The 57,671-nt window shown below is 69.1% G+C and carries 47 protein-coding genes and 1 other RNA gene (1 of these 48 cut by a window edge); 27 read left to right on the top strand and 21 right to left on the bottom strand.

Translation table 11 applies throughout. From position 1 onward, the window contains the following. The first annotated feature begins 107 nt into the window (after positions 1-107). Positions 108-680, top strand: coding sequence for a TetR/AcrR family transcriptional regulator (locus tag FEK34_RS04360; protein WP_138446560.1), 573 nt, complete (start codon positions 108-110; stop codon positions 678-680). A gap of 111 nt (positions 681-791) precedes the next feature. Here FEK34_RS04360 and FEK34_RS04355 read toward each other — a convergent pair whose 3' ends face one another. Next, the gene (locus tag FEK34_RS04355; RefSeq protein WP_138446559.1) at positions 792-1,121 is read right to left on the bottom strand and encodes a hypothetical protein; all 330 of its coding nucleotides are present in this window, start codon (positions 1,119-1,121) and stop codon (positions 792-794) included. A 374-nt stretch (positions 1,122-1,495) separates the two neighbouring features. Here FEK34_RS04355 and FEK34_RS04350 point away from each other — a divergent pair, with 374 nt between their 5' ends. After that, positions 1,496-1,759: a hypothetical protein gene (locus FEK34_RS04350; protein WP_138446558.1), complete on the top strand. Its 264-nt coding sequence runs from the start codon at positions 1,496-1,498 to the stop codon at positions 1,757-1,759. Positions 1,760-1,766: 7 nt separating this feature from the next. Here FEK34_RS04350 and FEK34_RS04345 read toward each other — a convergent pair whose 3' ends face one another. Then, positions 1,767-2,234 (bottom strand): nitroreductase family deazaflavin-dependent oxidoreductase, encoded by a 468-nt coding sequence (locus FEK34_RS04345; protein WP_138446557.1) that lies wholly within the window; start codon positions 2,232-2,234, stop codon positions 1,767-1,769. A gap of 193 nt (positions 2,235-2,427) precedes the next feature. Continuing rightward, positions 2,428-3,864 (bottom strand): type I glutamate--ammonia ligase, encoded by a 1,437-nt coding sequence (gene glnA / locus FEK34_RS04340; protein WP_014349989.1) that lies wholly within the window; start codon positions 3,862-3,864, stop codon positions 2,428-2,430. Between the two features lie 252 nt (positions 3,865-4,116). On the opposite strand from glnA, the gene FEK34_RS04335 reads away from it, so the two are divergent. Both FEK34_RS04335 and FEK34_RS04330 read left to right on the top strand, forming a co-directional pair. Next, positions 4,117-4,647, top strand: coding sequence for an RDD family protein (locus FEK34_RS04335; RefSeq protein ID WP_036535140.1), 531 nt, complete (start codon positions 4,117-4,119; stop codon positions 4,645-4,647). Positions 4,648-4,693: 46 nt separating this feature from the next. Beyond that, positions 4,694-5,062, top strand: a complete 369-nt coding sequence (locus FEK34_RS04330) for a YrdB family protein (protein WP_249358787.1) — start codon at positions 4,694-4,696, stop codon at positions 5,060-5,062. 107 nt (positions 5,063-5,169) lie between these two features. On the opposite strand, the gene FEK34_RS04325 is transcribed toward FEK34_RS04330, so the two are convergent. Further along, positions 5,170-5,904, bottom strand: a complete 735-nt coding sequence (locus FEK34_RS04325) for a DUF4191 domain-containing protein (protein ID WP_138446556.1) — start codon at positions 5,902-5,904, stop codon at positions 5,170-5,172. A gap of 187 nt (positions 5,905-6,091) precedes the next feature. Between FEK34_RS04325 and FEK34_RS04320 the strand changes: the two genes are divergently transcribed. The 3 genes from FEK34_RS04320 to FEK34_RS30355 are packed head-to-tail and all read left to right on the top strand — an operon-like array spanning position 6,092 to position 11,432. Further along, positions 6,092-7,759: a CocE/NonD family hydrolase gene (locus FEK34_RS04320; protein WP_249358786.1), complete on the top strand. Its 1,668-nt coding sequence runs from the start codon at positions 6,092-6,094 to the stop codon at positions 7,757-7,759. Continuing rightward, on the top strand, positions 7,756-9,441 hold the full coding sequence (locus FEK34_RS04315; protein WP_249358785.1) for a M20 family peptidase: 1,686 nt from the start codon (positions 7,756-7,758) through the stop codon (positions 9,439-9,441). Before FEK34_RS04320 ends, FEK34_RS04315 begins: the two co-directional genes overlap by 4 nt. Beyond that, the gene (locus tag FEK34_RS30355) at positions 9,438-11,432 is read left to right on the top strand and encodes an alpha/beta hydrolase (RefSeq protein WP_212748694.1); all 1,995 of its coding nucleotides are present in this window, start codon (positions 9,438-9,440) and stop codon (positions 11,430-11,432) included. Before FEK34_RS04315 ends, FEK34_RS30355 begins: the two co-directional genes overlap by 4 nt. A gap of 272 nt (positions 11,433-11,704) precedes the next feature. Here FEK34_RS30355 and FEK34_RS04305 read toward each other — a convergent pair whose 3' ends face one another. Together FEK34_RS04305 and FEK34_RS04300 are read right to left on the bottom strand one after the other, a co-directional pair. Continuing rightward, positions 11,705-13,144, bottom strand: a complete 1,440-nt coding sequence (locus tag FEK34_RS04305; protein ID WP_138446555.1) for a metallopeptidase — start codon at positions 13,142-13,144, stop codon at positions 11,705-11,707. A gap of 154 nt (positions 13,145-13,298) precedes the next feature. Beyond that, entirely contained in the window at positions 13,299-14,243 is a 945-nt protein-coding gene (locus tag FEK34_RS04300) for an endonuclease/exonuclease/phosphatase family protein (RefSeq protein WP_249358784.1), read from the bottom strand. A 103-nt stretch (positions 14,244-14,346) separates the two neighbouring features. Between FEK34_RS04300 and FEK34_RS04295 the strand changes: the two genes are divergently transcribed. Further along, the gene (locus FEK34_RS04295) at positions 14,347-14,634 is read left to right on the top strand and encodes a hypothetical protein (protein ID WP_138446554.1); all 288 of its coding nucleotides are present in this window, start codon (positions 14,347-14,349) and stop codon (positions 14,632-14,634) included. A gap of 46 nt (positions 14,635-14,680) precedes the next feature. Here FEK34_RS04295 and FEK34_RS04290 read toward each other — a convergent pair whose 3' ends face one another. The 3 genes from FEK34_RS04290 to FEK34_RS04280 all read right to left on the bottom strand — a co-directional run bounded on the left by FEK34_RS04290 (position 14,681) and on the right by FEK34_RS04280 (position 20,704). Further along, the gene (locus tag FEK34_RS04290; RefSeq protein ID WP_138446553.1) at positions 14,681-17,692 is read right to left on the bottom strand and encodes a bifunctional [glutamine synthetase] adenylyltransferase/[glutamine synthetase]-adenylyl-L-tyrosine phosphorylase; all 3,012 of its coding nucleotides are present in this window, start codon (positions 17,690-17,692) and stop codon (positions 14,681-14,683) included. A 56-nt stretch (positions 17,693-17,748) separates the two neighbouring features. Then, a complete protein-coding gene (locus FEK34_RS04285; protein ID WP_138446552.1) occupies positions 17,749-19,086 on the bottom strand; it encodes a glutamine synthetase family protein in 1,338 nt (445 codons plus the stop codon). Positions 19,087-19,171: 85 nt separating this feature from the next. Continuing rightward, positions 19,172-20,704 carry an alpha/beta hydrolase gene (locus tag FEK34_RS04280; protein ID WP_432760925.1) on the bottom strand — a complete coding sequence of 511 codons (1,533 nt, stop codon included), beginning with the start codon at positions 20,702-20,704 and terminating at the stop codon, positions 19,172-19,174. 287 nt (positions 20,705-20,991) lie between these two features. On the opposite strand from FEK34_RS04280, the gene panB reads away from it, so the two are divergent. The 4 genes from panB to FEK34_RS04260 all read left to right on the top strand — a co-directional run bounded on the left by panB (position 20,992) and on the right by FEK34_RS04260 (position 24,326). After that, on the top strand, positions 20,992-21,846 hold the full coding sequence (panB, locus tag FEK34_RS04275) for a 3-methyl-2-oxobutanoate hydroxymethyltransferase (protein WP_138446551.1): 855 nt from the start codon (positions 20,992-20,994) through the stop codon (positions 21,844-21,846). Positions 21,847-22,152: 306 nt separating this feature from the next. Then, positions 22,153-22,482 (top strand): hypothetical protein, encoded by a 330-nt coding sequence (locus FEK34_RS04270; RefSeq protein WP_138446550.1) that lies wholly within the window; start codon positions 22,153-22,155, stop codon positions 22,480-22,482. Further along, positions 22,482-23,444, top strand: a complete 963-nt coding sequence (pip, locus tag FEK34_RS04265) for a prolyl aminopeptidase (protein ID WP_138446549.1) — start codon at positions 22,482-22,484, stop codon at positions 23,442-23,444. Before FEK34_RS04270 ends, pip (FEK34_RS04265) begins: the two co-directional genes overlap by 1 nt. A 3-nt stretch (positions 23,445-23,447) precedes the next feature. Further along, the gene (locus tag FEK34_RS04260) at positions 23,448-24,326 is read left to right on the top strand and encodes a CHAD domain-containing protein (RefSeq protein ID WP_138446548.1); all 879 of its coding nucleotides are present in this window, start codon (positions 23,448-23,450) and stop codon (positions 24,324-24,326) included. 115 nt (positions 24,327-24,441) lie between these two features. Here FEK34_RS04260 and FEK34_RS04255 read toward each other — a convergent pair whose 3' ends face one another. Both FEK34_RS04255 and FEK34_RS04250 read right to left on the bottom strand, forming a co-directional pair. Further along, positions 24,442-25,884, bottom strand: a complete 1,443-nt coding sequence (locus tag FEK34_RS04255) for an RNB domain-containing ribonuclease (RefSeq protein ID WP_138446547.1) — start codon at positions 25,882-25,884, stop codon at positions 24,442-24,444. An 18-nt stretch (positions 25,885-25,902) separates the two neighbouring features. Beyond that, the gene (locus tag FEK34_RS04250) at positions 25,903-26,235 is read right to left on the bottom strand and encodes a hypothetical protein (RefSeq protein WP_138446546.1); all 333 of its coding nucleotides are present in this window, start codon (positions 26,233-26,235) and stop codon (positions 25,903-25,905) included. Positions 26,236-26,633: 398 nt separating this feature from the next. On the opposite strand from FEK34_RS04250, the gene FEK34_RS04245 reads away from it, so the two are divergent. Continuing rightward, on the top strand, positions 26,634-27,080 hold the full coding sequence (locus FEK34_RS04245) for a hypothetical protein (RefSeq protein WP_138446545.1): 447 nt from the start codon (positions 26,634-26,636) through the stop codon (positions 27,078-27,080). 99 nt (positions 27,081-27,179) lie between these two features. Here FEK34_RS04245 and rnpB read toward each other — a convergent pair. Continuing rightward, positions 27,180-27,595, bottom strand: an RNA gene (gene rnpB / locus FEK34_RS04240) — RNase P RNA component class A. A 36-nt stretch (positions 27,596-27,631) separates the two neighbouring features. Between rnpB and FEK34_RS04235 the strand changes: the two genes are divergently transcribed. The 5 genes from FEK34_RS04235 to FEK34_RS04215 all read left to right on the top strand — a co-directional run bounded on the left by FEK34_RS04235 (position 27,632) and on the right by FEK34_RS04215 (position 31,733). Continuing rightward, complete coding sequence (locus FEK34_RS04235) at positions 27,632-28,519, top strand: alpha/beta hydrolase (protein ID WP_036535083.1); 888 nt, start codon at positions 27,632-27,634, stop codon at positions 28,517-28,519. A 172-nt stretch (positions 28,520-28,691) separates the two neighbouring features. Further along, positions 28,692-29,210 (top strand): TrmH family RNA methyltransferase, encoded by a 519-nt coding sequence (locus FEK34_RS04230; RefSeq protein WP_138446930.1) that lies wholly within the window; start codon positions 28,692-28,694, stop codon positions 29,208-29,210. Between the two features lie 36 nt (positions 29,211-29,246). Beyond that, the gene (locus tag FEK34_RS30580) at positions 29,247-30,557 is read left to right on the top strand and encodes a helix-turn-helix domain-containing protein (protein ID WP_249358783.1); all 1,311 of its coding nucleotides are present in this window, start codon (positions 29,247-29,249) and stop codon (positions 30,555-30,557) included. Between the two features lie 80 nt (positions 30,558-30,637). Then, positions 30,638-31,159 carry a DUF6879 family protein gene (locus FEK34_RS04220; RefSeq protein ID WP_249358782.1) on the top strand — a complete coding sequence of 174 codons (522 nt, stop codon included), beginning with the start codon at positions 30,638-30,640 and terminating at the stop codon, positions 31,157-31,159. 175 nt (positions 31,160-31,334) lie between these two features. Further along, a complete protein-coding gene (locus FEK34_RS04215) occupies positions 31,335-31,733 on the top strand; it encodes a nuclear transport factor 2 family protein (RefSeq protein ID WP_138446544.1) in 399 nt (132 codons plus the stop codon). A 17-nt stretch (positions 31,734-31,750) separates the two neighbouring features. Here FEK34_RS04215 and FEK34_RS04210 read toward each other — a convergent pair whose 3' ends face one another. Both FEK34_RS04210 and FEK34_RS04205 read right to left on the bottom strand, forming a co-directional pair. After that, a complete protein-coding gene (locus tag FEK34_RS04210) occupies positions 31,751-32,584 on the bottom strand; it encodes a class I SAM-dependent methyltransferase (protein WP_138446543.1) in 834 nt (277 codons plus the stop codon). 202 nt (positions 32,585-32,786) lie between these two features. Continuing rightward, positions 32,787-33,662, bottom strand: a complete 876-nt coding sequence (locus FEK34_RS04205) for an NAD(P)-dependent oxidoreductase (RefSeq protein ID WP_138446542.1) — start codon at positions 33,660-33,662, stop codon at positions 32,787-32,789. Between the two features lie 49 nt (positions 33,663-33,711). On the opposite strand from FEK34_RS04205, the gene FEK34_RS04200 reads away from it, so the two are divergent. Both FEK34_RS04200 and FEK34_RS04195 read left to right on the top strand, forming a co-directional pair. After that, on the top strand, positions 33,712-34,122 hold the full coding sequence (locus tag FEK34_RS04200) for a MerR family transcriptional regulator (RefSeq protein WP_138446541.1): 411 nt from the start codon (positions 33,712-33,714) through the stop codon (positions 34,120-34,122). 89 nt (positions 34,123-34,211) lie between these two features. Next, on the top strand, positions 34,212-36,092 hold the full coding sequence (locus FEK34_RS04195) for an alkyl/aryl-sulfatase (RefSeq protein ID WP_212748710.1): 1,881 nt from the start codon (positions 34,212-34,214) through the stop codon (positions 36,090-36,092). 129 nt (positions 36,093-36,221) lie between these two features. Here the strand turns inward: FEK34_RS04195 and FEK34_RS04190 are convergent, their stop codons facing one another. Both FEK34_RS04190 and FEK34_RS04185 read right to left on the bottom strand, forming a co-directional pair. Next, positions 36,222-36,845, bottom strand: coding sequence for a class I SAM-dependent methyltransferase (locus tag FEK34_RS04190; RefSeq protein ID WP_138446539.1), 624 nt, complete (start codon positions 36,843-36,845; stop codon positions 36,222-36,224). 139 nt (positions 36,846-36,984) lie between these two features. Beyond that, entirely contained in the window at positions 36,985-37,995 is a 1,011-nt protein-coding gene (locus tag FEK34_RS04185; RefSeq protein WP_138446538.1) for an NAD(P)/FAD-dependent oxidoreductase, read from the bottom strand. A gap of 228 nt (positions 37,996-38,223) precedes the next feature. Here FEK34_RS04185 and fabG point away from each other — a divergent pair, with 228 nt between their 5' ends. Then, complete coding sequence (gene fabG / locus FEK34_RS04180; RefSeq protein ID WP_138446537.1) at positions 38,224-38,976, top strand: 3-oxoacyl-ACP reductase FabG; 753 nt, start codon at positions 38,224-38,226, stop codon at positions 38,974-38,976. Between the two features lie 63 nt (positions 38,977-39,039). After that, positions 39,040-39,498, top strand: a complete 459-nt coding sequence (locus FEK34_RS04175) for a GNAT family N-acetyltransferase (protein WP_138446536.1) — start codon at positions 39,040-39,042, stop codon at positions 39,496-39,498. Between the two features lie 192 nt (positions 39,499-39,690). On the opposite strand, the gene pip (FEK34_RS04170) is transcribed toward FEK34_RS04175, so the two are convergent. Continuing rightward, a complete protein-coding gene (gene pip, locus FEK34_RS04170) occupies positions 39,691-40,665 on the bottom strand; it encodes a prolyl aminopeptidase (protein WP_138446535.1) in 975 nt (324 codons plus the stop codon). 119 nt (positions 40,666-40,784) lie between these two features. On the opposite strand from pip (FEK34_RS04170), the gene FEK34_RS04165 reads away from it, so the two are divergent. From FEK34_RS04165 to FEK34_RS04145, 5 genes are all read left to right on the top strand, one after another. Continuing rightward, a complete protein-coding gene (locus FEK34_RS04165; protein ID WP_014349959.1) occupies positions 40,785-41,183 on the top strand; it encodes a TOBE domain-containing protein in 399 nt (132 codons plus the stop codon). 4 nt (positions 41,184-41,187) lie between these two features. Then, positions 41,188-41,964, top strand: coding sequence for a molybdate ABC transporter substrate-binding protein (modA, locus tag FEK34_RS04160; RefSeq protein WP_138446534.1), 777 nt, complete (start codon positions 41,188-41,190; stop codon positions 41,962-41,964). Next, positions 41,961-42,773 (top strand): molybdate ABC transporter permease subunit, encoded by an 813-nt coding sequence (modB, locus tag FEK34_RS04155; protein WP_138446533.1) that lies wholly within the window; start codon positions 41,961-41,963, stop codon positions 42,771-42,773. The genes modA and modB overlap by 4 nt, the downstream gene beginning before the upstream one ends. Next, positions 42,770-43,819, top strand: coding sequence for an ABC transporter ATP-binding protein (locus FEK34_RS04150; protein WP_138446532.1), 1,050 nt, complete (start codon positions 42,770-42,772; stop codon positions 43,817-43,819). Before modB ends, FEK34_RS04150 begins: the two co-directional genes overlap by 4 nt. A 287-nt stretch (positions 43,820-44,106) precedes the next feature. Beyond that, positions 44,107-45,339, top strand: coding sequence for a molybdopterin-binding protein (locus FEK34_RS04145; protein WP_249358780.1), 1,233 nt, complete (start codon positions 44,107-44,109; stop codon positions 45,337-45,339). A 201-nt stretch (positions 45,340-45,540) separates the two neighbouring features. Here FEK34_RS04145 and FEK34_RS04140 read toward each other — a convergent pair whose 3' ends face one another. From FEK34_RS04140 to FEK34_RS04125, 4 genes are all read right to left on the bottom strand, one after another. Then, positions 45,541-52,752 (bottom strand): amino acid adenylation domain-containing protein, encoded by a 7,212-nt coding sequence (locus tag FEK34_RS04140; RefSeq protein ID WP_138446530.1) that lies wholly within the window; start codon positions 52,750-52,752, stop codon positions 45,541-45,543. Between the two features lie 171 nt (positions 52,753-52,923). Beyond that, positions 52,924-55,398 (bottom strand): FAD-dependent monooxygenase, encoded by a 2,475-nt coding sequence (locus tag FEK34_RS04135; protein WP_138446529.1) that lies wholly within the window; start codon positions 55,396-55,398, stop codon positions 52,924-52,926. 351 nt (positions 55,399-55,749) lie between these two features. After that, a complete protein-coding gene (locus FEK34_RS04130) occupies positions 55,750-57,108 on the bottom strand; it encodes a bifunctional RNase H/acid phosphatase (RefSeq protein ID WP_138446528.1) in 1,359 nt (452 codons plus the stop codon). Positions 57,109-57,146: 38 nt separating this feature from the next. Next, positions 57,147-57,671, bottom strand: partial view of a zinc ribbon domain-containing protein gene (locus FEK34_RS04125; protein WP_138446527.1) — the 3' portion only. It continues 213 nt past the right edge of the window; 525 of the gene's 738 nt are visible here — the last part of the coding sequence; its start codon lies off the right edge, out of view; it ends in the stop codon at positions 57,147-57,149.

The following is a 57,671-nucleotide window of genomic DNA, read 5'->3' as shown; positions in this document are numbered from 1 at the left end:
GTCTCAATCGTCGGAATTCCACCCGTTTCCGGCCAGAATCAAAGACCGCGGATCCGTTCGTTTCCGCACAGATCCACCGAAACTGTCCGCCCGAGAAGAGAGCCGGCATGGCCGAATCCCCCGATCGCCGCGTTCGCCGCACCCGCGACCTGCTGCATCGTGCGCTGATCGAGCTGATGATCGAACGCGGGTACGAGCGGGTGACGGTCACCGACGTCATCGACCGGGCCGATGTCGGACGGTCCACCTTCTATGCGCACTACCGCGATAAGGACGATCTGCTGGTGGTGAGCTGCACCGAGTTCCTGCGCCGGGAGATCGAGCGGGTGCGCGGGACGACCGGATCACCGCTGGCACCGCTGCGGGTGATGTTCCAGCTGGCCGCCGACTATCCGGACGTCTATCAGCCGCTCATCGGGCCGAAGAGCAGCGCGACGGTGCTGCGCGCCTACCAGCAGTCGATCAGCAGCATCCTGTCCGAGCAGCTCGCGGTGGCGCTCGACATGGACGACCGCGAGTTCGCCGACACCATCGCGTTCCTGTCCTGGGGTTTGATCGGGCTGCTCGGGTCGGTCATCGATCCGAAGACCCCGACGCCGCCCGCGACGGCGTGGCGGCGGTTCGAGACTTTGTGCACGTCGGGTCTGGGCGGCCGCTTGGGGCGAGCAGGTCAGCGGTGACCTTTCCCGTGCGACGGCACCGTGGACCGGCGCGGGCGACCGGACGCTGCGGTCAAGTGAAAAGCCTTGCCACAACGGTAGGTTCACCTGGGAAGCGGGGCGGCGGGACGTTCATTCCGGCGAGCGTGACCGGCGCCGGGTCCGATGACGGGACAGGTCGGGCCAGGGTGGGCGGCGGAAGACGGCGAGGGTGACGATCACGACGGAGAGCAGGCCGAGACATTCGCCGAGCAATGCGATCCGGTTGACGTCGACGGCCGGCTCCCAGACGGCCTCCCCGTTACGGATGGTGAAGACTCCTACCGGCCGCACTCCGGGGGCGAAACGCCCGTAGCGCTGCGCGACGGTGATGATCGTGGCGCCGTCGGCGGTCTCGAAGGGTTGACCGTAGACGAGTGTGGTGTCGAGGTTCGCCGGTCCTGGTCGTTCGCGGATCGCCATCGCTCCGATTCCCTTCCGCTGCTCGCCGAGACCACCTCCCGGCTACTCCCTATCGGGCCTCTGTTCCCGAGTAGTGTGCGCCACCCGCCCCCGACGTGCACGGCATTCAGCCGCGCGACTCGGCCGATTCCAGCACGCGCCATACACCGGCCTCAGGCATCGCGCGGACGCCGGACCGCAGACGACGAGGCCGCCCAGGGAACGGCGTCGATGTGCGCGCAGCTCGGCAGTCACGCGCGGCGTTCGGCTACCGGGCGGCTGAGCGCGGACGGCGTGATTGCGGACGTCCCGCGTAGGCAGCCCGAACCCGGGTATGCGACCGGCGAGGCGGCCGACCGCCGCCGGTTGGAAACGGAGCTGTTCAGGAGGTTGCCATGGGTGGTGCACATCGAGTGATCGCGTCCGTCGGAATCGCGGCGGCCATGACGTTTACCGGGGCCGGGGTGGCGGCAGCCCAGCCGGAGGCGCCGGAACCGGAATCGCCGTTGACGCGGTTCGTTGAGATGCTGCCGCCGGCGCCGCCGGAGTGCGCGGCGATGTGGGAGCCGATCGAGGATCGGATCGAAGACATGGTGCCGCCGCAGGTCGAGCCCGCGTTCGACGCGTTCGACGACTGGTGCGAGGGCCCCACCGACTGAACCGGGTTCAGCGTGGGGTGAGCCGGACGACCGGGTAGATCCGCTTGGACTTCTTCTGATACTTCCCGATGCGCGGCTCCTCGGCGACGATGCGCTTCCAGGCGTCCTCGCGGTCGGTGCCGTCGAGGGTCTGCGGAGTGACATCGAAGCTGCCCTCGCCGGGGAGTTCGATCGAAACCTGCTCGGGGTGGGCCGTCAGGTTGGCGTACCAGTCGGGGTTCACGCTCCCGCCACCGGAGGCCACGATCAGCTTGGCGTCGCCGTCGTCGAACCAGGCGAGCGGTGTTTCGCGGCGCTGCCCGCTGCGGCGGCCGATCGTGTGCAGGATCAGCACGTTCATGCCCATCACCTTGCCGCTGCCCTTGCGGCGCATCTTGGCGGCGGTGCGGGCGTTCATCTTCTTCTGGAACCACCGCGACAGCGGCCCCGGCGTACCGGGCTTACGCTGCCCACCCACCTGCTGATCCCCTGCCATCGCCTGACCTCCAGTCCTCGGCCCCGGACGCCGCGCGGATCCATGCGCGACGCGAACTTCGTATCACGCTAGCCAGCGCAGGCCACACGCCGCTTCTCGATTCCTGATCTACTCCGAAACGAAGCGCAGGAACGGGACGAGCCCTCCCGCACCGGAGTGCGGGAGGGCTCGAAAGATCGTGCGTGACTTCGATTTACACGTCGAAGTACAGCTCGAACTCGTAGGGGTGCGGACGCAGGTTCACCGGGGCGATTTCCTGCTCGCGCTTGATGTTGATCCAGGTCTCGATCAGGTCCTCGGTGAAGACGTTGCCTTCGGTGAGGTAGTCATGATCGGCCTCGAGGCGGTCGATGACCGTGGCCAGGCTGGTGGGGGCCTGCGGGATGTTCTTGGCCTCCTCCGGCGGGAGCTCGTAGAGGTCCTTGTCGACCGGGGCCAGCGGCTCGATCTTGCGCTTGATGCCGTCCAGGCCGGCCATCATCATGGCGGCGAAGGCCAGGTACGGGTTACCCGAGGAGTCCGGCGCGCGGAACTCGATGCGCTTGGCCTTCGGGTTGTTGCCGGTGACCGGGATGCGGACCGCGGCGGAACGGTTGCGCTGCGAGTACACCAGGTTGATCGGGGCCTCGTAGCCCGGGACCAGGCGGTGGTAGGAGTTCACGGTCGGGTTGGTGAACGCCAGCAGCGACGGCGCGTGGTGCAGGATGCCGCCGATGTAGTGGCGGGCCAGATCCGACAGGCCACCGTAACCGGACTCGTCGTGGAACAGCGGCTTGCCGTCCTTCCACAGCGACTGATGCACGTGCATGCCCGAGCCGTTGTCACCGAAGAGCGGCTTCGGCATGAAGGTGACGGTCTTGCCTTCCTGCCACGCGGTGTTCTTGACGATGTACTTGAACAGCTGCAGGTCGTCGGCCGCCGAGAGCAGGGTGTTGAACTTGTAGTTGATCTCGGCCTGGCCGGCGGTGCCGACCTCGTGGTGGCCGCGCTCGAGCTCGAAACCGGCCTGCTGCAGGTTGGTGGCGATCTTGTCGCGCAGGTCGACGTAGTGGTCGTACGGCGCGACGGGGAAGTAACCGCCCTTGTTGCGGACCTTGTAGCCGCGGTTGAGGGTGCCGTCCGGGTTGAACTCGGCACCGGTGTTCCAGGAACCGGAGACCGACTCGATCTCGTAGAACGCGCCGTTCATGGCCGAGTCGTAACGGATGGAGTCGAAGATGTAGAACTCCGCCTCGGCACCGAAGTACGCGGTGTCGGCGATACCGGTCGAACGCAGGTACTCCTCCGCCTTACGCGCGATGTTGCGCGGGTCGCGGGAGTAGGCCTCGCGGGTGAACGGGTCGTGCACGAAGAAGTTCAGGTTCAGCGTCTTGGCGGCGCGGAACGGATCCAGCTGCGCGGTGCTGTAGTCGGGCAGCAGCAGCATGTCCGACTCGTCGATCGACTGGAAACCACGCACGGAGGAACCGTCGAACGCCAGCCCTTCCTCGGCCAGGTCGGCGGTGAAAGCCTTCGCCGGGATGGAGAAGTGCTGCTGAACACCGGGAAGATCGCTGAAGCGGATGTCGACGTATTCGACGTCCTCATCGGCGATGTATTTGATGACCTCGTCGGCCGTGCTGAACGTCACTTAGTTCTCCTTACGGATAGTTTCCCAGGCCAGTGTCGATTGCATGGGCGTCGCGACCAGACGGTATGGACGCGGTGTTTCCCGGCAGTCAAGGTTGTGTTTCGCCAGTGTTACACGTGCTACCGAACGGGTGGCATGTGCCACCCATGCTCTGACGGTGACGTCATTCTGCCATTGGTGACCTGGGCCGACGGCGTGAGCACCGGTTATGCGGTCGTCGGCGGGCTCACCTGCCCACCTATTCTGGAAGCCATGGCACGCATCACCGGATCCTGGCTCTCCGGACCGACAGCGGATCCGGGCGATCCGGCAACCCCCGAGTTCCGCGGCGAACACATCGGGTTGCCGCGCGAGGGCGCGGGCTCGCTGGTCGGCATGGGCCGCCGTATCGCCGCGCTGATGGTGGACTGGGTGATCGCGATGGGCATCGCGGCCCTGATCGTGCGGCCCGACCCGCAGCGGATCATCGCCGAGGCGGACGTCCCGGCGGGTCAACAGCCGCCGACCAACTTCGAGGCCGTGGTGAGCGCATTGAGCACGCCGACCTGGATGGTGTGGGTGGTCGTCGGCATCCTCGCGGTGACGTTGTTCGGGTTCACCCCGGGGCAGTACTTCCTGCGGTTGCGGGTGATCCGCGTCGATGCCCCGGTGCGGGTCGGATTCGTCCGCGCACTCGGCCGTCAGCTGTTGCTCATCTTCGTGGTGCCCGCATTGTTCACCGACGCCGATGGGCGCGGTATGCACGATCGGGCGACCGGAACCGCGGTGGTTCGCGCGCGCTGACCTCTCGCTCCGGGGCATACCTATCAGCTGGCAATAGGCTGCCGCGGTGTCATCGAATCCGGCCATGCTCGCCGTTCGGCTCGTCCTCGAGCTCACCGCCCTCACTGCCTTCGGCCTGCTCGGCTGGCGGGCCTTCGATTCGCCATGGAAATACGCGCTGGTGGTCATCTTGCCGGTTGCGGCGGCCGCGCTGTGGGGCACATTCGCGGTGCCGGACGACCCGAGCCGCAGTGGTAAAGCGCCTATCGCGGTCTCCGGCCGGGTGCGGCTGATAGTGGAGGCGGTGGTGCTGTTCGGTGGGGCCGCCGCGCTCTGGGCGGCCGGTCTGCCGTGGTGGGCGTTGGCATTCGGCGCGATCCTGGCGATCTATCACGTCATCGCACACGACCGGCTTCGCTGGCTGATCACTTCCTGAACACGTGACGTTCGGACATGCGCCGTTCGTCCGCACACGCTCATACGCGAAGGGCCGACGCTCCATGGTTCGGGAACGCCGGCCCTTGCCGGGGAATCAGGCAGCCGTCAGCGCCTGCGAATGGTGCGCTGCACGCCGCGCATCTTGGCGCCAGCGGGCATCGGGCCCTTCGGCAGGGCCGGGCCGCTGCGGGCGCTGAGGGCGGCGAGGCGGCCTTCGATGAGGTCGATGCGCTTGGCGTCGATATTGCGGGGCAGCTTGGTGAGGTAGCGCTGGAGGTCCTTGAGCGGGACCTGGCCCTCTTCGTTGCCGACGATGACGTCGTAGATCGGGGTGTCGCCGACGAGGCGGGCGGTGCGCTTCTTCTCCTGCGCCAGCAGCGACTTCAACCGCTGCGGCGAACCCTCGGCGACGAAAATCACGCCGGGCAGGCCGACCACGCGGTGCACGGCATCGAGCTGGGTGGTGGCGGCGACGCCGTTGCTGACCCGCCATTTGCCTTGCAGGTTGTCCAGCACCCAGGCCGCGGCACCCGCCTGGCCCTCGGCCTTGGTGTACACCGACTTCTGCACCCTGCGGCCGAAGATGATGAACGCGACCAGCACGCCGAGCAGGATGCCCAGCGGCAGCAGGAACCATTGCAGGCCGAAGATCAGCCCGATCAGGAAGAACACGACGGTGATGCCGACCAGCGCGCCGATCATCAGCGGCAACAGCAGCTTGTCTTCCTTGCGCTGCATCTGGAACGCCTGCCACAGCTGCTGGCGACGCTCCTTCGACTGCTGTTTGCGGGCCGCTTTCGCCGCGGCCTTCGCTTCCTTGGTGGGCTTACCTGCTGGCATGTCTCTCAGGATAGTGCCCGTAGGTGAGCGCTCCCGCCACGGGACGACCGGCGACAACGTCGACCGCGGCACCCCCGTTTCCGGGGCTGGACGTTCGTCCGGCAACCCGATACTTCTTAGGTGCGCTGCCGACGTAGTCCGTCGCCGGCCCGCGCGTGGGCTGAAACGGATGCGGAGGTAATCAGCGGTGCGTGGTCGACCTGTTCTGGTGCGTGCACTGCTGCTCGTCGTCGGCGTGCTGGTGGTGGTGACCGCGGGCGTACCGATCACCGCGAGCGCGCGGCCGGAGGTGCCGCATCAGTGGCGTGAGGCGTATATCGACGCACCCGACGGCACCCGCCTGCACGCCGACATCCTGCGCCCGGCCGGTCTGGCCGACGACGTGCGCACGCCGGTGATCCTCACCGTCAGCCCGTACCGCGCGCATTCGGCGTATCTGAGCGAACCGCGGCTCGAGGGCGGGCCGTCGGTGGAGAATCTGACGCCCGAGCTGTTCCTGAACGCCGGCTACACCTACGTCATCGTGGACCTGCGTGGGTTCGGCGGTTCGTCGGGCTGCCCGGATTTCGGCGGCCCGGGTGAACGGTCCGATGTGGCCGCGGCGGTCGAGTGGGCGGCGAGCCAACCATGGTCGAGCGGGAAGGTCGGCATGTGGGGCGCCTCCTATGAGGCGTGGACCGGGTTGATGGGGCTGGCGACCAAGCCGGAGGGGCTGGCGGCGGTCGCGGCGTTCGAGCCGGTGGTCGACCCGTACAGCTACCTGTACATGCAGGGCGTGTCCTGGAAGTTCTCCGGTAAGCCCGTCACCGAGGACGGGGTGCGCCCCGCCGACCTCGCCGGTTTCGAGCACGTACTCATCGCCTCCACCCCGCCCCACCCGGGCGACTCCCCCGAATATCAGGCCAACGCGCTGCAACTGCCCATGCAGTGCTACGCCCGCTACCTGGAGAACATCACCGACCACAACAGCGACACCGCGTTCTGGCGCGACCGCGACCTGGTCGCCAAGCTGGGCGGCAACACCACGCCGCTGTTCCTCGGGCAGGGGTTCCTGGACTACAACACCCGCGCCTACCGCGTCCTCGACCTCTGGAACAACCTCGGACCCGGCGACCACAAGGCCTGGTTCGGGCAGTGGGGGCACCAGACCTGCCACGAAAAATGCGCGACCCCGCATTTCGACACCGAACTGCTGGCGTTCTTCGACAAGCATGTCGCCGGACGCGAGGTGCAGATTCCGGGGCCGCGGATCACCGTCGGCCAGTTCGACGGACGGTGGCGCGGTGAGACGCAGTGGCCCGCCGCCGACACGGTGCGAGTGCCGGTCGAGCTGCGCACCGGGCGCTACACCGATCGCGGGCTGCTGCCCGGACCGGACCGGGAGATCTGGTCGGTGACCGCGCCGTTCGACCGCGAAGTGCATCTGTCGGGCATCCCGTCGGCGACGTTGTCGCTGGCCGGGCCGCCGAACGCGACGGTGGCGGTGGAGCTGTTCGATATCGCGCCGGACAATCAGGCCGTCGTCATCACCCGCGGGATCGCGCCGGTCAGTGAGACCGCGCAGGTGCGGTTGCTCGCGCAGGACTGGCCGATCGCGGCCGGGCACCGGCTCGGCGTGCGCATCACCGACGTGGTGGACGACGTGTGGTCGCACACCCCCGCCTTCGCCGACGTCACCGTCACCTCGGCGAAACTCGAGGTTCCGGTGCTGACCAAGCCGCGCACCGCCGACCTGCCCGGCGGTATCGGCGAGGCGATCCCGAAGTGGCATCGCAAGAAGACTCGCGCCCTCGACGCCGGGGTGGTGAACAATGCAGTGGTGCCTATGAACCTGCCCACTGCGCCCACCCGATGAGCGGGGCCGCCCGTAACGAGCCCGCCGCCGACACCCCGATCGACGCATCAAGCGGGGAGCGTGCTGCTGAACCACGCGAGTCCGATGCGGTGCCGGCCGCCGCGAGCGCGGGACAACCGGAGCAGCCCGAGCAGCCGAGTGATCCGACCAGGGCAGAGGCGGCCGACAGCCGCCAGCCGGGTGTTGCGGGCACTCCAGTGCCGGCCGCTGCCGGTGGGGGTCTACCGGTCGACAGCTCGCCTGGTTCACCGGTCGCGGCCGACGGTGGCACCGACAGCCGGGCGAATCCACTTCACGGCGTCGACGACGCGACGGCGGAGCGACTGGCGGCGGCGCTGCGGTGTGCGACGGTATCGCGGGAGGACCCGGCCGACACCGATGACGCGGCATTCACGCTGTTGGCCGAACACCTGGAGCGGTCCTTTCCGCGGGTCCATGCCGAGCTCGAGCTGGAAACCTTCGGGCACAGCAGGCTCTACACCTGGCGCGGGACCGACCCCGCGCGGACGGCGGCGATCCTGCTCGCGCACCAGGATGTGGTCCCGGCCGATGATCAGCCGCATTGGACCCATCCGCCGTTCGCGGGCGTGGTGGACGACCAGTTCATCTGGGGACGCGGAGCGATCGACGACAAGAGCCGGGTGATGGCGATCCTCGAAGCCGTCGAATCGGCCCTGGCTGCGGGAGTGCGGCCCGCGCAGACCGTGTATTTCGCATTCGGGCACGACGAAGAGGTCTTCGGCGACGACGGCGCGGTGCGGATGGCGCAGGTGCTGCGTGAACGAGGTGTGCGCGCGGAACTGTTGCTCGACGAGGGCGGGGTGATCACCGAAGGCGTCGCCGATGGCGTCGACCGGCCGGTGGCCTCGATCATGGTGGGCGAGAAGGGATATGCCACCGTCCGGTTGACGGTGAGCGATGTCGGCGGGCATTCGTCCATGCCGGGCAAGCAGACGGCCGTCGGGCGGATCGCGCGCGCGGTGGGGCGGCTGCAGGATCGGCCGATGCCGCTGCGGTTGACGCCGGTGATCAGCGACATGCTGAGCCGGCTGCGTGCGGCGATGCCCCCGGCCCGGCGCAAGCTGCTCGGCATGGCCGGGGTGGCCGGGCCGGTGATCACGCGGGTGCTGGCGGCCCGGCCGCAGACCGAGGCGATGGTGCGGACCACGACGGCGCCGACCGTCATCCGCGGCGGGGTGAAGGCCAATGTGCTGCCGCAGCACGCCGAGGCGCTGATCAACTTCCGGATCCTGCCCGGCGACTCGGTGGCCGGGGTGCTGGAGCATTGCCGACGCGTCGTCCGCGATGACGGTGTGCGCATCGAGCTGGTCGGGATGTCGTCGGAGCCATCGCGGGTCGCCGCGCCCGGCCCGGCCTTCGACCGGATCGCCCGCCTGGCCACCGAGGTGGTCCCCGGCATCGTCGTCACCACCGGCATCGTCCCCGGCGCCACCGACTCGCGTCACTACGACGATCTGGCCGTCACCCGCTGCAACTTCGCCCCCGTCGTCTTCGACCGGACCGATCTCGAACGCATCCATGGAACCGATGAACGGATCTCCCGCGTCAACTACGCTCGCCTCATCGCATTCAACCGGCGGCTGATCGACCAGCTCGCCGACCCGGCGCCAAGCCCCACCAGGGGACCAGCACCAAGCCCCACCCGAGGAACCGACACATGAGCCAAGCCGCCGAGCCGGACAAGCACTCCGCCTCCAGCACAACCGAATCCGCCACCGCCGACACCGGCAACGGTGCCGCGAAGACCCCGGCGAAGGCCGCGGCCGAGAAGGCCGGCACACGAGCGGCCCGCGCCGCCAAGAGCACAGCCTCCGGGACCGCGTCGGGTACGGCGGCCAAGAAGGCCGCCACGACGGCGAAGAAGGCCGGTACCACTGCGAAGAAGGCCGGCACGGCGGCTGAGAAGACCGCCGCGAAGTCGACCACGCGCAGCGCCGCAGCCAGGGGCGCGAACGGGAAGGCAACCGCGACCGGCGAAGCGAAGAGCACGACAGCCACACCCGCCGAGACCAAGGCCGCCGCCGCGGCGAAGAGCGCCACACCCGCGTCCGCTGAGGCCACGACCAAGGCGGCCGCCGGGGCGAAAAACGGGAGCACCCCCGCCGCCGATTCCGCTGCCCCGGCGAAGAAACGGGCAGCGAAGAAGGCCGCACCGAAACCGGCAGCCAAGTCCTCCGCCGAACCGGCCGGTGCCGAGCCGACGCCCGCCGCCGACGCCGACGCGACGGGCGAGCAGCCGGCGAAGAAGGCAGCCAAGACCACGCCACGCGCCCGCAAGTCCACCGCGACAGGCACGGCGTCACGCCCGGCCGCGAAGAAGACGGCGACCAAGGCGGCGGCCGCGAAAGCGAAGGCCATAACCCCCGCATCGGAGTCTGCCGTCACCGACGCCGAACCCACGATCACGCAGGAGGTCGTTGGTTCCGAACCGACGCCTGCCGAACACGAGGCGGCCGAGTCCGAACCGACGACCGCCGCAGCAGGCGCAGGATCAGGTATCGCTACCGCCGAGACCGACTCTGCCGGCGCCACTTCTGTTGAGGCGGATGTAGTTTCGGGCGAGACCACCGCCGAAGCCACGCCGACCTCCCCCAGTGAGCCGTCCGCCGCCGACGATTCCGGCACCACCGGCGAGTCCGGTACGGCCTCGAGCGCACCTGTCTCGACGGACGCACCCGGCGCTGCCGCATCGGTCACAGCAGCGTCAGCCGCGAGCGATTCGACCGGCAAGGAGGGCTCGTCCGATAGCACGGCCGCTGCCGACGAGGACGCCGCTGCCTCCACTCGCGACGATGCGGCGTCGACCTCTGCCGAACAGGCTCACGCCGACTCCGGGTCCTTCATCGGGCACGGTGCTCGGATCGAGTGGCGGGCTTGGCTTCCCGAGGGCGGTGCGCGCGGGGTGATCGTGCTGGTGCACGGTGTCGCCGAGCATGCCGGGCGGTATGAGCATGTGGGGCGGCGGTTGGCCGGGGCCGGGTTCGCGGTGTACGCGCTGGATCATCCGGGGCACGGGAATTCCGGTGGGGCGCGGGCGAATATCGGGTCGATGGATGCGGCGGCCGACAATGTGGCGACGCTGCTGGCGATGGCGCGGCGGGAGTTCCCTGATCTGCCCGCGTTCCTGCTCGGGCATTCGATGGGCAGCTTGATCGTGCTGTTCCTGGCGACGCGGGCGCCGATCGAGGTGGACGGCATTGTGGTGTCGGCGCCGCCGCTCGACATTCCGGTGGGCAATCCGATTCAGCGGCTGCTGGCGCCGGTGCTCACCAAGCTGACGCCGAATCTCGGTGTGCTGAAACTGGATTCCGCCGATATCAGCCGCGATCCGAAGGTCGTCGCCGCCTACGACAGCGACCCGCTGGTGTTCCGGGGCAAGCTGCCCGCACGCACCGCCACCGAGATCCTCGGCGCCGCGATGGCGGTCAAGGGGCGTCTGCACAAGTTGACGGTCCCGACGCTGGCCATGCACGGCACCGCCGACAGCATTGCCGCACCGTCGAGCACCGATCTCATCGAAAAAGGCGCGGGCACCCAGGATCTCACTGTGCGCCGCTACGACGGGCTCTACCACGAGATCTTCAACGAGCCCGAGCAGGACCAGGTGCTCACCGATGTCGTGGAGTGGTTGGAGGCGCATCTCAGCAAGTAATTCGGTGCGGCCCGAACCGTCGGGCCGCACCGGCACACGTGCATCGGCGCTTACCGGCAACGGCATCAGCGGGAAACGGCGGCCCGATAAGCATCAGCCGGGCACCCCAGCCTTACCGTGTCGTGCTGCGCCGCGCGAGCACACCGGCCAGCGAATGCAGTACCCGGCTGGATCGGCACCACCGCATGGCCACAGCCAGGGCAACCGTGTCACACAGCAGAAGGCGCCGAGGTCGACCACACGACCTCGGCGCCTTCACTGTTCAGAGTGTGTCAGTTGTACTTGTTGGCGCAGGCCGCCTCGCCCTCGAGCACGCCGAGGCGGAACGCCTCGAGCCGCAGGTAACCGCTGTCCACGGTCTGACCGTTGACATCGCTGGCCGCCAGACCGTCCGAGAGCAGACCGGAGATGGCCTCGTCCAGGTCACCGGCCGACAGCTGGACTTCGCTACCTGGCTTGCTCAGTTCGGTGGTGATCGCACCGGACAGGCAGGAGGTGCGCAGACCCGCGGTGTCGGCGCCCTCCAGCGACAGGCCCCGCGCCTGCTGCACGGCGAGGGTGTAGCGGGAGATGAACACGACGTAGGCGTTGTAGTCGCCGCTGACGATCGCCGACAGCGGTTTGTCCTCGTCCTCCAGTGGTCCCGCGCGTTCGGCCAGCGCCGGGATGTCGGTGCCGATGGTGTTGGCGTCCGGGCAGTAGGACACGGGCTCGGTGACGGTCACCCCGGAGCAGCTCGACGCCACACCCGAGTAGTCGTACTGCGGAGCCGAATCCGACGGAAGCGCCTTCGCGGCGGCATTGGCGACGCTGACCAGCGATTCCTGGTCGACCGGCAGCTGGCGTTCGCCGTTGTCGTCTTCGAAGGTGATCGGCAGGCCGGCGCGGCGCTGTTCGATCTCGTCCTCGTTGATGGCCTTGCAGGCCTCGGCGCCACTGGTGTAACCCATCTGCACCGCGGTCACCCGCTCGAACGCCGAACCGTGCACATTGTCCGGGTCGTCCGGATCACGGTCGCGCACCGCGACGGTCGCGCCGAGCACGCCGTTGAGGCCGTCGGTGGTGTTCATGGTGAAGTACTTGGAGTCGCCTTCGGCGACGTAGCGCAGGTACACACCGGCGAGGCAGTCGGCCTGCTGTTCGCGCACCAGGCCGGGGGTGCGCCGGTCGGAGATCTTGGCCTGGAATTGCAGGGCGTGGCCGTACTCGTGGGCCAGCACCATCACCACGGACATGTCGCCGAACTCTTTGACCAGTTCGGGCAGCAGCACGCCGCGGTCCCAGCCGATCGAGTGGTCGGTGCTGCAGTAGGCGGCGTTGACCATCTGGTAGGTGTCGACGGTGCAGAATTCGACCGCCTCGGACTTCGGTGCCAGCGCGTCCCAGGAGATCAGCTGCTCGACCGGCTTGAAGGTGCCGGGAAAGGTCTTGCTGTACTCGGTCTTCCAGAATTCCTGCACGTCGTAGACGGCGTTGAGGGCGAGCTGGTCCATCTGCCCGCCGTCACCGTTCTCGGCCTGGATCGGCGCGTCCGGGGCGTCGGGGCGTGGCCCGCTCGGGCCGGTGCTCGACGTCGCACCCGCGATCTGCCACGGGTTTTCCTGCCCCGGACCCGACTGCGCCGCTTCGGCCGATTCCGAACAGCCGGTGAGCACCAGCGCGGCGCACGCCGCGATGGCGGCGGCAAAGCGCAGCCGCTTGTTCCTTGTCACTTGAATGCCTCCCCAAGGTCGACCGGGCCGGTACACAGCCCGGGCCCGGACCGACGCCGCATGCGCCTGCCGTCCGAGCGCTCCACATGGTAATCGTTCGGCGTCCCCGATACGCATCGCCGCGGCCGAAATTCGCGGCGATGCGGCTTCTCGGTCAGTGCAGGCGAGTGCGGGCGAGGACGGCGCGGTGGTCGGTGCCCGGCACGACCAGGGTCCAGACCTCGTCGGCGGTGGCATCGGCGAGCAGGACGTGGTCGATGCCGATGACCGGGCCCCATCGCCGGTCCTGCGGATAGCTGCGCAGCGGGCCGGCCCCGGCCTGGTCGGCAGCGGACTCGAATCGGCCGCGCAGCAGATCGCGGAAGGCGCTGTGATCGCGGGTGGCGTTGAAGTCGGCGCCGACGATCGCCGGGCGCTGCTCCACCTCGAGAATGTCGCGGATGGCACTCAATTCGCGCTGCCACCTGCCGAAATCCAGCGGCGGCGGAACCGGGTGGAAGGCGTAGACCGCGATGGGGCCACGGTCGGGATGGTCCATGATCGCGGAGATGTTGTTGAGCAGGAATCCGTCGTAGTTCTTGGTGTCGCGCAACGGGTACCGGCTGTAGATGCCGGTACCGACACCGCCCGCCTCGGAATCCTCCAGATACTGGTACGGCAGCAGTTCGCCGATACCGGCCGCGGCGAGCCCCGCGACCGCGGCGGCGGTGAGCTCGTTGACGGTGAGCACGTCCACGCTCTGTGCACGAACGGCGTCGACCACCGCGCCCGTATCCGCCCCGCCGAACAGCAGATTCGACTGCATCACGGTCAGTTCCGGCCCGGTGGCGGCGTGACCGTCCGGCACATAGATCGGTACTTGAGTCCATAGCGCCGCGGCCACCGCGATTCCGGCGGCGATCATGCTGCGCCGCCCGCGGGCGATGGCGAACAACACCAGCGCCAGGATCGTGCCGAGCATCAGCAGCGACGCACCGGACGCCAGTAGGACCATCGTGCGCCGCTGCGATCCGCTGAAGTACAGCGCGATCCCCGCGACACCTGCCAGTAGCGCAACCCACCCCGTGCCGAGCAACGCCCGGTTCACCCATATCCGCATGTCTGGGACCCTAGAACGAGCCGGTGACAGATTCGTGGATCAATTGTGTGGATCCTGTGAGAATCGATGCGAGCTCGACCGGCACCCGGACAGGAGGAGCACCGTGTACTTCGAAGAGTTCGATTCCCCCGGCGCGCTCTCGCTCGATACCGCTGAAGCCCTGCACGACGTGGCGGGCCGCTACACCTCGACCATCGTCATCACGGCGAACGCTCACTCCGTGCATGCGCCGCTGCTGCCGCTGTGCTGGGAAGACCTGGGTATCGACGCGGGCACCACGGTCACCGTCACTGCGGACAACGGGCATTACCCGCCCGATGTCGAAGACCGCCGCGCGCTCGGCGAATTCGTCAGCAGGTTCCGGCAACTGACCGCGCCGGGCGCCCGGTAGCGAGACCACTCCCCCGGCGCACTCGAAGCCGGATCCAAGCTCTCGCTCAGCTCCCGAAGACCCGCTCCACCACGGCTTTCGCCCGCCGGGTGATCCGCATGTAGTTGTCCAGGAATTCCCCGCCGTCACCGTTGCGCCAGCCCGCCGCGTACGCGACGGCCGACAGTTGCGGCCCCGGCGCCGGGAGCTGATCGCTCGGCTTGCCGCGCACCTGAACCAGCGCGTTGCGCGCCTTGGTCGCGATGAGCCAGGCCTGGCGCAGCAGGTCGACGTCCTCGGCGTCGAGCAGGCCCTTCTGCTCGATGACGTCCAGCGCTTCCAGGGTCGAGGTGTTGTGCAGCTCCGGCACCTCATGGGCGTGGCGCAGCTGCATGAGCTGCACGGTCCATTCGATATCGGCGAGCCCGCCGCGACCGAGTTTGGTGTGGGTGGCGGGGTCGGCGCCGCGGGGCAGACGCTCGGCATCGACGCGGGCCTTGATCCGGCGGATCTCACGCACCGATTCGGCCGACACACCACCGGCCGGATACCGCACCTTGTCGATGAGGTGCAGGAACCGCACGCCGAGTTCCTGATCGCCCGCCACCTGGTGGGCGCGCAGCAGCGCCTGCACTTCCCACGGCTGCACCCACTGCTCGTAGTAGGCGGCGTAGGAGGCGAGGGTGCGTACCAGGGCGCCCTGGCGCCCCTCGGGACGCAGCGCGGCGTCGACCTGCAGCGGTGGGTCGGTACTGGGTGCGCCGAGCATCCGCTGCACCCGCTCGGCGATGCCGGTGGCCCAGCGCACGGCCTTGGTCTCGTCCTCGCCGGGACGCGGATCGCAGACGAACAGCACGTCAGCATCGGAACCGTAGCCCAGTTCCATCCCGCCGAGCCTGCCCATGCCGATCACCGCGAAGTCGGCGGGCGCGGGTGCGCCGCGTTCGGCCTCGCTGGCGCGGATCACCGCCCGCAGCGACGCTTCGAGCACCGCCACCCACACCGACGACAGCGCCCGGCACACCTGCGGCACATCGAGCAGGCCGAGCAGATCGGCGGAGGCGACACGGGCGAGTTCGTGCCTGCGCAGCGAACGCGCCGCGGCGACCGCGCGGTTCGGGTCGTCGTAACGCGCGGCGGCGGTGAGGATGCCGCGGGCGACGTCCTCGGGCTGCGGCCCCAGCAGCAGCGGCCCGCTGGGTCCGTCGGCGTACATGCGGATGGTTTCGGGGGCGTTGATCAGCAGATCGGGCAGGTAGGCCGAGGAGCCGAGCACGATCATCAACCGCTGCGCCACCGCGCCCTCGTCGCGCAGTTCGCGCAGGAACCAGGTCTGCTCGGCCAGGCCCTCCGAAACCCGCCGATACGCCAGCAGGCCGGCGTCCGGATTCGGGGTCTCGCCCAGCCATTCCAGCAGCGTCGGCAGCAGCAGCGCCTGGATGCGGCCCTTACGCGACACCCCGCCGGTGAGCGCGCGCAGATGGCCGAGCGCGTGTTCGGGGGCGGCGTAGCCGAGGGCGGCGAGCTGGCGCACGGCCGCGTCCGGGCTCAACCGCAGCGCGTCCGAGTCCAGCCGGGCAACCGATTCCAGCAGCGGCCGGTAGAACAGCTTGGCGTGCAGGCGCCGCACCCGGACGGTGTTGCGGCGGATCTCGGTGCGCAGCACACCCACCGCGTCCTGGCGGCCGTCGGGACGCATGTGGGCGGCCCGGGCCAGCCAGCGCATGCCCTCCTCGTCGTCATCGGCGGGCAGGGTGTGGGTGCGTTTGAGCCGCTGCAGTTGCAGCCGGTGTTCGAGCAGGCGCAGGAACTCGTAGGAGGCGGTGAGGTTGGCGGCATCGTCGCGGCCGACGTAACCGCCGGCCGCCAAAGCCGTCAACGCCTCGACGGTGCCCTGTACATGCAGGGTGTCGTCGACCCGGCCGTGCACCAATTGCAGCAGCTGCACGGCGAATTCGACGTCGCGCAGACTACCGTGCCCCAGTTTCAGTTCGCGTTCACGCAGATCGGCGGGCACCAGATCCTCGACGCGGCGGCGCATGGCCTGCACGTCGGGGACGAAGTCGGGGCGTTCGGAGGCCGACCACACCATCGGCATGAGCGCGTCGCGGTACTGCTCGCCGAGGGCCAGGTCGCCGGTCATCGGACGGGCCTTGAGCAGGGCCTGGAACTCCCAGGTGCGGGCCCAGCGCTGGTAGTAGGCGATATGCGAGTCGAGGGTGCGCACCAGCGCGCCTGCCTTGCCCTCCGGGCGCAGCGCGGCGTCGACCTCGAAGAACGCGGCGCTGCCGATGCTCATCATCTCCGCGGCCAGCCGGGCGGCGGTGGCGTCGGCCGGTTCGGCGGCGAACACGATATCGACATCGGAGACGTAGTTGAGTTCGCGCGCACCGCATTTGCCCATCGCGATCACCGCGAGGCGTACCGGGCACGGCTCGTCGCGGCACACCCGGGCGACGGCGACCGACAGTGCCGCGGTCAACGCCGCGTCGGCGAGATCGGTGAGATGACGGCCGACCACCTGATACGGCAGCACCGGTTCGTTCTCGACGGTGGCCGCCAGATCCTGGGCGGCCAGCAGCATCAGCTGATCGCGGTAGCGTTTGCGCAGCAGCGCAACGACTTCCGGGCCGGATTGCCCGGCCCGGAACAGCATCGGCCCGGCATTGGGGCCGGTCTCCGGAACGGCGTCGACGGCGTCGAGCAAATCCGCGACCAGCTCGTCACGGTCCGGGAGATCGGTGCGGCGCAGCGACTTCCACGCCTGCGGATCGGCCACCAGATGATCGCCGAACGCCGTCGACGAGCCGACCAGGGCGAACAACCTGCCGCGCAAGGCCGTATCGGTGCGCAGCGCCGAATCCAGTTCCGCCCAGTCGTATCCGAGCGCCTCACGTAACCGGATGATCGTGTTCAGCGCCAGATCGGCGTCGGGCGCGCGCGAGAGCGCCCACAGCAGCGGGATGCCATCGATGTTGTCCCAAGCCAGTTCGGCCAGGGAGGCGGCGGCCGTCGGTTCGAGCAATCCGAGACGGCCGACGCCGGGGACAGCGGAGCGGGCAGTCGGGGGCCGGACCATGCTTTCAAATTACATGCTCGCGCGCAGGTCGTGGTGGGCGCGACCCCACCGCGATCTCACAGCCCGAGGTACTCCCTGAGTTCGAACGGCGTCACCTGGCTGCGGTAATCGGCCCACTCCCGGCGCTTGTTGCGCAGGAAGAAGTCGAACACGTGCTCACCGAGGGTTTCGGCGACCAACTCCGAGCGCTCCATCGCCTGCAACGCCTCGTCGAGCGTGCCGGGCAGCTCCCGGAAGCCCATCGCGCGGCGTTCGGCGGCGGTCAGCGACCAGACGTCGTCCTCGGCCTCCGGCGGCAGCGTGTAGCCCTTCTCGATGCCGCGCAGGCCCGCGGCCAGCAGCACCGCGAAGGTCAGGTACGGGTTGCAGGCCGAATCAGGGCTGCGGATCTCGACGCGGCGCGAGGAGGACTTGTTCGGCGTGTACATCGGCACCCGGACCAGCGCCGACCGGTTCGACCGGCCCCACGAGGCCGCGGTGGGCGCCTCGCCGCCGTGGATGAGGCGCTTGTAGGAGTTGACCCACTGGTTGGAGATGGCGCTGATCTCCGGGGCGTGCTCGAGGATGCCCGCGATGAACGCGCGCGCGGTGGCCGAGAGGTTGATCGGATCGTCGGGATCGTGGAAGGCGTTCGCCTCACCCTCGAACAGGCTCATGTGGGTGTGCATGGCCGAACCCGGGTACTGGGCGAACGGCTTGGGCATGAAGGTCGCGCGCACGCCCTCGTCGATGGCCACTTCCTTGATCAGGTAGCGGAAGGTCATCACGTTGTCGGCCATGGACAGCGCGTCGGCGTAGCGCAGGTCGATCTCCTGCTGGCCGGGCGCGCCCTCGTGGTGGCTGAACTCCACCGAGATGCCCATCGACTCGAGCGCGTCGATGGCGTGACGGCGGAAGTTCGGGGCGGAATCGTGCACGGCCTGGTCGAAGAAGCCGCCGCTGTCGGCGGGCACCGGGTCCACGCCGTCGGGGGTGTTCTTCAGCAGGAAGAACTCGATCTCGGGATGCACGTAGCAGCTGAAGCCGACGTCACCGGCCTTGTTCAGCTGACGGCGCAGCACGTGCCGCGGATCGGCCCACGACGGCGAGCCGTCGGGCATGGTGATGTCGCAGAACATGCGCGCGGAATGCTGATGGCCCTTGCTGGTCGACCACGGCAGCACCTGGAAGGTCGACGGGTCGGGGCGGGCGACCATATCGGCCTCGGAGATCCGGGCGAATCCCTCGATGGCCGAACCGTCGAAACCGATGCCTTCCTCGAAGGCGCCTTCGAGTTCGGCGGGGGCGATCGCCACGGACTTCAGATAGCCCAAGACGTCGGTGAACCAGAGCCGCACGAAGCGGATGTCCCGCTCTTCGAGCGTCCGCAGCACGAATTCCTTCTGGCGATCCATGACCGCGACTGTAGGCACCCGGCGTTAAATCTGTGTTACATGACGACACGGGGTTTGTATCCCGCGATGTGAGCTCACCTGCGCGTCAGCACCTGAGCCCGGGTTGCGGCGCGATCAACTCGGTCAGATAGGCGATGACCGCGTTATCCACACAGGGCGAACCCTCGTTCAGCACGACCGTATGACTGTCGCCTTCGTAGGTGATCAACGCGGCACCGAGCTGCTCGGCGAGGTCGACGCCGGCCTGATACGGGGTGGCCGGATCGCCGGTGGTGGACACCACCACCGTCGTGGGCAGGCCTTCGACCGAAATCTCGTGCGGCTGACTGGTATTGGGCACCGGCCAGCTCGCGCACAACTCCAGCGGCGCGGCGCCGGTACCGCGGCCGTCATCCATGAACGGGGCCGCCTTGCGGTACTCGGTGTCCTGCTTGGCCGCCACCGCCGGATCGGTGATGCGCGGATCGTCGACGCAGCGGATGGCGTTGAAAGCGTCGTTCAAATTGTTATACGTGCCGTCCTCGTTGCGGCCGTTGTACAGATCGGCCAACTGGAGCAGGGTGTCGCCGCGGCCCTGGCTCAATTCGGTCAGGCCCAGCGACAGCACGCGCCAGAAACTTTCGCTGTAGAGCGTCTGACGGACGCCGGTGAGCGCGTCGCCGTAGCTGAGACCGCGCGCGTCGGTGGTGGCTGCGGGTTTGTCCCACAGCGGGTCGACCAGTTCCCGGAACCGCTTCACCGCGGTGGACGCGTCGTCGCCCAGCGGGCAGTCCGGCCGGGTGACACAGTCGGCGGCGTAGGCGTCGAAGGCCTGCTGGAAGCCCTCGGCCTGGCGCAGCGATTCCTCGACAGGGTCCTGGGTGGGGTCGATGGCGCCGTCGAGCACCAGGGCGCGCACGTTGGCGGGAAACTTCTCGGCGTAGGCGGTGCCGAGGCGGGTGCCGTAGGAATAGCCGAGGTAGCTGAGCTTCGGATCGCCCAGCACCGCCCGGATGACATCCATGTCCTGCACCACCTCACGGGTGCCGACATGGGCCAGGAACTCCTTGCCGGTGCGTTCGACGCAGGCGTCGGCGTATTCGCGGTTGTCGGCCTCCTCGGCGGCGATGCCCTCCGGGGTGTTGGCCACCGGCGGCTCGGCGCGTTCGGCGTCGGCTTCCTGCGGGGTCAGGCAGGCCACCGAGGGCGTGGAGGCGCCGACGCCGCGCGGATCGAAACCGACCCGATCGAAACGTTCGGCGATCGCGGTGCCGCCGCCCACCGTCACCGTGGACAAGCCGGACATACCCGGTCCGCCCGGGTTGAGCAGCAGCGAACCGATGCGGTTGTTGCCCTCGGCCTTGATCCGCGACAACGCGATCTGCGCGGTCGCGCCGCCGGGCTCGGCGTAGTCGACCGGCACGGTGATGCGGGTGCATTCGGTGGCCGGCGGTAGTGCCTCGTCCGGGCCGGTGAAATCGGCGCAGCTACCCCACTGCGGGGTCTGGGTGTAGAACTCGGCGAGACCGTCCGGCGGCGGGGGTGGCGCGGCCGCGGGTTCCCGCGTCGACTCCGCACAACCGGCCGCCAACGCCGTCACCGCCAGCACCGTCACCAGCACACCACGCCCACTCCGCACGGCGCCATGCTAGCCGTGATGGCGGGTACCGCCGCGGCGCCACCTGGGGCGGGCCGGTGTGCGCGGCTCGGCGACCGCTGCGGTCCGGCGCGGAACCGGCGCGCGGGCAGCAGATCGGCGAGCAACACCCCGGCGACGGCCACACACCGATGACAGCCCCCGCGCATGTGACCAACCGCACTGGTCGCGGGCCTTAAGCGGGCAGTGCGGCCGGTGGCACACTGGAGGACGTCACCCAGACCCGGGGACCCGCACGACGGGCCTCGAGGACGACGAAAGGGACGATGATGTCCGTATCCGATTCGGAAACCCCCGCCTACGGCGCCGCCTCCGCCGAGACGAAGCCCCGGCGTAAGACCCGCGTCCATCATCTGCAGCAGATGAAGGCGACGGGCGAGCGCTGGTCCATGCTCACCGCCTACGACTACTCGACGGCCCGGCTGTTCGAGGAGGCAGGCATCCCGGTGCTGCTGGTCGGCGATTCGGCTGCCAATGTGGTCTACGGCTACGACACGACCGTGCCGGTCACCGTCGACGAGCTCATCCCGCTGGTGCGCGGTGTGGTGCGCGGCGCCCCGCACGCGCTGGTGGTCGCCGACCTGCCGTTCGGCACCTACGAGTCCTCGCCGCAGCAGGCGCTGGCCACCGCGACCCGGTTCCTGAAGGAGGGCCAGGCGCATGCGGTGAAGCTGGAGGGCGGCGAGCGGGTGGCCGAGCAGATCGCGCTCATCACCGCGGCGGGCATCCCGGTGATGGGCCACATCGGCTTCACCCCGCAGAGCGTCAACACCCTGGGCGGTTTCCGGGTGCAGGGGCGCGGCGACGGCGCCGAGCAGCTCATCGCCGACGCCATCGCGGTCCAGGAAGCGGGCGCGTTCTCGGTGGTGATGGAGATGGTTCCCGCCGAACTCGCCGGCCAGGTCACCCGCAAGCTCACCATCCCCACCGTCGGCATCGGCGCCGGCGCCGAATGCGATGCGCAGGTGCTGGTCTGGCAGGACATGGCCGGCTACACCAGCGGCAAGACCGCCAAGTTCGTCAAGCGCTTCGCCAACACCGGCGACGATCTGCGCGCCGCCGCGGCCACCTACGCCGACGAGGTCCGCAAGGGCACCTTCCCGGGGCCCGAGCACAGTTTCTGAGCCGTCGACATCGGCCGGGCCGCGCGGATAGCCGTCGCGCTGCCCGGCCGATTCCATTCCGGCGACCGCATTCGGTCCAGCCCACCGCCGCGCCTCGAGCTCGGGAACGCCGCACGGCCGGCGTACCGGAAAAATGGCAGACTCGTATCGACAATCTCGAGTCGAGCAGAGGTACTGATGCCGGAACGCCGTTGGATTTCCCGGAGCACGCTGGTGGTCGCGGGAGCGTGTGCTGCTGTCCTATTGACCGCGTGCGGAGGTGAATCCGGGACCGGCTCCAGCGGTGCGACCGGGACGACGACCGCCGTGCCGACGAGCCTTCCGGCGACCACACCCGGCGCCACCAGCCCGGCCCCCGGCACTCCGCTCGAGGTCTCCGATTCCGCCGCGACCGCGCTGTGCGAGATGATCCGCCCCGAGCTGTCGAACTGGCGGGTGCAGGGCCCGACCCTCGGTCGTATCGGCCTGAACGCGATGGTGCACGACTGGGCGCTGCGCAACGGCGCGATCAACGCGCAGGTACTCGCCGACAAGCAGTCGATCGACCGGATCACCACCAAGGCCTGCCCCGAGGTGCGGCAGGAGGCGATCGACGCGCTGCAACTGCCGGATCTGGCGTCCGGCCTGGCGTTCTGATGCGCACCCTCTACCCACCGATCGAGCCACACCAGCAGGGCATGCTCGACGTGGGGGCGGGACAGTCGGTGTACTGGGAGGTCAGCGGAAACCCCGACGGCAAACCCGCGGTGTTCCTGCACGGCGGGCCGGGCGGCGGCACCGCACCGTTCCATCGCCAGTTCTTCGATCCGGAGCAGTACCGGATCGTGCTGTTCGATCAGCGCGGCTGCGGGCGCTCCACCCCGCATATCGCCGACGGCGCGGACCTGTCGCTGAACACCACCGACCATCTGATCGCCGATATCGAGCAGCTGCGCGAAGCGCTCGGCATCGAGCAGTGGCTGGTGTTCGGCGGATCCTGGGGTTCCACCCTCGCACTGGCCTACGCGCAACGGTATCCGCAGCGGGTCACCGAGCTGGTGCTGCGCGGGATCTTCCTGTTGCGGCGCAAGGAAATCGACTGGTACTACAACGGCGCCGCCGGCTACGTCTACCCGGACGAGTGGGAGAAGTTCCTCGCCCCGGTGCCCGAGGCCGAACGCGACGGCGACCTGGTGGAGGCCTACCACCGGCTGCTGCACTCCCCCGACGAGGAGATCGCCACCGCGGCCGCCATCGCCTGGTCCACCTGGGAGGGCGCGACGAGTTCGCTGCTGCCGCAACCGGATCGGGTCGCCGAAACCGGTGAGCCACGCTTCGCGCTCGCCTTCGCACGCATCGAGAATCACTATTTCCGGCACGGCGGTTTCCTCGACGAGGGACAGTTGCTACGCGATATCGACAAGATCGCGGACATCCCCGCGGTGATCGTGCAGGGCCGCCACGACATCGTCTGCCCGGCCGTCAGCGCATGGGAATTGCACCGGGCCTGGCCGGGTTCAGTGCTGCACATCGTCGACGACGCCGGGCACGCCGCCAACGAACCCGGGATCACTCACCATCTCGTCGAAGCCACCGACGGGTTCGCGAAAGGACGCTAGGTCATGACGGCCACCGCCGCAGACGCGCTCACCGCGGCGCTGGGCGAGGACATCGACCGGCTGCTCGCCGCCGAGCCCGAGGTGCGCGCCGACGCCTGGGATTCGGTGCATCAGATGCGGGTGGCCACGCGCCGGCTGCGCAGCGTGCTGCGGTCGTATCGACGGTTGTTCGAGCGCGACCCTGCCGCCGCGATGGCTTCGGAACTGGCCTGGCTCGCGGGTCTGCTCGGGGTCGCCCGGGATGCGGAGGTGCGGGCCGAACGGTTCGCGGCGCTCTTGGATTCCGAACTGACCGACGGTGCCGATGCGGGCGCGCTCGAGGCCGTCACGAATCGGCTCGTGGTGGCCGAACGCGAGCGGTATTCGGCCGCGCACTCCGAGGTCTTGCGCGCGCTGGACAGCGAGCGCTATCTCGGGTTGCGAGATCAGCTCGCGAACTGGCGGTCGGCTCCCCCGCTACGTCAAGGCCGCAGCGGCGGACCGGCCGAGGACGTTTTCCGCACGGTCCTGCAACGCGATCGCGAGCGCCTGGACCGGATGGTCGGCGCGGAAACCGCGGTCACCCCCGCGGACCGTATCGAGCTACTGCACGATATCCGCAAGGGCGCCAAACGTTTACGCTATTCCTGCGAAGCCGCGGCCGCCACCCTCGGCGGGGAGGCGGTCGAACTCGGCAGCCAGGCCAAGCGCCTGCAAACCGTCCTCGGCGATCACCGCGACGCGGTCGAATCCCACGAGGCGATCCTCGCCCGCGCCGCCGAAGCCCGGGCCGCGGGTGAGGACACCACGTTGTACGCGGCGCTGGCGGATGCCGAAGATCGGGCTGCCGGTGAGCATTTGGCGAAATACCCCGCCACCGCGGCTTCACTGCTGCCGCGCTGAGGCGGACCCGAGATCGCCGGAGCCCCGACGCGCGAAGGCCTTGGCAAGTCGGCGGGCGTCAGCCCACTACCTCGGCGGCTCGGCGCGCCTCGGCTCAGCGGTAGGCCCGTGCGGCTCAACGCAGGTGCGTGAACAACACCTTGCGCGCCACCGGATCTGCCGATTCCAAGCGGACGCGCACCCTCGAACCCTCGGTTGGCGAACCCTCACACGGCCCGACCAGCGGCGGGTCGGCGATGAAGATCTCGGCGGGGCGGTTGCCGTTGCCCTCGCGCACCACGACTGCCTCGAATTCGGCGCCGATGCGCTGCGACAGCAAGGTCGCCTCGGTGAGGTCGATGCAGGCGCGTTCGATCTTGTTCGCGACGCCGTCGCTGCGTTTCATGGTCTCGGCGGTCGCCGTCAATCCGTCGCGCACCCACTGCGGCACCGGGGTGCCCGCGCAGTGCGCCAGGCAGATCTCGGTGGTGAACCGGTCCACCAGCCGCCGCAGCGGCGCGGTGACGTGCGCGTAGGGCGCGCCGATCGCGCTGTGGCGCAAGCTGTCCGAGGACGGGTCGGTGCCGTCGAGGACGGTGTAGGCGGCGCCGCGCAGCAGACCCGTGGCCTCGGACATGAGCACCAGCGTCGCGGGTGAGTTGGGGTCGAGCGCGGCCAGCAGCCGGCCCACCGGCTGATCAGCGGGCCAATCGATGCCGAGGGCGGCGGCGGTGCGGCGGATCGAGGCGATGGCCGAATCCGGCGGCGGGGGCATGGTGCGCAGCAGGCCGATGCGTTCACCGGAGCTGTCGGTGCCGTCGAGCATGATGCGGGCCGCGCACATACCCGCCAGCAGCGATACCTGCTCGTTCCAGTCGTCGGCGTCGGTACGCGGTTCCAGTACCAGGCGCCAATGCCCGTCGGCGCCCTCGTCGCGGATCACGCTCTGCGCGGGCAGCCGCAGCTCGATCGCGCCGCGATCCAGCCCGGCCGCGATGCGTTTGGTGCCGAATTCCGGCAGCGCAGCGATCGAAGGATGCAGGCGGCCCGCGTCGGCGTCGGCCTGCACACCGGCGTAGTCGAGGCGGGCACGGGAGCGCACCAGGGCGCGCTCGACCGAATACCGCAGCGGCTCGGCGTCGTGATCGAGTTCGATGGTCCACAGCGCGGCCGGGCGGGTCTGATCCGGCAGCAGGCTGGCCGCGTTCTCCGACAGCACCGGCGGATGCAGCGGCACGGTGGTGTCGGGCAGGTAGAAGGTCTGGCCGCGGACGCCGGCTTCGGCGGCGAGCGCGCCATCCGGGATGACGACGGCGCCGAGGTCGGCGATGGCGTAATGCAGCAGGAAGCCGGTATCGGTGCGTTCCAGGTGCAGCGCCTGGTCGAGGTCCATCGCACCCGGCGGGTCGATGGTGACGAACGGGATGTCGGTGCGATCGGCGCGGTCGCCCGCGAACGCGTCGACCGCGTCGCGGGCTTCCGCGGTGGCCTCGGCCGGATAGGCCGAGGTCAGTCCGAATTCGGATCGAATGGCGCCGAAATCGACCGGCGCCGAGACGATCCGCTGGTGGAGTTCCACGCCGAGAATTCTATGTCGCTACTTCAGCGCCAGCATGGTGCCGCTCAGCTGGTCGAACGGCCCGAAGACGGTGAACACGACCCGGCCCTCGGGATACTCCGACGACAGCGCCGCCGCCGAGTCGAGGGCATAGCCGAACGACGCCGCCGACGGGTGCGGCAGCCCGGCGATGGTGCGACCCACGCCACTCTGGTGCACCCATTTGGTGTCGGCGGGGGTGAGGTCGACCTGAACCCCGCCCGGCAGCGGAGTCACCGCCACCGCACCGGCATTACCGGCCCCGAGCGTGGCGAAAACCGATGCGGCCCCGGCGATCAATGCGCCGGCGACCAGAGAACGAACTACCCGCATATGAGTTGAGACCTGCTTCCCGAGAGTTTCAGTGTGAGGTGATGCATCGCAGCCCCGCGAGGCATCTCGATCCAACGGCGACCACTCTATGACCTCTATCACGTTCTCGGCCAGTTCCGGATGAATCCGGCACCTCAACGGCTCCGACTCGGCAACAGGCGGGCGCCGGCGCTGCTAGGGTGGCCGAGCGTAACCGTCCCGTAAGACGAAATCTTGGGAGTTCCGCACCTCATGTCCACACTTGTGTACGACTACCTGCTGCCCCTGCTCGGTCCCGAACAGGCCGCGAACTTCGCGCGGATGCTGTTGATCGGCCCCGCCTGAGGTAGTCGCGCAACTCGCCTCCCGCCGATGTCGCGGGAGGCGATTTGCCCCGGGTGCCGCTAGCATCCGGCAACGTGATCAGAACTTCCGCCGCCATCGCGGCAACTGCCAGCGCCCTTGCCCTGTTCATCGCCGGTTGTGAGGACGAGACGACCTCCAGCGTCGCCCAGCCCACCGCCTCCGGTTCCGCGACCGCCTCGGCCACCGCGTCCGCCACCGAGACCGGCGACGCCGCGGCTCCGACGACCGGCGCTACCTCACCGAAGGGCGATATGGGCCTGGACGGGGTCAAGGTCGGTTCCTTCGTCGTCGCCTACAAGCAGGCCTTCCCGAGCCTGGCCGAGGGCCGCAGTGACGAGGAGATCGGCGAGATCTTCACCGAGACCTGCGACGACATCCACGAGGGCAAGGCCGAGGACGAGGTCCTCACCGAGATCTCCAACCGCACCAAGAACGGTCGCGGTTCGGCGTCGCCGGAGGAGTCGAAGGCCATCTACGAAATGATCAAGGTGCTCTGCTGATCACACTGCCCTGCTGATCCCAGTGCCCTGCTGAGACCTGCGAAGACTGATACCGACGCGGCGGTGCCCCTGCTGGGGCGCCGCCGCTCGCCGTCAGGGCGGACGAGCCGGCGTATAAGCCGGATCCTGTCCCCGGTTCGCACCGGGTGGCGGCCATCCATCTGGACACACCGTCGCCGGGTGCCTCGAGCGGTCCACCCGCAGGCTCGGGCGAGCAGCCCTCGAGCGCCTGCGCAGCCGCACCGCACGCGATGCGACCTTCGACCTTGCTCCGGGCGGGGTTTACCGAGCCGCCCCGGTCACCCGGGGCGCTGGTGCGCTCTTACCGCACCGTTTCACCCTCACCACACGACCCCGAGAGGTCGTGGGCGGTCTGTTTTCTGTGGCACTGTCCCGCGGGTCACCCCGGGTTGCCGTTAGCAACCGCCCTGCTCTGTGGAGTCCGGACTTTCCTCGGCTCCGGGCTGCGGCACTCGCGTGCCCGTTCCCGTCGCCGCGGCCGCCCGGCCGACTCGTCCGCCAGCCCAGGATACTCGGTAAGTTAATCGACCATGGAACGTGTCGAGGTCAGCTTCCCGTCGGGAGGAGAGCAGTGCGCCGCCTGGCTCTACCGCCCGGATGGCGTGCCCAAACCCCGCCCGCTCGTGGTGATGGGACACGGCCTGGGGGCCAACAGGGAAATGGGTTTGGATCGGTACGCGCGCAGGTTCGCGGCCGCGGGGATGGGGGTGCTGGTCTTCGACTACCGCCATTTCGGTGCCAGCGAGGGCGCACCGCGCCAGTTGCTGCACATCGCCCGTCAGCGTGAGGACTGGCATGCGGCGATCGCCTACGCGCGCACCATCCGCGGCTTCGACGCCACCCGGATCGCACTGTGGGGCACGTCTTTCGGTGGCGGGCACGTGCTGTCGGTGGCACCGGACGACGCCTATATCGCCGCCGTGGTGGCGCAGGTGCCGTTCACCAGCGGCTGGGCCTCGGCCATGGCGAAGGGCCCGACCAGCCTCACCAAGGTGGCCACCATCGCCGCCACTGACCTGCTGATCGGCCCGATCCGGCGCAAGCCGGTGCCGGTGCGGCTGGCCGGACGCAAGCGCGCAGCCGCGCTGATGTCGGCGCCCGACGTACCCGAGGGTTTCGGCAGGCTCGCCGAGGAAAGCGAGAGCTACCAGCCGAAAGTCGCCGCACGCGTAGCCTTCTCGGCGTTGTTCGACGCCCCCGGGCGGCGCGCCAAGGCACTCAAGATGCCCGTGCTGTACGCCCTGTGCGACAACGATTCGGTGGCACCGGTCAAACCCGCGCTGCGCGCCGCCGAACGCACCAAGCACGCCATCGTGAAGCGCTACGACGCAGGACATTTCGACATCTACTTCGACGACCTGTTCGAGCAGGCCGTGCACGACCAGACCGAATTCCTGGTCTCGGTACTGCGCCCCTGAATCGCCGACTGCGGGAGGGCCGGTATGGTGGAGACACCCGGCCGGCCCTTCCGATGGCAGGCCATGTCGAAGGCTTTGATGCGCCGCCAAGCATCGTCGCTGTGAATCACACCGTTCCCTCATGCGGTACCGCCGCATTCGCGTTTCCCGGGAAGGAACTTCCCGCCCGCCGATGAGCGCCGCGCGGGTACGCACCCGCCCGGAACTGCGACGCCAGCGCCGCCGACGCTCGCACGGCTGCTGGAACCACCTCATCGCCGCGCCCCTGTGGCCCAAGCACGGCGTCAACCTCGGCACCCTGCTGCGCACCTGCGACGCCGTCGGCGCCTGCCTGGCCGTCCCCCGCCGCCCCTGGGTCCCCGACGCGCTCGCCCAGGGAAATACCCTGCGCCACCGCCAATGCGTGCACTGGATCGATGGCCGCGTCGACCGCTGGCTGGACCGCCAGCGTGCCGGCGGCTCGGCCGTGATCGGCGTAGAACTCACCGACGAATCCATCCGCCTCGCCGACCTACCAGTGGCACGGCGCCGCGCCGTCGTGGTACTCGGACACGAATCCGACGGCATTCCGCCCGAAGGGCTCGAACGAATCGATCTCGCCGTGGAGATCCCGATGGTCGGCACCGGGCACAGCCTCAACGTAGCGGTCGCGGGATCGCTCGTGCTGTACAAGCTGGCCGGGCTCAGCTGAACTCGGTCTCGCCGCCGGCCGCCCGGTGCATCGGTATTGCGCCGGGTAGTTCCGTCGCGCGAGGCGTTCCACCTCGAGGTGCAGGACTCCTATTACACCCCCGAATACGAACCACTGCGCAAGTTCCTCGCGAATGAGCCCCAGGACTTCGAATGGTTTCAGCCGTGGCTGAACCATGTCCGCGCGACCACCGATCGGGGTGTAGCGGTGAACCGTGCACGCGTGGTTTCGGTTCCGCATAACGACTACACCAGGTACGCCAAGCATGTCGCAGGCATGAACGCGGAGGCCGGCGAGGATGTCCGGTACCTTCCTCGCCATCTGATCCGGCCCGACGAGTTGACCTCCGACGACTGGTGGCTATTCGACGACTCCACAGTCGCCTTCACTGTGTTCGATACATCCGGCCGGTGGCAAGGAGGTGCTGTGACAACCGACCCGGTGATCGTGGACTACATTCGACGCGTGAGATCGGGTGTGGTCGATGACTGTGCCACTACAGGACTATCACGAGTGACGAGTTCGCTCGACGAGGCAAAAGAGGCTCTCGGGGCACGGCTCCGGGAGCTTCGCCACGATGCCGGCTTGACCGGGACCGAGCTGGCTCGTAGAGCCGGTTGGCACCAGACCAAGGTCTCGAAGATCGAGTACGGGAAGACCAAGCCGACCGAAGCCGATGTGCGCGCCTGGTGTACCTATACCGATGCCGAGCAGCAGATTCCGGACCTGATAGCCAGCCTTCGGAATATCGACGCCGCATACCTCGAATGGCGGCGGATCCTCGGCACCGGAACGAAACGCCGCCAACACACGTCGATCAAGCTGGAATCCGAAGCCGAATGCATGCGGGTGTATCACCCTTTCCTGGTACCGGGATTGCTTCAGACCGCGGAGTACGCGCGCGAGATCCTCCGCAACGTCATCGAATTTCAGCAGATTCCCAATGATCTCGACGCGGGTGTATCCAAACGCCTGGAACGCCAGCAGATCCTGTACCGCCGCGACCACCGGTTCCATTTCGTCGTTTCCGAGCAAGCGTTGCACACAACGGTCGGGGACGACGGCGTCATGATCGGCCAACTCGATCGACTGCTCGCCGTGATCAATATGCCGCGCGTGACATTCGGGATCATCCCGGCCCGCGCGCCCTACCGCGTCCCGATGTCGAACATGGTCATCTTCGACAACCGGATGGTGATGGTCGAAACCACCGTGGCCGAGCTGACCATCACCCAACCGCGAGAAATAGCCGTGCACGGTCGGGCCTTCGACGTGCTCGCGGGACAATCGGTGACAGGCAGCGCCGCCCGGGCGCTGATCCAACAAGCCTTGGACCACCGGCGCTGAGGTCCTTACTCAGGCCCGGTTCGAGCGTGGAAAGCCTACGATACATATCGAGGTGCCGACGACCAGGAGGGCGTACAACGGTGCTCTACCTGCCGAATGATCCACCGGACTGGGGTTCGCTCTTCCGCGGTTGCAAGGCCGATGCCTTTCACCTCGAAGTTCGTGACGCATACGCCGTTCCGTCCGAGTCGGAGCGGTTGCGGCGGTTCATGGACGGTGAGCCGGCGCTACCGAACGAGCACAAAGATCGCTGGATCGAGCTCATGCGTGGTGCCGCGGCTCGCGGCGTGCGGGTCAGCCGGGTGCGCGTCGTGACCGAGCCGCACACCGACTACCACCGATGGCTGCTCTCGGTGACCGGCAGCAATGTCGATGCAGGCGAGGACATCCGGTACGTGCCGCGTCATGCCGCAGGTGACGTGCCACCGGACGATTGGTGGCTGATCGACAACACACGGGTCGTGTACAACCTGGTGAGCGAGGCGGGAAAGCCGGCGGGGCTGGCGGTCACCACCGATCCGGCCGTGGTCGGACATTGCCGCGAGGTGCGACGACGCTTGTGGGAAATGTCGACGCCGTACCGGGAGTACGTCGACCAGTGACGGGAGTACCCGGCGGAAAGGCAGCGCCGCACGGGCACTGATCCAACAGGCCTTGGATCAGCGGCGCTGAGCACTGTGCGCAGGTCCGGGTCCGAGCCGAAGTGCAGCCTGCGATGCCTCGGATTGCTCCATTTGTCCAAGACGGATCGGGCGTGGCGGTGCGATCGTTCGGTTCATGATGAAACAAGAAGTATCCGCAGGTCTCGATTCATTTACCCGGCTGTTTCGCGACTGGGACGAGGCGCTCCTGGCAAACGATGCGGAGCGCATCGGGTCCTTCGCTACTCCGGGGTGGATGTTCGTCTCGCAGGATGGGGTGATGAGCGGGAGCCGGTTCCTGGCGGCGGTCGGGAGTGGGGCGGTTACGCACGACTCCTTCCGCAGCGAGGTGACGTCGGTGGTCGACCTCGGTGACGTTGCGGTCGTCGTCGTTCGCGTGGTCAATACGGGGGTGTTTCAGGGGGAGCGGTTCGAGAACGACGAGTGGAGTTCCGATGTTTTCGTGTGGCGGGAGGGGCGGTGGTTGTGTGAGGTCACCCATCTCACGCCGGCCCGAGCGGCACAGGGGGCGTAGGCGGCGGGTGCCTGGGCTCAGGCTCGGCGTGCGACGACGGCGAAGTTCAGCGGGATACGCGGGTGGCCAGGTGCCAGGGCCCAGCCTTCGGCGCAGGGCTCGAGGTCGGAGAAGGCGGGCCAGTCCATGTACGGAAGCTCGTGCAGGGCTTCGATTCTCAGGCCGGCGGCCAGCAACGCGGTGACGACTTCGCTGAGGTCGTGGCGCCATTCGTGGTTGGTGGTGTGCTCGATCAAGCCTTCCGAATTCTCGGTGTAGGTGCCGGAATCTTCGTAGGTCAGCACGCCGCCGCCGCTGAGGTAATCGTCGCCGATGGTCCACGGCTGATAGTCCATGGCGCTGAGAATCGGGTGGTCGTCGCGGACGAGGAAGACGCCGCCCGGTTCGAGGAGCTCGTGGATGGAGCGCGCCCAGTCGGTGAGATCCGGCAGCCAGACGATGGTTCCGGTGCTGGTGACGATGGTGTCGAAGCGGCGGTCGATCGCCGCGGACGCGTAGCGGGCGTCGCCTTCGACCCAGGTGATGTCGCGGCCGTCGGCGGCCGCGATCCGGGCCGCGTGACGCAGCGAGTTCGGTGAGAAATCGAGGCCGTGCACGTCGACGGCGCCGAGGCGCGCCCAGGAGACGGTGTCGGTGCCGATATGGCATTGCAGATGCAGCAGCGAACGACCGTCGACCCCGGTGGCCGGCAGGTGCGGTGCGAGCACCGACAGATCGTTGCGCACGACCTGCGAGATCTCGGTGGGATCGGCCAGGAACGCGTCCACGTCGTACATCTGGGAACGCGCGTGGACGTCGGCGCGGTCGTCCCAGTTCGCGCGGTTGGCGGCGATGGCGTCCGTCTCGTTCACGGCCGGTCCTTTCGAATGGTTCGGTCCCCCGGCTGCTGTCGGTACTCCCCCGCCGGACCTTTGTACTGAAGCCGGGGTCGGACTCCACCGAATTTCGAGCGCGGACCTGGATACCCCGCGTCCGGCCGCCGGATCCGCGACCGTGCGCGGGGCTCGATCTCGGCGATCGCGAGCGCCGCGAAACCGCTTCTGGCAGCGCTGATCAGGCAGCGCCCGGCTTGGCGAATTCCTCGATCAGCACGGCATATTCCTGTCTACCGCGCCCGGCCGCGACCGAGCGATCCGCCATCGACTTGATCAACTTCGGCAGTTCGGCATTGATACCCGCCGCCTCGCATTCCTCGATCAGGTGCGTCATGGTCCGCACGTGGGTGTCCAGCGACGCCACCTCGGTCTCGAAGGACTCCGCGTCGATCTGCTCCGCGTGTCCCGGCAGCCAGCCCGCCACGCCCGCCGCCATCTGCTGCGCGAATGGTGCGAAAGTGACGGCGTCGACCCCGGCGGTGCGCAGCAGCGCGGTGCCCTGGAGCCAGGCGTTCAGGACGCTCCACATCATCGCCAGGCCCGCCACGTCGTAGAGGGATGCCAGCCCGTGGTCCGGGCCGAGATAGGTGACGCTGCCCAGCGCTTCCAGTGTTGATCGGTGCTTCTCGAACACTTTCTCCGGCCCGCTGTGCAGGATCACCGCGTCGGCGGTGCCGATGGCCTGCGGGATGGCCATGATGGCGCCGTCGAGGTAGTAGGCGCCGCTCTGCTCGGCCCATCGGGCGGCTTCCCTGGCTTGCGCGGAGTCGCCGGAGGTCAGGTTGAGCAGCGTCGCGCCCTCGAGCTTGCTCGCACCGAGCAGGTCGTACATGGCGGGGTAGTCGCTTACGCAGATGATCGTCAGTGAATCCGCCGCGATCGCATCGGCGACCGTCGGCGCCAGTCGCGCGCCCTCGGCCACCAGCTCATCGGCCTTGCCGGGCGTGCGGTTCCACACGGTGGTCGGATGCCCGGCTTTCCGGAACGCGCGCGCCAGCGCCTGCCCCATCAGTCCGAGTCCGAGAATGCTCACGGGTGTTGCGGTGTTGGTCATGGCAGCATGATCAACGTTCATACCGGTCTGAAGGTCAAGTGAGGTGTCGATGCTGATCGGGGAACTGAGCCGCAGGACAGGCGTCAACGCCCACCAGTTGCGTTACTACGAAGCGCAAGGCCTGCTCGAGGCCGACCGCAGCCCGAACGGCTATCGCGATTACCCCGAGGACGCCGTGCTGCGGGTGCGCCAGATCCGGCACCTGCTCGACGCGGGCCTGTCCAGCGACGACATCGCCTACCTGCTGCCCTGCGCCACCGGCGAAGCCCCCGACCTGCCCGGCTGCCCCGAACTACTCGACGCGATGCGCTCGCGGATGGACCGCTTGAACGATCAGCTCGACAAACTGACCCGCTCCCGCAACGCCCTCGCCGACTACATCGCGGCAGCCGAGGCATCGGGCAGTGAGAGCTACCCGCCCTTCGACGGATCCGACACCGAGCACCAGATCCCCGCCTGAGCACGCGGCCGAGGAAGGTCCGGCCGGTTTTCACCCTCGTCGGGTGAAGTGGGCAACGAGTCCCGGAACCCACACTGGCCCGCATGACGATGACATCGAGGCCGGCGTCGGAGACCATCGTTCGTCAGCATCAGGCGCTGCAACAGACTCTGCCGTTCGCCGATACGCAGGATTTCGAGGACGCGAAGCGGGGGCTGATCGCGCGGCGCACCCCTAATGCGGTGACGGCCGAGGACGGGACGGTGCTGTGGGACAACGACACCTACAGTTTCCTGGACGGTCCGGCGCCGGAGACGGTGAATCCGAGTCTGTGGCGGCAGTCGCAGCTGGCGGCGGTCGACGGGTTGTTCGAGGTCGTTCCCGGGATCTATCAGGTGCGCGGGATGGACCTGTCGAACACCTCGTTCATCGAGGGTGATGACGGTGTCGTCGTGGTGGACACGCTGCTGTCGGCCGAGACGGGACGTGCGGCGCTGGAGTTGTATCGGCAGCATCGCGGTGATCGCCCGATCAAGGCGATCATCTACACCCACTCGCACGCCGACCATTTCGGTGGTGTGAAGGGGTTCGTCTCCCAGGAGGACGTCGACGCCGGACGGGTGAAGATCTTCGCGCCGGAAGGGTTCCTCGAGCATGCGGTGTCGGAGAACGTGTACGCCGGGACCGCGATGAACCGCCGGGCCGGCTACATGTACGGCGCGGCCCTCGCGCGCGGCCCGCAGGGCCAGGTCGGCGCCGGTTTGGGTCAGACATTGTCGATCGGCACGGTCTCACTGATCGCCCCGACCGACATCATCACCACCACCGGGCACGAGGAGACCGTCGGCGGGGTGCGGATGGTGTTCCAGATGGCGCCCGACACCGAGGCGCCGTCGGAGATGCTGGTGTACTTCCCGGACTTCCGCGCGCTGTGCGCGGCCGAGGACGCCACGCACACCTTCCACAATCTGCTGACGCTGCGCGGTGCGGTGGTGCGCGACCCGCACGGCTGGGCCAACTACCTCACCGAGACCATCGACCTGTTCGGCGGCGAGGCCGAGGTCGTTTTCGCCTCGCACCACTGGCCGACCTGGGGCAACGAGCGGGTGGTCGAGTTCTTGTCCACCCAGCGCGACCTGTACGCCTACGTGCACGATCAGACGCTGCGGTTGATGAACAAGGGCCTGACCGGACCGGAGATCGCCGAGGCGATCGAGCTGCCGCCCTCGCTGGAGAACGCGTGGAGCGCGCACGGCTACTACGGTTCGCTGTCGCACAACGTGAAGGCGATCTACCAGCGCTATCTGGGCTGGTTCGACGGCAACCCGGCCAGCCTGTGGCCGCACACGCCCGTCGAGCAGGCCAAACGCTATGTCGAGTTCATGGGCGGCGCCGACACCGTGGTGGCCAAGGCCCGTGAATCCTTCGACGCCGGCGACTTCCGCTGGGTCGCCCAGGTGGTCAACCATGTGGTGTTCGCCCAGCCCGACCATGCCGCGGCGCGCGAGCTGTTGGCCGATACCTATGAGCAGCTCGGGTACGGCGCCGAGAACGGCACCTGGCGCAGCTGGTATCTGTCGGGCATGACCGAGCTGCGGGAAGGGCAGTTCGGCACACCGACCGAGACCACCGCACCGGATGTCATCATCCAGCTCTCGCCGACGATGCTGTTCGACGCCATCGCCATTCAGGTCAACGGTCCGAAAGCCTGGGACGAGAACCTGGCCATCGACGTGGTTCTCACCGACACCGATGAGCGGTACCGGCTGCGGCTGGCCAACGGCGTTCTCACCTACAGCGGCCGGCCCCAGTCCGGCGAGGCCGACGCCACCCTCACCACCACCCGGCACAACCTGCCGGCATTGGCTCTCGGCGGGTTGTCCGGCGGTGCGGCGGGGATCGAGATCAGTGGCGACAGTTCCGCATTGCAACGTCTTGCGAGGGTCCTCGATCCGGGCGACAAGAACTTCGCCATCGTGACGCCAGACTGAACCGTCTCGCGCACTCGCGCACTCGGCGGCGGCTCCTCGCTAGCGGCGTGGAGCCGCCGCCGACTGTTGCGATCACCACGACGACGGCGGGCGGAGGCTCGCCTGCCGCGCTGCATCGCGCGGACGGCATCACACGCGACGCGCCCGCAACACCGTGTCCTCGAGCGTGACCGCGGTGCCGTGCGGGCCGATGGTCTGCCGGGAACGGTCCTCGGCGACCTGGACCTCCCACCGGTCCGGGTCCAGCCCCGCGGCGATGTCGGCGGCGGTGACGTGCACATGCGGCGAGGAGCCGTGGGCATGGCTGGACAGGTGGTCGCCCGGGGCGTGACCGACGATGAGCAGTGTGCCGCCGGATGCGACGGCGGCGGCGAGGCGGGCGACAAGGTCCTGCGGTGAACCGGACGTGTGCACGTAGTGGGTGCACACCAGGTCGAAGTGTTCCGCGGGAGGACGCCATTCGGTGAGGTCGGCCTGCTGCCATGCGATGCGGGCGGCGATGTCCTGGCCTGCGGCCTCGGCTCGGTCGCTGGCGCGCCGGAGGGCGGCCTCGGAGATATCGACGGCCGTCACCTGCCAGCCGCGGGAGGCCAGCCAGAGCGCTTCACCCCCTGTTCCACAGCCGGCGTCGAGGGCCTTGCCCGGCGGTAGATCACCCGCCTCGCCGACGAGGTGCGGGTTGGGCTCGCGGTCGGCGGAGTGGGCGTCGTGGTAGCGCGCCTCCCAGAACTCCTTGCCGAATTCCTCGGTCACGCTTGTCCTTTCGGTTGTGGTGTTCGTCGGCCCGGAGTCCGGGAGCAGCGGGTTCGCCGCTGCCCGGCTCCAGAACGGCGCCGCTCCCGCCGGGTGTGCGCCACCCGGCGGGTCGAGGGCCCATCGGTCTGGTCGTTGCCTATCCGAGAGCGCGTTCTTCCGCACCCTGCTCGGCGAGTTCGACCTCGGGCGAGACCTGCTCCCGCAGTGCGGCAACGGCCCGCCGCGTTTCCTCGGCCACCAGGTCGGCGTTGATCTGCGCGCCGGCCATGGTTCCCGCGGCACCAGCGGCACCCACCTGAGCGGACAGGTCCACCACATTGCCCGCCGCCCACACGCCCGGCACGTCCGTCCGGCCCATCGGATCGGCGGCGATGTGCTCGCCCACGCCCATCGGGTGTTGCACTGGCTTCAGCCCGAGATCGGCCAGGAATCCGGCCCGCGCCTCCATGCGCGACCCCACCGCCAGCGCCTCACGGGCGATGACGGTGCCGTCGGCGAGGCGAACACCCACCAGCCTGTCGGCTTCGACCTCCAGTCCCGCGACCGCACCGGTCACCACGCGAATCCCGCGCGCCGCGAGCTCCTCGGCCACCTCACCGGTCGGCTCGGCCGCGGTGTGGGTGAAGAACGTGACGTCGTCGCTCAGCTGCCGGAACAGCATCGCCTGATGCACCGACATCGGGCTGCTCGACAGCACGCCGATGGCCTGATCGCGCACCTCCCAGCCGTGGCAGTACGGGCAGTGCAGCACGTCGCGGCCCCAGCGTTCGCGCAGGCCTGGGATGTCGGGCAGCACGTCGGTCAGCCCGGAGGCCACCAGCAGGCGGCGAGCGCGGGTCGAGCGGCCATCGGTCAGGGTGACCGTGAATTCGTCACCGTCGCGCCGGGCGGTGCGCACCTCGCCGGTGACGATCTGCGCCCCGTACCCGCGGGCCTCCGCCCGGCCGCGCTCGAGCAGCTCGCCGGGCGGCATGCCTTCGCGGCCGAGCAGGCCGTGCACACCGTCGGCCGGGGCGTTGCGCGGCTGGCCGGCGTCGATCACCACGACCGACCGCCGCGACCGGGCCAGCGTCACCGCCCCGCTCAGTCCTGCGGCTCCGCCGCCGAGTACCACCACGTCATAGCTGCTTGTCAGCTCATCGGTCACTGTGACCACCTCCGCACACGAGGATCCGGAAGGTTCTCGATCCTGGCAAGAAAATTTGCCAATACAGCAAATTGCGGTGATCCCGTTGTGGTCGCTCATACCCGCGATGCCGCCGGGCAGGAGTCCCCCACACTGTCACACCACGACGGCCTCGACACGCCGACGCACGGTCACGTACCGGGTGTTAGATGGCAGCGAAGCAGTTACTTCGAGGAAGGACGTCGATTCATGGCCGAGAGGGTCGCAGTAGTTTCCGGTGCCGCGCGGGGAATCGGCGCGGCGATCGCCACACGATTCGCCGCCGACGGCATGAAGGTGGGTGTGCTCGACCTGGACGAGAGCGCCTGCGCCGACACCGTCGCCGCGATCACCGAAGCCGGCGGCCAGGCGGTGGCGCTGGGCGCCGACGTCAGCGATGAGGCGTCGGTGGCGGCGGCGGTCGAGCGACTCGAAGCGGAGCTCGGCGCGCCGACGGTGGTGGTCAACAATGCCGGCATCCTCCGCGACAACCTGCTGTTCAAGATGAGCGTCGACGACTGGGACGCGGTCATGAACGTGCACCTGCGCGGCGCGTTCCTGCTGACGCGGGCGGTGCAGAAGTACATGGTCGAGCAGAAGTTCGGCCGCATCGTCAACATGTCGAGCACCTCGGCGCTCGGCAACCGCGGCCAGGCCAACTACGCCGCCGCCAAGGCGGGCATGCAGGGCTTCGCCAAGACCCTGGCCTTCGAACTCGGTAAGTTCGGCGTCACCGCCAACGCCATCGCGCCCGGCTTCATCGTCACCGATATGACCGCCGCCACCGCCGCCCGCGTCGGCGCCTCCTTCGAGGACTTCCAGGCCGCGGCCGCCGCGCAGATCCCGGTCGCCCGGGTCGGCTACCCCGAGGACATCGCGCACACCGCATCCTTCCTCGCCAGTGAGGGCGCGGGCTTCGTCTCGGGTCAGGTCATCTATGTGGCCGGTGGACCCAGGGACTGATCAATTCCCTTGCGGGTGAGTCTGATCCGGCGCACGATCGGATGATGATCGTGCGCCGGGTGCCTGCCGAGGAATGGGAAACCGCGCGGGCCGTCCGGCCTGGACGCGCTCGCGGGATCACCGCCGGGCACGTTCAGTACGACGTTCGCCGAAGCGTCGACCTGGGACGAACAGCGCTGGCGTGAATGGGCCGCCCCACGGACCCTGTTCGTGGCCGAGAACGACACCGGTCCCATCGGTTCAGCGGCCGGCTGGCTGGCGGACGGGCCGGCGGAGTTGGTGTCGATGTGGGTGAATCCGGTCGCTCGCGGCAGCGGGGTCTCCGACCGGCTGGTGCGCGCGGTGATCGATTGGGCCCGCACCGGCGGTCATCCGAGCCTGGGCCTATGGGTCCTCGACGGCAATCACCATGCGGAGAACCTCTACCGGCGCAACGGGTTTCGACGCACCGGCCGATCACAGCCGTGCCGGCCGGGCGACCCGCGAGTGGAGAACGAGATGGTTCTCCGGTTGACGCCTTAGCCGAGCGCCGGGCGGCAGCAGGTTTCGGCCGGCCTCCGGTCTCCTACGCGAACCGACCGCGGTAGGTGGGTCTTCCGGCGTCGATGGATGCCCCCGCTGCCGACCCGAGGCCCCGGGCCAGTGGTTCCGCTTGCGGGGCTGTGGTTTCAGCGATCCGCCGAGACGGGCGTGCCCCTTCGACGCCCGAACCGATTACCGCCCGAATCGCGCAATGGCCGACAGCACCGCTTCCCCCATGGCCGGGCTTCCGGTGTGCCCGGAGTCGTCGATGACCTGGAGTTCGGCGTCCGGCCACACCTTTGCCAATTCCCAGGCGGTGCGCAGTGGGGTGCTCAGGTCCAGTTTGCCGTGGATGAGCACGGCGGGAATGCCGGCGAGGCGGTGGGCCTCACGCAGGAGTTGGCCGTCGGGCAGCCAGGCGGCGTGGGCGAAGTAGTGGGCGCAGATGCGGGTGAAGGTGAGCATGGCGGATTCGGATTTCGCGCTGTACTGGCCGGGCGAGCCGGTGGTTTCGTGCGCGATGACGGCGTCTTCCCACTCGCACCAGCGGCGCGCGGCATCGAGGCGGACCTGCCGGTCCGGGTGGTCGAACAGTCGGCTGTAGGCGGCGACCAGATCACCGTCGCGGTCGGCGGCGGGGACACCGTCGCGGAAGCGCTCCCACTCCCGAGGCAGCAGCAGCCCGACGCCCCGGTAGAGCCAGTCGACTTCTGCGCGCCGCGTCATCGTGACGCTTACCAGGACGATTTCGGTGACCCGTTCCGGGAACCGCTGGGCGTAGGCGAGGCTCAGTGTCGAACCCCAGGATCCGCCGAACAGCATCCATCGGTCGATCCCCAGATGGGTCCGCAATCGCTCCATATCGGCGATCAGATGCTCGGTGGTGTTCACGGCCAGGCTCACCCTCGGGTCGGCCGCGTTCGGCAGGCTCTGGCCGCATCCACGCTGGTCGAAGCGCACGATGCGATAGATCTGCGGATCGAAGGCGCTCTTGCGCGAGCCGCCGCCACCCGCACCGGGGCCGCCGTGCACCACGACAACGGGTTTCCCCTGCGGATTCCCGCTGGTCTGCCAGTGGATCCGGTTGCCGTCGCCGACGTCGAGCAGCCCGGACGCGTACGGCTCGAGGACGGGAAAGGTTTGAACCTGCGACGGCTTCGAATCCACGCAGCGGACGCTAACACGGCATTTCCGCCACCTCACCCCGTCGCACCGGTAGTGGGCAGGTTCGATAACGATCACGACGGCGGCTTGATTTCCGCAGATGCGGGAATATGCTCCACATCGTGTCGAATCTGCGGATCAGTGAGGCGGCGGCCCTGCTCGGTGTCAGCGATGACACCGTGCGCCGGTGGGTCGATCAGGGACGGTTGCCGTCGATTCAGCTCGACAACGGACGCAAGGGCATCAGCGGGCGTGACCTGGCCGAGTTCCTGCGCGCCACCGCCGAGGCACCCGAGGCGGGCACCACCGTCGCCGCCTCGGCCCGCAACCGCATGCGCGGCATCGTGACGCGCATCGTCAAGGACACCGTCATGGCGCAGGTGGAGATGCAGGCCGGACCGTTCCGGCTGGTGTCGCTGGTCAGCCGGGAATCGGTGGACGAGCTCGGCCTCGAGGTGGGCAGTGTGGCCGTGGCCTCGGTGAAATCCACTCATGTCGTCGTCGAGATTCCGGAGAGCTGAAGTCATGCACCGATTTCGTCCCATCGCCGCGCTGTTCTTCGCGGGCACCTTCGCACTCGCCGGTTGCGGTGACGACGGCTCGGCAGCGCCCACGAATGGTGAAATCAGCGGCAGAGTAACCGTTTTCGCCGCTGCTTCGCTCACCGAGACATTCACCACGCTGGGCGAGCAGTTCGAGGCCGCGCATCCCGGCGTGGACGTCGTGTTCAGTTTCGGCGCCAGTTCCGAGCTCGCCGAGCAGATCCGGCAGGGCGCACCGGCCGATGTGTTCGCCTCGGCCGCACCGAAGAACATGCAGCAGGTCGTCGATTCCGGCGATGTCACCGCATCCCCGGTGACGTTCGTGCGCAATAGGCTCGAAATAGCGGTTCCCGCAGGCAATCCCGGCGCGATCACCGGTCTGGCCGATTTCGGTCGCGACGAACCCGTCATCGCGCTGTGCGCCGAACAGGTGCCGTGTGGAGCGGCTGCCACGAAGGTCTTCGAGTCCGCGCGCATCACCCCGAAACCCGACACCAGGGAACCCGATGTGAAAGCGGTGCTGAGCAAGGTGACACTCGGTGAGGTCGACGCCGCGCTGGTGTACCGCACCGATGTGCGGGCGGCGGGCGACAAGGTCGACGGCATCGAGTTTCCCGAATCCGCGAGCGCGGTCAACGAGTATCCGATCGCGCCGGTCGCGCACGCGCCGAACGCACTGGCCGCTGCGGCGTTCGTCGAGTTCATCGGATCCGATGCGGCCCGCACGGTCTTCGTCGACGCGGGATTCGAGACGCCGTGACCCGGGTCGTCGCACGACGGGTGCGGCGACGGCGGCCACTGATCCTGCTGGTGCCCGCCGTGATCGGGCTGCTGTTCCTGGTGGTTCCGCTGGTGGGGCTGGTGCTGCGGGCGCCGTGGCGGACGCTGCCGCAGCGGCTGTTCAGCGCCGACATCGCGGAGGCGCTGCGGCTTTCGCTGGTGTGCGCGAGCCTGGCGACGGTGATCTGCCTGCTGCTCGGCATCCCGCTGGCCTGGCTGCTGGCGCGCGCCGAGCTGCCAGGGCGCGGGCTGGTGCGGGCGCTGGTGACGGTGCCGCTGGTGCTGCCGCCGGTGGTGGGCGGTGTGGCGCTGCTGCTGGTGTTCGGGCGGCGCGGGCTGATCGGGCAGTACCTGCACGAGTGGTTCGGGGTGTCGTTGCCGTTCACGACCGCCGGCGTGGTGGTCGCGGAGGCGTTCGTGGCGATGCCGTTCCTGGTGATCTCCGTGGAGGGTGCGCTGCGGGCGGCCGACCCGCGCTACGAGGAGGCCGCCGCCACCCTCGGCGCCGCGCCGTGGCTGATCTTCCGCCGGGTGACGTTGCCGTCGGTGCTGCCCGGCGTGGTGGCGGGCGCGGTGCTGTGCTGGGCGCGCGCCCTCGGCGAATTCGGCGCCACCATCACCTTCGCCGGCAATTTCCCCGGCGAGACCACCACCATGCCGCTGGCGGTCTACCTGGCGTTGCAAACCGACCCCGACGCCGCCATCGTGCTGAGCCTGGTGCTGCTGGCGGTGTCGGTCGGCGTGCTGGCGGCGCTGCGGGAGCGGTGGATTCGGGGCAGCCTCGGATGACGTTGACGGCGGATATTCGGATCGAGCGCGAGAACTTCACCCTCGGGTTTGCGCTGACGGTGCAACCGGGCGAAGTGGTGGCTTTGCTGGGGCCGAACGGCGCCGGGAAAACGACGGCGCTGCGTGCGCTGGCCGGGCTCACCCCGCTCACCGGCGGCCGGATCCGGCTCGATGATCACCTCTGGGATGGGCCGCCGGGCACCTTCGTTCCGGCCGAACATCGGCAGGTCGGGGTGGTGTTCCAGGATTATCTGCTGTTCGCGCACCTGAATGCGCTCGACAATGTCGCCTTCGGGCTGCGAGCGCGCGGAATGCGGCGGGCGCCGGCGCGGGTGCGAGCCGGGCAATGGCTCGAGCGGGTGGGGCTGGCCGAGTATTCCCAGGTCAAGCCGGGCAGATTGTCCGGCGGCCAGGCGCAGCGGGTGGCGCTCGCGCGGGCCTTGGCCACCGATCCGCAGCTGCTGTTGCTGGACGAACCGCTGGCCGCGCTGGACGCGAGCACCAGGATCCGGGTGCGCAGCGACTTGGCCCACCATCTCGGCGACTATCCCGGCCACACGGTGCTGGTCACCCACGACCCGCTCGATGCCATGGTGCTGGCCGATCGGCTGGTGATCATGGAGGACGGCGCCGTCGTCCAGGAAGGCGCGCCCGCGGAGGTCGCGCGCCGCCCCCGCTCGGATTATGTCGCCAATCTGGTGGGCCTCAATCTCTTTCGCGGTACCGCGCGCGACACCACCGTCGAGCTCGACCGTGGCGGCGCGCTCACCATCGCCGAACCCGCCACCGGCCCAGTGCATCTGGCCTTCGCGCCCAGCGCCGTCAGTCTGCATCCGGAACGCCCGGCCGGCAGCCCGCGCAACACGTGGCCGGTCACCGTGGCCGGTGTCGAGCAGCACGCCCACACCGTGCGGGTGCGGCTCGACGGCACTCCCCCGGCCCTCGCCGATGTCACTCCCGCCACCGTCGCCGAACTGCGCCTACGCCCTGGCACCGAACTCTGGGCTGCCCTCAAGGCCACCGAAATCCACACCTATCCGGCCTAGAATCAAACGCCGAGCGATGAATTTCGCGGGCCGCGAGCTGACCCGGCCTCGCACAGCCGCACAGCCGCACAGCCGCACAGCCGCACAGCCGCACAGCCGCACAGCCGCACAGCCGCACAGCCGCACAGCCGCACAGCCGCACAGCCGCACAGGGGCGAGTGTGAGCACAGTGTCATGGCGAGGCAACTGCGGCGAAAATGGCGGGAAATCGGGGGGCGCGAGGATGGCCGCATGATGTGGGTGAGCTCCGGTCTGCGGCCGGCCGGTGGGCGCTGGGACGGCGCGCGATGAGCGCCCCGACCGCTCGCGCGACGGCGGCAGGTCCCGCACCGGCCGGATGTGGCGTCCACGCCCGCACGGTGGACGAGGCGCGGGCGCTGCTGCGTGCCCGGCTGGATCCGATCGCGAGCGTCGAACGGGCGCCGGCCGAGGCCACGGGGGCGACGCTGGCCGAACCGCTGACCACCGCCACCGCACTGCCGCGGGTCGATACCGCCGCGATGGACGGTTACGCCGTCTGCGGGTCCGGGCCGTGGGTGCTGCGTGATGACACCCGGGTCGCGGGCACGCACGGTGGACGGCCGCTGGAGGTGGGGCAGGCGGTGCGCATCGCGACGGGCGCGCCCACCCCGTCCGGCACCACCGCCGTCGTGCGCGACGAATTCGTCTCCAGAAGCATGCTGGCCGGCGACACGCTGCTGGCTCGTCGCCCGGACGCGCCGGTGCGCGACGACACCCGGCGCCGCGGTGAGAACTGGCATCCGGGCGCACAGTTGGCCGCGCCCGGCACCCGCGTATCGGCCGCCGTGGTGTCCGCGGCGTCGAGTGCCGAAGTGCATTCGATCGCCGTGCGTGGCCCGTTGCGCGCGGATGTGCTGATCACCGGCTCCGAGATCCGCGCGGAAGGCCCGCTGGCGCCCGGCCAGACCCGCGATTCGATCGGCCCGGTGCTGCCCACCTATCTGCGCGCCTGCGATATCGAGACCACCCATGTCTGGCGCCTGGACGACTGCCGGGAACTGCTCGGCTCCTGGTTCGCGCTGCGATCGGATGCCGATCTCGTGGTGGTGGTCGGCGCGACCGGCCGCGGCGCGGCCGACCATCTGCGCGCCCTGCTCGACGAGCTGGGCGCCGAGATCCTGATCGACGGCCTCGCCATCCGCCCGGGCGGCTCGCAGCTGGTCGCGCTGCTACCCGATGGCCGGGTGCTGCTGGCGTTGCCCGGCAACCCGTTCGCCGCGATCGCCGCCCTGCTGATCACCGGACCGGCGATCGTCGACGCCTGCACCGCCCGCACCCCGGCGGAACCGCTGCGCGGGCGCCTCGCCGATTCCTCCGGAACCCACGACACCTTGACCCGCGTCGTCCCGGTCTGCCAGCAGCCCGGCGGGGTCTGGCACGCCACCGGCCCGGTGCATACTCCACACTTGGCAAGCCTGATCACCGCTCAGGCGCTGGCCCTGCTGCCGCCCCGCTCCGGGCGGGGCACATTGGTCGAACTCGTGCCGCTGCCCGGCTGAGCCGTTCGCAGCCCGTCGGGTCATCGGCTCGATAAGCGCCGAAATCATGGCCGGGCCGAGGAATTCGCCACGTCAGCCTTTCCGTGCCACCGTCCGATCCATCGGGGCGGCGCGGGCCCGAGGCTGAATGCGGTCTCCCACCATCATGCGACCGATCGGCGCGAAAACCGCTGCGGCACAAGCGCACCGCAGCGGCCTGCCTCACACGTCGAGCATCCCCTCACTGAACTCGCGATCCAGGTCCGGATCGGCCGACGAGATCGCGGCATCCAGTTGCATACCGACCTCGGCCACATGCGGTTCGGTCATCATGTGCAGGTGGTCGCCGGGCACCGCGACCACTTCGAACCCGCGGCCCGCGTACTGTTCCCAGCCGTTGTTCTCACTGTCGAACATGGTGCCGATGGTCTGGTGGGCGATATCGAAACCACGCGGGATCCCGTCGGTGGCCCGCAGTAGCGTGATGTCGCGGTCGAAGACCGACAGCTGGTAGGTGATCAGCGCGGTGTAGTTGGCGTGGAACACGTCGTACAGCCGCCGAATCGATTGCGCCGGACTGCCTTCGGGCAGGATGCCGGAGCGGATCGCCTCGGCCAGCATCGCGTCGAACAGTTCGGCCGAATCGTGCACATCGGGTTCGAACTCGCCGAGCGCGGTCTCGTTGCCGCGGGCGTACCAGAGCAGTTCGAGGAAGAACCAGCGGATCAGCTTCTCCTCGGGGATGGGTTCGCGGGCCTGCTGCCGCAACGCCATCGTGTCCAGCAGGGTCACGCTGGCGACCTCGTGCTCGGGCAGCCTGCGCCCCATTTCCAGTGCGACATAGCCACCGAAGGACCAGCCGGCCAGATGGTAGGGCCCCTCCGGATGCACTCGGCGGATCGCCGAGATGTAGGAGTCGGCCATCGCCTCGACCGAGGTCAGCGGCGTGCTGCCGGTGTCGGCGCCGGCCGCCTGCAACCCGTACACCGGACGATCCGGGTCCAGATACTTCGCGACCGCCAGGTAGCACAGCACATTGCCGCCGATCGGATGCACCAGGAACAGCGGCGGTTTGGTGCCTTCGGGCTGGATCGGCACCAGCGGATCGAAGCTGGTCCTGGTATCGCCCGCGCGGATCAGCTCAGCCAGCCCGGCCGCGGTGGGCGCGGCGACGAACGCGCTCATCGGCAGCTCGACGCCCCAGCGCCGCGACAGCCCCATCACCACGCGCATGGCGCCGATGGAGGTGCCGCCCATGGCGTAGAAGTCGTCGTCGGGACCCATGGACGGCAGCCCGGCGTATTCGGCGAGCAGTTCCATGGCCGAGCGTTCGATGTCGTCGACCGGCTCCCGATGCTGTTGCGCCTGTTCGGTAGTGCTCGTCACCGGCAGCGCGAGTAGAGCGCGGTCGTCGCGTTTGCCGCTCGGTGTGCGCGGCATCGACTCCACCCACTGGAACCGCGACGGCACCATATGCGCGGGCAGCACCGTCCGCAGTTCGGCCCGCAGCGCGGTGAGATCGGTGGACTCGGCATCGCCGGCCAGGAACGCCACCAGCGCCCCGTCGATCCCGCCGAACCCGCGCGCCACCACAGCGGCCTCACTGATCCCGGGGAACTGTTCGACCAGCCCGAGAATGGTGAGCTCGACCTCGGCCGGCTCCACCCGGTACCCGCGGATCTTGACCTGACTGTCGCTGCGGCCCAGGCAGACGATATCGCCCGAGGGCAGCCGCACGCCGAGATCGCCGGTGCGGTAGCGGATCTCACCACCGGCGGCGGCGACGAAACGTTGCGCGGTCAAGCCGGGCATGGCTTCGTAGCCGCGGGCCAGGGAGCGTCCGCCGAGGTAGATCTCGCCGATCACACCGTCGGGCACCACCCGCAGCTGCCGGTCCAGGATCTCGGCGGTATCGCCGTCGACCGCGCGGCCGATGGGCGGCAGCACCGGGAACGCGCTCTCCGGGCCGGTGAGGGTGAAGGTGGTCGCCACATGGGTTTCGGTGGGGCCGTACTGGTTCTCCAGCAGCAGACCGGGCACCGCCGCGCACAGGGCGCGGATCTCGTCGGTGATGCGCAACTGCTCACCCGAGGACGCCAGCACTTTCAACCCGGTGGGATAGATCTGGCGCACCGACGCCGCCTCGGCGAACGCCTGCAAGGCCACATACGGCAGGAACACCCGCTCGATCTGCTCCTCGGCCACCGTGCTCAGCAGCTCGTCCATATCGGCGCGCAGATCGCGTTCGCTCACCCGCAGCGTCGATCCGGCGGCCAGGGTGGTGAAGATTTCCTGGAACGCCACGTCGAAGCTCAGCGGCGCCGCCTGCAACGTGCTGGCCAGCCCGGTGCCGGACTCGGCGCGCAACTGCCAGTCGACCAGGGCGGTCAGGCCGCGATGCGGCATCGCCACGCCCTTGGGCTCCCCGGTGGAGCCGGAGGTGAACAGCACGTACGCGGTGGTCTCCGGATGCACCGGCGCGAAACGCGGCGCCGTGGGGTCCGCCGGACCGGGCGGGGCGGTGAGTTCGGCAGTGTCGAGCACCAGCGCCGGATCGTCGACCAGGTCGAGGTGTTCGGCGTCGACGACCACGCGGTGCGGCCGGGCGCGGTCGATCATCAGGTTCAGCCGCGCCCGCGGGTAGCGCACATCCAGCGGGACGCTCGCCGCGCCGATCCGCGCCACCGCCAGCACCAACGCCACCAGCTCCGGGGTGCTGCGGCCGATGATGGCCACCTTCGACCCGGTGCGCACACCGTGCGCGAGCAGCCGGGCCGCGATGACGTCGCTGCGGCTCACCAGCTCGTCATAGGTCCAGACGGAGTCGTCGGCGGCGACGGCGATATCGGACGGGCGCACCGCCGCGACCTCGGCGACCAGCGCACCGACATCGCGGCCCGCCACCCAGTCTGCCCCTGGATCGATCGGGGCGTCCGGGTTGTCCACCAGGGCGGTCAGCATCCGCAGCTCGGTGAGCGCGACGGTTTCGCACTGCTGCGCGCCGACCGCGCCGTCACCGTCCACGCGCAACCACATGCGGCCGTCGCGGGGATCGGTGGCGGCGGTGACCAGCAGCTGGAAGTTGGTTTCCTCGCGGATATCGATATCGTCGAGCACCACTCGGTCCGCGCCGAGAATGGCCTGGAACTGGTGGTAGTTGACGTAATTGAACGCCGTCTCGAAGACCGGGCCGCCGTGATCGGCCATGATCGAACGCAGCGGGTAGCGCCGGTGCGGGTAGGCGGCGCGGTCGCGGCGCACCACCTGGTCGACGGCGTCGCGCCAGGTCGCCACGGTGGCGTCCAGCCGCATCGGCAGCGTGTTGAGGAACAGTCCGGCCAGGCTTTCCGCGCCCGCGCGGTCGGGGCGGCCGTGGCTGATGACGCCGGTGGTCACATCGGCGCGCCCGGACAGCAGTCGCAGCGTCAGCAGATGCGCGGCCAGATACACCGCTTTCTCCGGAACCTGGTGCCGCGCGGCGAAATCGGCGATCCGAGTGCTGAGCCGCTGCGGCACCAACGCCCGCGCCTTCGCGGGTTGCGCGGATTGCGGCTGATGCGCCGCCAACGCCGTCAGCGCGGTCGCCTCGGCGCCGGCGAGCACTTCGCGCCAGTACGCGCGTGACGAAACACGCTGCGTGGCAGCGAGTTCAGCCTGCGCGTATTCGGCGAGCGCCGCCGCCGGATGCGCGGTGTCATCGATGCCGGTGTCCAGGACGCCCAGCGCGTGCAGGTAGTCGTGCAGCAGCTCGAGCACCGAGGTCGCCACACTCCAGCCGTCGAGGATGGCGTGATGGAAGCTGAGCACCAGATCGACCGCGACGGTGCCGGAGGACGATTCGGGCGCGCGCAAGAAGACCCGCAGCGCGTGCAGTGGTGCCCGTTCGATGACGTAGGCCGCGTGCCTGCGTTCCTGTATGTAGGCCTCGACCCGGCGCTCGGCCTCGGTCTCCGCGACGTCGGCGAGGTCGACGACCTCGTAATCGGCGGTGATCTCCGGGTGCACGATCTGCAACGGCACCGAGAACTTCGTCAGCTCGAACGACGACCGCAAGGCCGGCTGACGCCGCAGCAGCCGATCGAAGGCGGTGCGGAACTGCCGCTCCTGCCACGGAATCCGCAACCGATACCGGAACACATCCTTGTAGGTCACCGAATCGGCGCGTTCCAGGCTGTGGAACAGCATGCCGAGTTGCAAGGCGGTGGCCGGGAAGGCGTCCTCGGCGCGGTGCAGCGCGGCATGATCGACCAGCGGCACCGTCGCCAGCCGGGCCGTGATCGGCTCCGGTGCGCGCTCACCGCTGTCGGCGATCAGCTCGGCCAGTTCGGCGATGGTGGGGCGCTGGTAGAAGGTGTCGACATCGAAACGGATTCCGGCGCGTTCGGCCGCGGTGCGCACCGACAGGGCGAGGATCGAGTCGCCGCCGTGGGTGAAGAAGTTGTCGTGCACGCCGATCGACTCGACGCCGAGCACCGCCGACCACACGCGGACGAGCGCGGCTTCCACCTCGTTGCGCGGCTCCCCCGAACCCGCGGCCTGCTCGGCCGGCTGCTGTTCGGCCGCAGCCTGGGCCAGCGCCCGGCGATCCAGTTTGCCGTTGCGGGTGACCGGAATCCGGTCCACCCGCACCAGCCGGCTCGGCACCATGTACTTCGGCAGCCGGGCGCCGAGCTCGGCGGCCAATCGGTCGACAGTGGGCTCGGACTCGTCCTCACCGACGTAATAGCCGACCAGATACACACCCTGCGTCGGCGACTTCTCGTCGACGACGGCCGCCGCCCGCACGCCCGCGCAGTCGAGCATCGCGTTCTGCACCTCGCCGAGGGTGACGCGGTTGCCGCGCACCTTCACCTGGTCGTCGAAGCGGCCCAGGTAGTCGATCTGGCCGTCGGGCAGCCAGCGCACCAAATCGCCGGTGCGGTAGCGGCGCCGGCCCGCCACGGTGAGGTCGTGCACGAACGCCGCGGCGGTGAGGTCGTCGCGGCCGCGGTAGCCGCGCGCCACCCCGACACCGGCGATGTTCAGCTCGCCGGGCACACCGGGCGGCAGCCTGCGGCCGTGCTCGTCGAGCACCAGCAGATCGATGTTCTCGATCGGGCGGCCGATGGGCACCACGTCGAGCGCTTCGCCGTCCGGGCAGTCGAAGTAGGAGACGTCGACGGTCGCCTCGGTAGGCCCGTACAGATTCACCAGCTGCGGTGCGCGCACCCCGGCGGCGGCGAACACCGCCTGGAAGCGGCGCACCAGCGCCGGCGGCAACGCCTCACCACTGCAGAACACCCGACGCAGCGAGGCGATCCGCGCGACGGCGGCGTGATCGCTGTCGAGTTCGTCGACGAAGGCCGCCAGCATCGACGGCACGAAATGCAGCACCGTCACCGCGTCCTTCTCGATGGCGGCGATGATGCGGCGCGGATCGCGCTCCCCACCGGCCTCGAGCAGCGCCACCCTGGCGCCGGTGATGGACCACCAGAACAGTTCCCACACCGACACATCGAAGGTGGCTGGCGTCTTCTGCAGGATGACGTCGTCGGCGCCGAGCGGGTAGCGCCGCTGCATCCAGGTCAGCCGGTTGACCACCGAGCGGTGCTCGATCATCACGCCCTTGGGCTTGCCGGTCGACCCGGAGGTGTAGATGAGGTAGGCGAGATCGGCGGGATGCGACCGGTGTTCGACGCTGACCGGGCGCAGCTCACCGGGCTCGACCCGGACCACGCCCAGCCGGTCGAACACCTCCTGATGTTCGGGCCCGGCCACCACGAACCGCGCGCCGCAATCGGCCAGCACGGTCTCGATGCGGGTGGCCGGGAACTCCGGGTCCAGCGGCACATAGGCGCAGCCGGCGCGCAGGATGCCGTACATGGCCACCAGCATCCGCGGCGATCGCGGCAAGATCACCGGAACGCATTCGTTGCCGGTGGCGCCGAGTTCGAGTAGCTGATCAGCGAAAACATCGGCGCGCTCGGACAATTCGGTGTAGCCGAGCCGCTCGCCGTCGGCGGCGATGACGGCCGTGCGCGCCGGATGAGCGGCGGCCTGTTCGGCGAAGAGCCGATCCAGGGTGGTGTACGGGAACTCGGTGCGCGGCCCGGCCTCGAACTCCGCCACCCGCTGCGCCGTCGCCGGCGACAGCAGCGGCAACGCCGACACCGGCTGCTCGGGATCGGTGAGCGAGGCCTCGATCATGGTGGCGACGCTGTCGATGGCGCTGCCGATCGGGTAGGTGTCGTCGAAGACATCCAGGTCGTAGATCAACTGCACGCTCAGCGAGCCGTCGCGCTGATGTTCGATGGCGACGATATTGAGCGCCTGCAGGCAGGAACCGGCATTGGGCAGCCGCAGCCGCTCCATGATCTGGTCCAGATGGTCGGAGGCGGGCAGCCGCATGTAGGAGTACGACACGTCGAACAGCGGTGGCGCGGAAGGATCTTCGGCGAGTGCCCGCATCAGGTCGCCGTAGGCGAAGCGCTGGTGCTTCTTCAACGCCTTGATCTGGGCGGCCACGTCGGCGGCCACCTCGGCCAGCGTCCGCTGCTCGCCGACGCGCACCCGCACCGGCAGCATATTGGTGACATGCCCGCCCGCCGCCAGCGCCACCGGGGTGTCGCGGTTGAGCATCGGCACACCGAGCATCACCTCATCGGTGCGGTGCACCGCGCACAGGTAGGCGCCCAGCGCGGCAGCGGTATAGGCGAACGGCGAGGTGCCGGTGCCGCGCAGCCGATCCAGATACGCCTTGTCCAGGCGCACCACCCGATGCCCGCGCGCGGCCGTCGGCGCCGACGTGCGGGTGAACAACGCCGGGACCGCGTCGCCGACATGGCCGAGCAGCGCCTCACGGTCGGCGTTCCACTCCGCGGAGAACCGGTACTGCTGCTCGGCCGTGAGCAACTCGTGATAGGAGGGCAGCGGTTCGGGTTCGGCGTCATCGGGGTCGAGGAAGTCGTGGATCAGGTGCGCCAGCAGCATGTTCAGCGCCCAGCCGTCGGCATTGGCGTGCTGCACCCGGATGAAGATGTGGAAGTCGGCCGGATCGTCGACCAGCACCGCCACCGCCAGATTGGACGGACCCTCGATGGGCTGGGCCGACATCCGGCGAATCCAGTCGGCACACGCCCGCGCCGGATCCGGCTCCGCGGTGAAGTCGACGTGCTCGAGCACGGGTTCCACCTCGGACACCCACTGCCGGAACTCGCCGTCGACGAGTTCGAAACGCAGGCGCAGCGCATCATTGCGGCGCACCGCGCGACGCAGCACCTCCCGCATGCGCGCCACGTCCAGCGGCCGGTCCACATCGCCCTTGACGGCCAACTGGGACACCGGTTCCGGCGCGAACCGGAAGGCGGCGGACAGCACGTCACGCTGATAGGCGGTGACCGGCCAGCGGGGTAGGCCGGGCTCCTCCGCGTCCGCCGGTGTCGTCTCGGAATTCACGGTAGCTCCTCGTGCGGCCAGGTTCGGACCCGCTGCCGGCGTCGGCGGGTCACGGCGCTGTGATCACGCGGGGACGCCAGAGCAGTCGTCCGTATCGATCGAAGGTTGTGGCGATGACGGCCCGGGGACTGCCGGGCCGCCACGCGGTTGTCGGACGGTGAACGATCTGTCTCAGATCGCTGACAGCAGCGCCCGGATGCTCTCGTCGGCAAGCAGTTCGGCCCGTTCGGCCGACACCGCGGGTTCCACGTAGCCGACGTTGAACGACAGCTGTCCGTGGGTGGCATTGGCGGTCGCCATGATGAAACCGCTCACCGACATGCCGGAGACGAACTGCGCCTCCGACAGTCGCCAGGCACCGATCTTGTCCGGGACGTCGTACTGTCCCAGATAGGTCATGCACAGGTGGCCGGGACCGCGACTGTCCATCAGCTTCACCGTCGAAGCGCTGGCCGCCACGGACTTCGGGCCGACCGCCTGCAGCAGGTTCAGCGCCGACATGTGGTCACGGCGCGCCATCCGCTCGCGGTAGGCGCCGTCGATCTCCCCGGCCAGCTGCCACAGCGACGCCCACGGCGCGTAATTCGCCATGGTCGCGATCATGCCCTGGTAGGAGCCGACTTCGGCATCGGAGACCACACCGTCCAGATGCGAGCGGAAGTTCACCGAGCTGCCCACCGTGTACGGTGCCGCACCCGTGGTTCCGGCCTCGCGGGCTGCCCCGACCAGCAGCGCCGCCGACAGCACCGACTGCAGGCTCACGCCGCGGGACTCGCACCCGGCCAGCAGCGCGTCGAGACGGTCGCCGTCGAGCTTGCGGTGCACCACGCGGCTGCGGCGCTGTGCGGACGGCACCAGCGTGATCGGTTCCAGCCGCCGCGGCTTGCGCAGCATCGCCAGCTGGTCGCGCAGCTGCGCGCCGATCATCTTGCGGGTGCCGCTGCCGCCCCGGTACTTCGCCGGGAACAGCGACTCCGGGCCCGGCCGCACCGGGCTCACCGGCAGCTCGCCGGCCTCACCCGCGGCGACCTGAAGGATCTGCTTGGCCACTGTCATCGCCGATTCGCCGTCGGCGATCGAGTAGTGCAGGGTGACCACCAGATCCGCGCTCTGGCCTGCCGGGTCGGTGATCAGCACCGCGCGGCCCAGCGGGCCCTGCTGCCAGTCGAACGGCTCGCGCAGCTCGACCTCGTCCGTCTCGGACAGCCAGGCGTCGGGGTCGGCGGATTCCACCACGCGCAGCGGCAGCGGACGATCGGTGGGCACGAACTCCGGTTCGGTGCCATCCGGATTCGCCGCGATCGCCACCCGCAGCAGCGGATGTCGGCGCTGCACTTCGTCCAGGCCCTTGCGGATCTGCTCGGCGGTGACGGTGCCGTGCACCCGCACCCGCGACAGGATGTGCAGCGGCGCCAGCTGATCGGCGATCCAGTGCCAGCGCTCCATCGGCGACAACGCACGCGGCAGGTCGACGCTCGGGCCGCCCAGTTCCGGGAAGCCCATGGGCTTGGCCAGGTTGTTCAGGAAGAACGCCTCCGGCGCGCGGCGGAAGTAGGCGTCGCGCACCGCGACGGCCTTGTCGTTGTCGGTCTGCTCGACCTTGGCCAGCTGCGCGGAACCGTTGACGAACATGGCGGTGCGGTCGGCGCGCAGCTGCTCGTAGCGGCGCAGCCCGGCCACCGGGTCCAGCGAGTTGGCGAGGGTGTGCGCGAGGACGACGGCGTCTTCGATGGCCGAGTTCGCCCCCTGTCCCAGACTGGGCAGCATCGGATGCGCGGCGTCACCGAGCAGGGTGACCCGGCCGCGACCGAGTTCGGCCAGCGGCGGCCGGTCCTGCGCGGGCACGGCCAGCACATCCGACCATTCGGTCTGCTCGATGCAGGCGCGCACCTCGGGCGCCCATCCGGCGTACAGGCGCAGCAGATCGTCCTTGGTGCCCTGCCAGTCGGCGGCCTCCTCGCCCGGCATGGTCATCGTGCCCCACCAGTACACCCGGCCGTGGCCGATGTCGTGGATGCCGAAACGCATTCCGGTGCCCCAGTAGTGGGCCGAGGCCCCACGCGGAACGCGGGGATGCTCGAACGGGATACAGGCCAGCCAGCACACGAAATTGCCCGGTCGCGGCTCGGACCGGCCGTGCAGCTGGGCGCGCACCATGGAGTGGATGCCGTCGGCGCCGATCAGCAGATCGCCCTCGGCCTCGCGGCCGTCGGCGAACTCGACCCGGACGCGATCACCGTCATCGATGAAACGCGTGGCCTGGGCGCCGGTGAAGGTCGGCGTGTCGCCGATCGCGCGCACCAGCGCCGCATGCAGATCGGCGCGATGCAGCGCGACCGCGGGCGCACCGAGCCTGGCGTCGAGCTTGTAGACGGGCAGCTCCCGGATCAGGGTGCCCTCCGGCTTGCGGAACTGGAAGGTCTCGACGCGGCCGCCGCGCTCGAGCAATTCGGTGTCGAGTCCGAGGTCGAGGCTGCGCAGCGCGTTGATCCCGTTGGCCTGTACCGAAAGACCGAATCCCTGCGCCCGCAGCTCGGGGCCCGCCTCGTAGAGCTCGACCCCGAACCCGGCATGTCGCAATGCGGCGGCAGTGGTGAGTCCGCCGATCCCCGCCCCTAGTACAACTACCTTGATCGGACTGCTCATCGAACCTGCACTCTCGTAGACCACTAGGCAGCACAGAGCGGATTCATCCCTCGAAACCACTGGTGAGCAGCATTACTCGCCGATCGTCACCCCCGACAGCGCTGACCGGGAACCCAACACCCTTCCCCGATCAGACAGGCCGGACGGGACGCCTGTGCCTGACCGGTCCGAAGCGTACCGCGATCCTCTAAATTCGACCAATACAAGCGGGATTGACCGGCCGTAGTAGTTGCCATGCGCAATTACGTTGGAGTTCGGCAGAATTCACCGCGCACGCTGGGGATTAACCAATCCTCCAAAACATCACGCGCCCCATGGTGAGGGCACACTACGTCAGTTGCCGCACGCGAGTTATAGATAGCTCGTATCGTTGACCAACCGCACCGACGAGCCCCCGTCGGGGTAGAACTCGGCGATAGACAGCGACGCCAGGTCCAGATGCAGCCGGTAGAGCAGGGACGGACCGACCCCGAGCGCGAGTTGCAGCAGCGTCTTGATCGGTGTGACATGGCTCACCACAACGAGATTCGCGCCGGGATAGAGCGCGACCAGATCGCGTCGCGCCGCCTCGACACGCTCGCGCACCTGGTCGAAGCTCTCCCCGCCCGGAGCGGGCACCGACGGATCACCGAGCCAGTCGGAGTGCAGTTGCGGGTCGCGCTCGACGGCCTCGGCGAAGGTCAGCCCTTCCCAGTCACCGAAATCGGTTTCGATGAGGCCGTCGCAGATCTGCATCGGCACCCCGAGCGCGGTCGCCGCCGCCTCGGCGGTTTCCTGAGCGCGGCCCAGCGGTGAGGAGATCACCGCCGTGATATCGCCCTTGGCGGCCAGCATCTTCGCCGCACGCGCCGCCTGTTCCCGGCCGAGCGCGGTGAGCGGTGGATTACCGCGACCGGAGTAGCGGCGTTCGACCGACAGTTCGGTTTGGCCGTGGCGCAGCAGCAGGAATCGGGTGGGGCGGCCACTCAACCCGGTCCAGCCGGGCGGTGGTTGCTTGGCGGCCACGAGTGGTTCGCGCGGGCTTTGCGAACCTGTCGCCGAAGTTTCGCCGGGCGGCGCGGCTTCGCGCACCTCATCGATCCAGCTCGGCAGCTCGCGTTCGATGCCGGCAGCTGACCCGGAGTCGGAGGACGTCGGATCGCCGACACCTCGGGAGGTCTGCTGGGCCTCGGCGTCCGGCACCGATTCGGGTGGTGGCGCCGCTGCGCGATCGGGCTGCGCGGGTTCTTGCCGACCGGCCCCACCGAGCGCGGTCGGCGCGTGCCCGGCCTCGCGCGCGGTGCGTACCTCGTCGACCAGACCGCCGTCGTCCATGGCGACATTGGCCAACCGGTCCGCGTGCGAATTCTCCGCGCGCGGAATCCACTGGAAACTCACCCGATCGAACCCCGCGACCAGGCGTTTGGCCCGGTCGGCCAGCGGGATCATGGCCGCGTGCTTGACCTTCCAGCGGCCCGACATCTGCTCGACCACCAGCTTGGAATCCATCCGCACGGTCACCTCGCGGGCGCCGAGTTCGGCGGCGGCCTCGAGCCCGGCGATGAGCCCGCGGTATTCGGCGACATTGTTGGTGGTGACGCCGAGGAATTCCATCCGCTCGGCGAGGATGCGGCTGTGGCCGGCGTCGAAGACGACGGCGCCGTACCCGGCGGGGCCGGGGTTGCCGCGCGAGCCGCCGTCGGCTTCGACGATCACCTCACGCACGGACACCACTGCCACCTCCTCGCTGCGCACTCACCGACCCGGACTCACAGACCCGACTCTTTGGTCCGGACCATGATCGCGCCGCACTCCGGGCAGCGCACCACGACCTCCGGTGCGGTCTTGGCGATGCGGGCGATCTCGCCGCGATCGAGTTCGATCCGGCACGCGCCGCAGCGGCGGGCTTGCAGCAGCGCGGCGCCGACGCCGTGCTGGGCACGTTGCCGGTCGTAGATGGCCAGCAGTTCGTCGGGGAAGGCGCCGACCAGCTCGGCGCGATCGCGGTCGCAGCGGTCCTGCGCGACGTTCAGGTCGGCCACGGCCTCGTCGCGGGCGCGCTTGGCCGTTTCCAGATCCTCGTCGGCCTTGCTCAGCCGGGCGCCCGCGTGGTCGTGGTCGGCGGCGGAGGCCTCGCGGCGTTCCATCACCTCGAGCAGATCGTCCTCGAGTACCGAGCGGCGCCGCTCCAGGCTGCCGAGTTCGTGCTGGAGCTCCGACAGCTGCTTGGCGCCGACCGAGCCGGAGGTCAGCATGGCGCGGTCGCGTTCCTCACGCTTGCGCACGGCCTCGAT

The organism is Nocardia cyriacigeorgica (assembly GCF_005863245.1).
Lineage (GTDB): Bacteria > Actinomycetota > Actinomycetes > Mycobacteriales > Mycobacteriaceae > Nocardia > Nocardia cyriacigeorgica_C.
The sequence above is the reverse complement of the archived record's forward strand: the minus strand, read 5'-3'. Positions and strand labels throughout refer to the sequence as shown.

Excerpts from the sequence above, each read along its gene's own strand:
- FEK34_RS04360 (WP_138446560.1), top strand. The coding sequence starts at position 108 with ATGGCCGAATCCCCCGATCGCCGCGTTCGCCGCACCCGCGACCTGCTG.
- FEK34_RS04355 (WP_138446559.1), bottom strand. The coding sequence starts at position 1,121 with ATGGCGATCCGCGAACGACCAGGACCGGCGAACCTCGACACCACACTC.
- FEK34_RS04350 (WP_138446558.1), top strand. The coding sequence starts at position 1,496 with ATGGGTGGTGCACATCGAGTGATCGCGTCCGTCGGAATCGCGGCGGCC.
- FEK34_RS04345 (WP_138446557.1), bottom strand. The coding sequence starts at position 2,234 with ATGGCAGGGGATCAGCAGGTGGGTGGGCAGCGTAAGCCCGGTACGCCG.
- FEK34_RS04335 (WP_036535140.1), top strand. The coding sequence starts at position 4,117 with ATGGCACGCATCACCGGATCCTGGCTCTCCGGACCGACAGCGGATCCG.
- FEK34_RS04325 (WP_138446556.1), bottom strand. The coding sequence starts at position 5,904 with ATGCCAGCAGGTAAGCCCACCAAGGAAGCGAAGGCCGCGGCGAAAGCG.
- FEK34_RS04315 (WP_249358785.1), top strand. The coding sequence starts at position 7,756 with ATGAGCGGGGCCGCCCGTAACGAGCCCGCCGCCGACACCCCGATCGAC.
- FEK34_RS30355 (WP_212748694.1), top strand. The coding sequence starts at position 9,438 with ATGAGCCAAGCCGCCGAGCCGGACAAGCACTCCGCCTCCAGCACAACC.
- FEK34_RS04300 (WP_249358784.1), bottom strand. The coding sequence starts at position 14,243 with ATGCGGATATGGGTGAACCGGGCGTTGCTCGGCACGGGGTGGGTTGCG.
- FEK34_RS04290 (WP_138446553.1), bottom strand. The coding sequence starts at position 17,692 with ATGGTCCGGCCCCCGACTGCCCGCTCCGCTGTCCCCGGCGTCGGCCGT.
- FEK34_RS04285 (WP_138446552.1), bottom strand. The coding sequence starts at position 19,086 with ATGGATCGCCAGAAGGAATTCGTGCTGCGGACGCTCGAAGAGCGGGAC.
- panB (WP_138446551.1), top strand. The coding sequence starts at position 20,992 with ATGTCCGTATCCGATTCGGAAACCCCCGCCTACGGCGCCGCCTCCGCC.
- pip (WP_138446549.1), top strand. The coding sequence starts at position 22,482 with ATGCGCACCCTCTACCCACCGATCGAGCCACACCAGCAGGGCATGCTC.
- FEK34_RS04260 (WP_138446548.1), top strand. The coding sequence starts at position 23,448 with ATGACGGCCACCGCCGCAGACGCGCTCACCGCGGCGCTGGGCGAGGAC.
- FEK34_RS04250 (WP_138446546.1), bottom strand. The coding sequence starts at position 26,235 with ATGCGGGTAGTTCGTTCTCTGGTCGCCGGCGCATTGATCGCCGGGGCC.
- FEK34_RS04235 (WP_036535083.1), top strand. The coding sequence starts at position 27,632 with ATGGAACGTGTCGAGGTCAGCTTCCCGTCGGGAGGAGAGCAGTGCGCC.
- FEK34_RS04230 (WP_138446930.1), top strand. The coding sequence starts at position 28,692 with ATGAGCGCCGCGCGGGTACGCACCCGCCCGGAACTGCGACGCCAGCGC.
- FEK34_RS04215 (WP_138446544.1), top strand. The coding sequence starts at position 31,335 with ATGATGAAACAAGAAGTATCCGCAGGTCTCGATTCATTTACCCGGCTG.
- FEK34_RS04205 (WP_138446542.1), bottom strand. The coding sequence starts at position 33,662 with ATGACCAACACCGCAACACCCGTGAGCATTCTCGGACTCGGACTGATG.
- FEK34_RS04200 (WP_138446541.1), top strand. The coding sequence starts at position 33,712 with ATGCTGATCGGGGAACTGAGCCGCAGGACAGGCGTCAACGCCCACCAG.
- FEK34_RS04195 (WP_212748710.1), top strand. The coding sequence starts at position 34,212 with ATGACATCGAGGCCGGCGTCGGAGACCATCGTTCGTCAGCATCAGGCG.
- fabG (WP_138446537.1), top strand. The coding sequence starts at position 38,224 with ATGGCCGAGAGGGTCGCAGTAGTTTCCGGTGCCGCGCGGGGAATCGGC.
- modA (WP_138446534.1), top strand. The coding sequence starts at position 41,188 with ATGCACCGATTTCGTCCCATCGCCGCGCTGTTCTTCGCGGGCACCTTC.
- FEK34_RS04150 (WP_138446532.1), top strand. The coding sequence starts at position 42,770 with ATGACGTTGACGGCGGATATTCGGATCGAGCGCGAGAACTTCACCCTC.
- FEK34_RS04145 (WP_249358780.1), top strand. The coding sequence starts at position 44,107 with ATGAGCGCCCCGACCGCTCGCGCGACGGCGGCAGGTCCCGCACCGGCC.
- FEK34_RS04135 (WP_138446529.1), bottom strand. The coding sequence starts at position 55,398 with ATGAGCAGTCCGATCAAGGTAGTTGTACTAGGGGCGGGGATCGGCGGA.